This window comes from Lentibacillus kapialis (genome assembly GCF_014646635.1).
Lineage (GTDB): Bacteria > Bacillota > Bacilli > Bacillales > Amphibacillaceae > Lentibacillus > Lentibacillus kapialis.
This window is the reverse complement of the sequence record NZ_BMNQ01000006.1, coordinates 57,672-100,060: the sequence shown is the minus strand read 5'-3', so window position 1 is coordinate 100,060 and position 42,389 is coordinate 57,672. Positions and strand designations below refer to the sequence as shown.

Here is a 42,389-nt window from a genome sequence, read left to right as displayed (position 1 = left end):
TGAAATGTGTGGAGGGGAAATGTATCCAGCGTATTATAATGGCGTACATGGACAGGAATATAAATTATCGGATTTTCTCTAACGAAGATAGAAAAAAGACCGGGCCGCACTTTGCCCGGTTTTTCTTATTTGTCGTAGTCTACAGCGATTCCAGCATAATCTACAGCGATTTTAAGCTAAACTACAGCGATTATAGCGTACTCTCCAGCGATTTCAGGGTAAACTATGGCGGTCCGCTACGACTCCAACGATTATGCCAAGCAATAGCAAAAAAAGGATGTCGTGATATCCGCTGTGATGGGTGTAACGGATCGCCTTGCTCATCAGCGCTGCACCACCGAAAGACCCACGATCCCAAGCACCACCAATAAAACGGGAACCGGCAAATCACTTTGCTGTAAAAACAATAAAGCCGATTAACAGTAATAAAATAACCTGTAAGGAAAACATGACGATGCTGCTTGTCATGGTGGTCTGTTGCTTTTGTCTTCGTATATGCCTAAAATGGGTAATAAACTAATAGTTCGAAGGGAACGTCACAATGGGGATTACCACAAGAGGTCTGCGATTTGTCATCTTTCTTTATGCCCTGCTGTATTTCATTACTTATTTTCTGGAAAACAAAACTTTAATTGGATTGCATGCAATCATCGGCTTCATCATGCTGCTTTTGGCGGTTGTCCACTTAAAAATATATCATTTCAAACTACCGCTTTTCTTATTCCTGACAGGATTCTCACTTATGTTGGTGTTTGCAGATGGATCTATTCTCGAAAATCTTCAAAACGGACTGCTGCAAATGAGCAATATTATCGGCCTGTTGGCTGTGGTTCCGATGATCAGCTGGGTATTGCGGTCTGAGCCATATATTGAGGAAATTATTGGCCTGGCACATAATTTTCTCGATACGAGCCGAAAATTTTATACCGGTGTCATGGCTTTTACACATATCATTTCATATTTCTTACTGTTTGGTGCAATCCCGATGATGTATCACTTTGTGAATGACATATTGAAACATCAACGCGGGGAAGTATGGGAAAAATTTAAAGGAACAGCATTGCTGCGTGCATTCGCCTTATCAACTCTATGGGTGATCAGCATCCCCAGCTTTGCATTTGCAGTGGAGGCACTGAATGCTTCATTGTCCGTCACAATTTTACAAGGCTTTTTAGTGACAGCAGCTGCGATGATCGTGGCAATCGTTTTTTCTTATTTTGAAGAAAAGCATTACGCTATTGATTTGACAGCTGAAATTAAAACGGAAATCAATACAGTGCTTGAAAACTCTTCAAATAAGAAGCAGCAAAAGCATAAGACGCTGGAATTTGGCTCGTTGTTTATCACGCTTTTCGGTACGATTTTTCTGGCATACGACATGCTTAATGTGGAACTGATGATGCTGATTCCCATTGTCATTATCATCTGGTCCGGCATTTATTTTCTGGTCAAGAAACGCCCTAAAAGGCTGATTTCCGAAATGAAGGAGTACTATCTGAATGAATTGTCACAGCAGGCATATCAATTCAGCGTGCTAACATCGGCGGGTGTCATGATATTCAGTTTGAACCAGACGGGTATTGGTAAATTGATTGTCGAGAGTATCCATGCGATTCAGGGTATATGGCCATTCATTAACATATTATACTTTTTACCGCTGATTGTTGTCGTGCTTGGCTTTATGGGGCTTGGACCGCTCACCGTGATGGTTCTCGTAGCTGGTATCCTTGAGAGCATTTCCTTACCATATGCCCCTGAGCTGGTTGTTCTTTCGGTGACGTCCGGAAGTGCTATTTCCATCTTGCTGTCGCCGCTGATCATGCCGGTTATTGTATTGAGCCACACGAACCAAATGAGTCCATTAAAAAATGGGTTCAAATTCAATTATAAGTACGCTATTCTGTTGTATGTGATGGTGCAAGTTTATGTGCAGTGGATGGTGAGTACTTAAAACGTTCGTGCCAACACGTTTGAAAAGGAGTCCTCCCATGAAAATTGTCGTAACGGCAGACACCCATTTAAATAAAACCGGAAAGATGCCATCCAGGTTGATCTATGAACTTCAATCAGCTGATTTGATCATCCACGCAGGTGACTGGAAGACAGATTGTGTTTATAACGAGCTTGCTCAATTTGGCGAAGTGGCCGGTGTCTATGGAAATCTTGATAGTAATGACATACGGGAGCAAATGCCTGAGAAACAAATCCTGACTATACAAGGGTTTACCATTGGTGTTGTTCATGGGCATGGGGACAAAAAGACAACTGAAAAGCGGGCGATTGAAGCATTTGCGGATGAGCAGCCGGATGTCATTATTTTCGGCCATTCGCATATTCCTATAATTCGGTATTTCAAAAAACAGCTGTTGCTCAATCCGGGTTCACCGACGGATAAGCGGGCACTTCCGTATTACTCATTTGCGATACTTGAAATGACGGGGGAAATCCATGCGGAACTTATATTTTTCGGCGATAAAAGCTAACGCGTTTTAAAACACAAGGTGAAATAATTTGATAGCATGATTGAAGGCTGTTGACCAAAATCTATGGTTGACAAATTAGATGTCATTTTGACGTCAGCAGTCGCTTCGGAAAAACACTAGTGTGCTCGTCGTGTTGCAAGTTTTTCGGTGAAGCAGCACTCCTCGCAACTCGTAGCTCATTCGGTGGATGTTTCGCTCGTCGCTTTCCGTGGGCTTGTCCTCAGCCTCCTCGAAAAAGAAGGTCGCTTTTTCTGCGGGGTCTCCACACTGCGCATTCCCACAGGAGTCTCCGTGTTTTTCCTCCGCTAGCTAGTTTCACTACTATATTCACTCATTCATTTCAACCATAGATTTTGGTGTTGACCATGATTGAATTTCAAAACGTGTTAGACTTATTCGTTCGCCTATTTCTCGGTTGCTCATGTAGCTAAAAGTGTAGACCCAGAAGTTCCAATTCACATATTTAACAATTTTTTTCAACTTAAATGTGAAATATATGTGACAAAAATAAGGAAAGTTTGTTACAATAATAGTAAGAATCCGCTTACATTTAAAATGGAGATGATTGGAATGGGTATCATTTTAATGTTTATGCTGCTGTCAACGGTAACCCCATTTATTTTCCTGCAGCTGCATAAAAAGATTTTTGCAGGTGTCCAGTCGGTGCTTATTTTAGGTATGTGGCTTTACTTTATACAAGTGATGTTTGTTGCCGTTCCAACTGTTTTTTCGATCACTTGGCTTATGTTTTATGCAAGTCTGATATTAGCTGAAGTGGCATGGGTGATGTTTATAATTGATGCTGTAAAAACAGCTGATCAGTACAGAAAAGGTTACCATAAAAGGGAAATTCTAAACTAATTTGAATTTAATCAGTATATTAGAAAAACTCAGGCCTAGCCCCAGTTTATAGTGAGTACCGAAGTTTTTCTAATAAGGTTATCCATCATTTATTCATTCTGACGTTATAAAAAACCTCTTCCCTTAATTAAGAGAAGAGGTTTTTTATTACAGAATCAGTTCTGATGCTGTTCCTGTTGTTGTTCTGGCTGACTGTCTCCGCCGCCATTATCATAATGGAATCCAAATGACATCGTGAACAATGAACCCGCAACCAGAATGACTGCTATGACGGCTGCGTGGAACATCATATTCCATGGAGCATGACCAGCCCCTCGTTCAGTAATGTGCATGAACATAAACAGTTGAATGGCGGCTTGGAGCACAGCCATGGTCAGGATTGCAATGATAATCCACATCACCGGCAGGCTCGAGCGAAGGGCTGTCCACGCTGCGAGCAATGTCAGAGTAATCGACAGTGCGAATCCTACAATATGCTGAATAGGAATTTTTCTGGACTGATTTGCCATATTATATCACCATTCCAATCAGATAAACACCTGTGAAAATGAAAATCCAGACGACGTCTAAAAAGTGCCAGTACAAACCGAGGATAAAGACTTTCCTGCTAGTGATGGATGTGATCCCCCGCTGGGCGAACTGGATCAATAGCAAGATAGCCCATCCGCTTCCGAGTGTTACGTGAACACCGTGCGTTCCTGCCAAAATGAAGAAGGCGGACCAGTATGCACTTGACTGAAGTGTTGCCCCTTCATGTGCATAAAGGATAAATTCATGAATTTCCAGTCCGATAAAACTGAGCCCTAAAACCAGTGTAATGGCCAGCCAAATAACGAGACCTTTGACTGAGCCGCGGCGCATCTCATGAATGGCAATGCCACATGTAAAACTGCTGATAAGCAGTATAAAGGTCATAATGAGTACACTGCCCGGTTCAAATAGGTCGGAGGGAAGCGGCGAATCCGCTGTCCGACCGAACAGAACAGCATATGTCGCAAATAATGTGCCAAATAATGCAATCTCAGCTGCAAGAAAGATCCAGAAACCGACAATGCCCAGTTCACCTGACTCTGTACGGTATTCAAGCGGTTTGGCGTTTGACTCTTCTGTACTCATGCTATAACCCCCTTGCCGAGCGCTCAGTCTCGATAATTTCTTCTGAACTGATATGATAACCCTCATCGTAATCAAATGAGCGGATAATCATCATTATGATGCCACCAATCAGACCGGCAGCTGCTAGCCAGATCCACTCAAAGACAAGGAAGAAGCTGGCTAATGTTAATATACCCATCATGATGAACGGCTTGCCGGTATTACTCGGCATGTGAATCGGTTTGACCTTGGATTCATCATAAGGTGATTCGCCCCTTTCCTTCATTGTCCAGAAGGCATCCAGAGAATCTACATGCGGTACGACAGCAAAATTGTACTCAGGCACAGGGATTGGTGTTGCCCATTCAAGCGTTCTGCCATTCCAAGGATCACCGGTTTTTTCGCGTTCACTGTAACGGTAACTGTAATAAATATTGTAAACAAACACAGCGAAACCGATTCCCATGCCAAATGCACCAACTGTCGAGACCACGTTCAGGTTAAACCATTCCGGAACGATGTGGAATACACGGCGCGGCATACCGTCCAGTCCCAGGAAGTATTGAGGTAAGAAACAAACGTGAAAACCGATTACGAAAAACCAGAAGGCGATTTTGCCAATTCGTTCATTCAATCTGTGGCCAAACATTTTTGGATACCAGTATATCAGTCCGGCAAAACAAGCAAACACAGTTCCTGCAATCAGCACATAGTGGAAGTGTGCAATAAGGAAGTACGAGTTATGGAACTGGTAGTCAGCGGCGGCCATACCAAGCATAACACCTGTTACACCGCCCATGACAAAGCTGGGAATAAACGCCAGTGCCCACATCATGGGAACGGTGATCTGTATTTTTGATTTATACAGTGTTGCCAGCCAATTGAATATCTTCACGCCGGTCGGTACCGCTATCGCCATTGTTGATACCGAAAAGACGGAGTTAACAAACGCGCCTGCCCCCATCGTAAAGAAGTGGTGAACCCAGACGAGGAAGCTCAATCCGGCGATTAAAATGATCGACCAAACCATGACGCTATAACCGAATAATTGTTTTCGGGCGAATGTGGCAATTACTTCGGAAAAAATGCCAAATGCCGGGAGCACAACAATGTATACCTCCGGGTGCCCCCACATCCAGAATAAATTTGCCCACATCATCGGGAGTCCTTCACCAGTTAGCGTAAAGAACTGAGATCCGAAAATACGATCAATCGTTAACAGTGCCAGAGCAACTGTTAAGATGGGGAACGCAAACACGATGATAAACATCGTTATCAGTGATGACCAGCTAAAAATCGGCATTTTAAATAAGGTCATGCCTGGCGCTCGCATTTTCAAAATCGTAACCATTAAATTGACCCCTGTTGCCAGAGTGCCAATACCGGATAACTGCAGACCCAGGAGGTAAAAGTTTTGTCCCGGCCCCGGGCTCATAGCAGCTCCGGCAAGTGGGGTGTAACTTGTCCAACCTGCATCGGGGGATCCTCCGATGACAAATGATATGTTAAATAACATAGCACCAAAAAAGAACGCCCAGAAACTTAACGCGTTCACATATGGAAACGCAAAGTCACGCGCCCCGATCTGCAGCGGGACAGCAATATTCATTAAACCGATGAGAAACGGCATCGCCATGAAAATAATCATGACAGTTCCATGTGTTGTAAAAATCTCATTATAATGCTGTGCATCCAGAAAGTTCATATCCGGAAAAGCTAGCTGTGTCCGCATCATTAGGGCGTCAGCTCCGCCGCGGAACAGCATTGCCAATGCACTTAGAATATACATAATTCCTATTTTTTTATGATCAACGGTGGTCAGCCACTCACGCCACAGCCATCCCCACTTTTTAAAATAGGTCAGCAGGAAAATAACGGCACTCGTAACAAGTGCAATGGCGACCATACCTGCGTATATGAGCGGTTCTCCGGTCACAAAAAATTCATCTAGCTGCATAAATGCCCACCTTCTTTTCTCGATCACTCGTGATTATGGTTCTTGCCATTTTTGAGATGGAGTTTTTTGCCGTAAGCATCCCAGTGCCGCTTAACAGCATAGTCACTGCCTTCCATGGATCCATGATCGACCCATTGGAGATGTGTTGATGAAAACTCCTTGGTATCGTCCAGAATTCCAGGTTCCAACAAGTTGTTGTATTTACTCTGTGTCAATTTAGGTGCTGAATGTTGTGTTTGTTTAACCCATTCATTGAATTCGCTCTTTGATTCAGCATGAACTTTAAAGGTTTGTTCAGCAAAACCTTCCCCATTAAAGTTGGAGTTGCGACCTTGGTAAACACCGTTCTCATCAGCCTGGAGATAGAGGGTTGTCTGCATACCGGCCATATTATACTTTTGTCCGCCCAGCGCAGGAATCCAGAGTGCCGACATTGAATCGGCTGATGACAGACGGAATTCAACTGAGCGATCTTTTGGTATATGCAAGTAGTCGACTGTTTCTATTCCTTGTTCCGGATAACTGAAGAACCATTTCCAATCAGCAGCTGTAGCATAAATGACAAGCGGTTCTTCTTCTGCAGATGACTCTGCTGGTTTTTCCAAGTCGAACAGGGTGTTGACGGTTGGGATGGAAAGACATGTGACAATAATGACCGGAATGATCGTCCATATTGTCTCAATTGTTTTATTCCCATGCATATCCGGTTTGTAATCTTTCGGATCCCGCCCCGGTTTGTCGCGATATTTGATCACCATAAAGGTGAACAGAACAAAAACGACAACAATGATGCCCATCATAAAATAGAGCGAATAAATAATCAGATCTTTCTGTTGCTCACCAACCGGCCCTTTTGGATCCATGACGGTCAGTTCGCTACACCCGCTAAGCATCAGAATAAGCGGAATAGACAGGAGTAAAATCCATTTCTTTGAATATTTTCTGATATGTTTCATGAGGCAGCCCTCCGTAATAAACCTGGAAAATTTCCCGTTTAAGAATAAAGTGATTGATGACGTTTCTGTACAATTCTATCAAACTGAATTCCCGTTTAGGGTGACTGTCAATCAATCGTTATGAATTGTTCATGATTTTGTATTGTTTTATTCAAAAAATGTTCAAAAAGGGAGAGAGAAATACGTGTAGGGCGTGGGGAAAATCACAAATAACGACTGATATGTCTTTAGTCATATCAGTCGTTATTTAAAAGTATAATAGTCAGTCATCCGTGGTAGTACGTTTGAAACAAACATACATAAACAGTACCGCACCGATTACCCAAATGGTTATAATGCCCAGCGGAAGCCATGATGCCGAATCGTGTAATTCCATTGCTTGCATGATGGGAAATGCGCCAGCGATTTTAATGGCCATACTGTCTTCGGCAATACCGAGAAATTGAATCATTGGTGTGAAGCCGAACAAGAACATAATCGGCATCAGGTAAGCAGATGTGGCAGCCAGCGATTTTGAAAATAAACCGATACCGATTCCAAGGAATAGAAAGAACAAGAACAACAAAATTAGCCCGAGAATTGCCCTTATGCTCAAAAACGGCTCAATCCCGATGATGGCAAGCGAAACTGTAAGCGAAATGAAAGTTATGAGTCCGGTAACCAAACTTTTTCCGATAATGATATCCAGAAATGAAGCAGGTGACAGAATCAGGCCGCGCAGTGTTTTCTTTTCGTTTTCTTCGGCCATCATGGTCATCATGACACTTGATGTTACGGCTGAGAACGTAACCCCGACCACCAGATAGATGATAAGGATTGGGAGTTCCTTGTCTCCGTCGCCCATTCGGCTATAAAGAAGTGCCAGGACGATTGGAATCACTGGCATCATCAACAGCATCATATTTTTCATAAAGTCTTTCATATCTTTTTCAAATATGGCAGATATGCGTTGAACATTCATTATACGAGCTCCTTTCCGGTTACTTTTAAAAAGATTTGGCCCAGTGTCGGGTTGTCCGTGTGCAAGGCTTTCACCTGCCCGTTTGCAACCAGTTCGCTTATTTGATCAGCATTCTCGCGTTTGTTTTCAATGACTATGCGTTCACCTGCAAAAGTTTCCACATGAAAAGCGTGGGTAGAATATTTGTAGCGGAGTGCGTCCGGGCTGTCCAATTCCTGCAGTTCACCTTTGTGTAGAAATGCTACACGGTCACATAACTCAGTTGCTTCTTCCATGTTATGAGTTGTTAAGAAAATGGTTGTACCAGCTTCATTTAGCTTTTGGAGTCCACGGTGAATTTGTGCCGTATTCCCCGGATCTAATGCAGAAGACGGTTCATCCAGAAAGATGAGGTCCGGTTTATGCATGAGTGCTTTTGCCAGCAAGACCCGCTGCTTCATCCCTTTTGACAGTTTCGAAACGGTTTTGTTCCGTTCATCTTTCAAATTCACTTCGCGGAGTATTTCGCCAATATGGCTAAGCGGCGCATTGTAAAGCTTGCAGAACAGCTTTAGATTGTCATGGACAGTCAACCGTTCATATAATGAACTGTTATCAGATAATATCCCGATTCCAGATTTAAAATCGGGTGTTCCAAAAAACTTCGAGTCAATTCCGAGAACATTCACATCGCCGTCGGTTTGTACAAGTTCGCCGGTCAAAATTTTGATGGTTGTTGTTTTGCCTGATCCGCTTGGTCCAAGAAGCCCAAATATTTCGCCTTGTTCTACATTAAAACTGACATGTTTGATGGCAGCATGTGAACCAAATACTTTTTGCATTCCTTTTACTTCGATTGTGTTTTCCAACTGAAAACCTCCTCGTATGGTACTGCATTCATCGTAGCCCATATTGCAGGAGAATGCAGTCATATTTGAGCGGAATGTACCAACGGGAGGGTGAAATGTAGCGGATTAATGGTGAAAATGCAGTTGCTTTAGTCCTGTGTTGACGCCTCTTGGCGATGAACAGTATCTATTTCAGGCTGAATTTTTCCTGGATATCCTGAATTTTGGTCCGTGAGAGCGGAATGGTGGACTGTAATGTGTTATCTATTTTGAGTGAGTAGGTGTTTTTCGACCATGTAATGATTTCGCGCACCTTTTGCAAGTTCACGATATATGACCGGTGGCACCGGTAAAACCCGTATACTTCCAGTTTCTTTTCGATTTCAGCTAGTGTGGAGTCCATGGCGTATGATTCGTCATTAATGACAAGCATGGCTTTCCCATCCTGACTTTCTATGTAATCAATCTCAGGAGGGTCAAATAAAATCATTTTTTCGTCCACTTTTGCCGGGATCTTGAATAAACTGGCAATCGTTGGCGTGCGACTGCTTTTAATATCCGATACTTCTTCTTCACCGTCGTCGATTTCAATCGGTTGCAATCCTGATTTCTGCAGTTTGTACGCGGCATCACCGAGCAGCAGCGCATGTTCCATGTTGGAAACCAAAACAAGGACGGGCATGTGATGGTCCTTGAGTTTCTGCAGCATGTTGATAAATGTATTGATGGTTCTGATATCCACACCATGAATTGGCTCCCGGAACACCATCGGACTGACGCCGCTCATAAAATATTTAGCATAATGGACCCGGCGCACATCGGAAGCTGAGCACATATGAAGTGACGTTTTGGCGCAGCTTTGCAGTTCAAATAGCACAAGAATCTCAGGTATGGGCGTTTGACAGCCGAACCATTTATGGTAAAAAGCGATATTGGCTTCAACTGTCAGGCGCTGGTATAAGCCATCCTCCTGGTCAAAGATAGGAATATGACCGTTGTTTTGAAGAACCTTCACCAATTCAGCTTGTATATCCGTATCGCTGTAGATGGCTGCAACATAGGAATCATCTATGGTAAGGGAAAATGTGGGAAGCGACGTGCTGTTTATCATGTCATAATCAATTTTAAAATGTGCCATTTCCATGCTCCTGTTCAATAAGTCATTCAACTAAAATTAGTATAACATGAAGTGCTTCATCTGGATTTAATATTTAAAACTTTAAAATTGACAGCACAGACACCTGAAACGCTTTTATCTACAGCGATTATTGGTCAAACTATAGCGATTCTGGCATGATCTATAGTGATAATCGGTCAAACTACAGCGATTCTTCATCAATCTATAGCGCACACCTACATTTTTATCAAAAAGAGGTTATTCACCCAGCTTCACCCCGGGCAGCAAACCCGGGTGAAATCTCATAGCTGGTTGTCAATCATTTACTGCCATCCGGCCAAGCGGTCCATCTTCATCGATTATATCTGCAATATTATAAACGGATATCGGAAACATCGGGAATCCAAACACATACGGTGTTATGTCGTATAATTGGAAATATATGACAAGTGTTTTATCGGCGATGTAGAAATCTTGCTCAGGCTGAACCTCAACATGATCATCGAACGTCTGAATGTCGCGCCGCTTAATTTGCTCATTGACCAGCTCTGTCAGCCGCTTAACGTAATTACTGTCCGGCTTGAACAAATCACTCAAACTGCACCGCTTCCGGTTCTGCAGATCAAACGTTAATGATGTGATATAAGTCATGCCATGTGCAGACTGGTAATGGTATGCATAATTGGACAGCGACAAACTGAGAACGTTTCGCTGGTTGTTTTTAATTTCAAATGAACCATCCATTTCAATGAGCGGACTGGGCATTTCACCAGCTTGCATATTAATAAGCTGCTGCGTTTCATAGGCAATTGATTGGTTGATGAATTGTTCCATTTGCTGATCACGCATGCTGTAAACATTGGGATAGATAACGTTTATATCCTGTCCGGAGCTGATCCGTGCAGGGTCAATCCTGACAGGTAATGGTTTTGGCATATGTCTTCACCTTCTTCTGGTTTTATGCCCAGTGTATTCACCAAAGAAGGAGGATGTGTCTGCAATATTAAACGCACTCACTATCGTTCTTGCACTGTAATACTTCATTCGCGGAATGCGAACTTTTCCGTATAGGCTGAAAACAAAAAGTAGATTTGAAATTCAGAATTATTTAATGTATAATTTCTATTCAAATATAAATAATTATTTGTTATTGAATTAATTATGGTGCGTTAACCAATCTTGGCTTTATAATACGACAGGCGAAGGCGGGAATGTCATGACAAGTGGTGTGAACCGAGTCGTTGTAGTGGGTGCTGGATTTGTTGGCTCCAGTTACGCATACGCTCTAGTAAACCAAGGAATAACGGAAGAACTCGTGTTAATCGATGTGAATCAAGAAAAAGCAGAAGGCGAAGTGATGGATTTAAATCATGGGCGATATTTTTACGAATCCCCTGCCAAAGTATGGAGCGGAGACTATCATGACTGTAAAGAAGCGGATATCGTCTGTATTACTGCCGGGGTAAGCCAAAGCGATGAAGAAACACGATTATCAGCAGTCGAAAAAAATACATCGATTGTTAAATCTATCGTAGACAGTGTGATGGCAAGTGGTTTCAACGGCATTTTTCTGATTTCCACGAATCCAGTAGACATTATCACTCAGGCAACGTGGACATTTTCGGGACTTCCTAAAGAAAGGGTTATTGGATCCGGGACAATACTGGATACAGCCAGATATCTTCATATGCTGGGCGAATACTTCAGTGTGGATCCCAAAAGTATTAATGGCTATATCATTGGCGAGCATGGCGATTCACAGGTAGCTGCTTTGAGCAATGCAGCCATTGGCGGGAAAAACGTTATGGATATTCTAAATGCCAGTGATCGATACATGTTAAAAGACCTTGAGAAAATGGCTGCTAATGTACGCGATATAGCGGATGTTGTCATTGAGAAAAAAGGATCTACCTATTATGGTATCGGTGCGGGTTTAGCAAAAATCACAAAAGCAATATTAAAGAATGAAAATACTGTTCTACCAGTATCAGCACTTCTGGATGGCGAATATGGATTCCAAGATATTTTTGCCGGGGTTCCGGCCATCATTAACCGACAAGGCGTACAGGAAATTATTGAAGTGGATCTGAACAAAGAGGAAAAGGACAAGCTTGCTTCCTCGATTGAAGTGTTAAGGTCTGCTATGAAACCACTGCCTAAGAAAACGTGAGCGAGGGATGCAAAAATGGAAGAAAAAAAGAAAAACGTCAGTCGGAATCAATACAGAACCACGTCTAATTATATTAAGTTTATTTTATTTTCCCTGATTGGTGCTGGGCTCTTTTTGGTGCCTGTTCCTTATAATGGGGAGACGAATATAGGCGTTGGCATTCTCGCCGGAATGTTGGAAGGGGCATTCAAAGACTATTGGCCGGTGTTTATGACCATCATTTTTTGCCTGTCCACTGTATTAGCTATGTATACAAAGGTAGTTAAGCCGGCATTTATGAAAAAGAATACCTTTGTACAGTCATTATTTGATGTATCCCTTTTCTGGATTATTATGAGACTAATTGGTTCAATATTTGCCATTATGACGCTTAACGAAGTGGGCCCTCAATGGATATGGTCTGAGGCCACCGGGGGCACTGTTTTATTTTCCCTCGTTCCTGTTCTGGCAACCTTTTTCCTGGCTGCAGGAATATTAATGCCACTCCTACTGGAATTCGGGCTCATGGAATTTATTGGTACAGTGCTGCATAAGGTGATGCAGCCATTGTTTCGTCTACCCGGAAGGTCATCGATCGATGCAACCGCTTCCTGGATGGGGTCCGGAACAGTAGGTGTCGTCATCACCACTGAACAATATGAAAGAGGATATTATACCGACAGGGAAGCCTCGGTTGTTGCGACAAACTTTTCGATTAATTCGATTGCTTTTAGTTTTGTTGTCATCAGTGTCATCGGGTTAACGGATATGTTTGTACCATTTTACCTTACCGTTTGTATAGCAAGTGTTGTTGCAGCAATAATTTGCCCTCGTATTCCACCATTATCCAGAAAAAAGGATACGTATCATGAACCTGTAGGAAAACAGATTGATGAAACTGCGCCATCAGGTGTATCAAGTTTTAAATGGGGGATAGAGAAGGCGCTTGAAAAGGCTTCTAACATTAAAAATTTCAGAGGGGTCGCAAAAGGCGGATTCAAGGTTGTAGCTGATATATGGTTTTCCTTGATTCCTCTTGTCATGTCCCTCGGAACGATTGCACTGATTATCGCTGAATTTACACCGGTTTTTCAGATTTTATCTTATCCGTTTGTGCCCTTACTGAACCTCCTGCAGATTCCGGAAGCGGCCGCAGCAGCACCGGCGATGATCGTTGGTTTTGCAGATATGTTTTTGCCAGCGGTGATCGCAAGCGGTATCGAAAGTGAATTAACACGTTTTGTCATTGCAGCCATGTCACTCACTCAGTTGATTTACATGTCTGAAATTGGTATTTTGCTTTTGAAATCAAAAATTAAAATCAGCTTTTGGGATCTAGTGATTGTATTTCTGGAGAGAACGATCATTACACTACCGATCGTTGTGTTTATAGCGCATGTTTTCTTTTTTTAAACAAACGCGTTTAGGTTATCTGAAGAACTAAAAAACATTAGGTGAGTAAAAAACCGAAAGTGGTGCAAATGCCGAATGAAGGATATCTACTTTCTAAAAAATGCAGATGAGGAAGTCATTGACACATATGATGAAGATATCATTATCACAAATCGCCAGGGCAGAATCATTAAAGTTACGAACATTAGCGGTTCGCTTTATGATCTGGAACCACACGATTTGCTTGGTCAGTCTGTTTATGATCTGGAAGAAAGGGCGATTTTTTCGCCGGCTATTACACCCTTAGTTTTAAAGAAACGGAAAAAAGCTATAACGGTACAAACCACTCCAAATGATCGAAAGGTACTCATTACAGGAATTCCACTGTTTAATGAATATCATGATATCGAATATGTTTTGAGTTATTCTTACGAGGTTTCGGAGCTTTTTATGCTTCAGGAGTATTTGGACGAACTGTACGACGAAATGTCCAGAATAAAAACTGAGTTAGCCAATATGCGGGAAGCAAGTTTGAATGCTGATGGTTTTATTGTCAGAAGTCAAACGACGAGAGAATTGCTTCAAAAAGTTAAAAAGGTTGCGCCATATGATGCTGATGTAGTATTACAGGGGGAGCAAGGGGTCGGCAAATCCAAAATTGCTCACTATATTCATACGAATAGTAAGCGGAAAAACGGGCCTTTTATTACTATGAATTGCTCTTCCATACCAGATGCTATTTTCGAACGTGAATTGGCTGGCAAAACTTCCGGCGAACATCATCAAGACATTGGTTTGGCGGATATGGCCCAATCAGGAACTCTATATCTTGAAGGTGTTGACCATCTTTCGTTACATGCACAGCATATTCTTATAAAAGTGTTAAAGGCGTATAATGATCAATTTAGAGTCATTGCCTCGACTGAAACATCGCTCACACAACTCATGACTGAGAAAAAAATCCGTAAAGATTTATACTATGAACTTCAGATCGTGCCTGTATATATCCCGGCATTGCGTGAACGCAGCGAGGATTTAAAATACGCCATCGACCAATATAAAGAAAGGCTTTGTGATAAATATCAGCTTAATAGGAAATTCAGCAAAGAATTATACTTGGCCTTGCTTGACTTGGATTGGCCCGGCAACTTTTTTGAAGTGAAACATGTGATTGAAAGAATGATCGTTCAAAGCGAGTCTGAAACGCTGACTTTAAATGATTTGCCTTTCGAGTACAGAGGGGATGAAAATATGGAAGCATATAAACTTAATGGCGCCCCCTTGAATACGGTTTTGGAAAATGTCGAAAAACAAATCATTCAAAATGTGAAAAATCATAGTAAAACAACCACTGAAATGGCTGAAATATTGGGAATCAGCCAGCCATCTGTTGTACGCAAACTAAAAAAATATTCAATCCAGGATAAAGGGGAATGAACATGAAGGACAATAATCAAGATTGGCTGAAGTTAGCAGATTCTATAGGAAATTTCCTTGCACCAAGTATGGCGAAGGATCATCCGAATTTACCGGTCGTAAAAGCAGAAGGATGCTATTACTACGGAACAGACGGCAAGGAGTATTTGGATTTCACATCAGGGATTGCAGTTGAAAATGTCGGACACCGTCATCCTAAAGTTGTGGAAGCCATCAAGGATAGTGCTGATCATTTGGTACACGGGCCATCCGGTGTAATCATGTATGAATCGATCTTAAAGCTTGCTGAAGAGCTTCAGGAGATTCTACCGGGGAAATTGGATAATTTCTTTTTCGGAAATAGTGGTACAGAAGCAATCGAGGGCGCATTGAAACTTGCAAAGCATGTAACGAATCGTCCTTATGTTATTTCATTTACAGGCGGATTCCATGGCCGGACTATCGGGGCTCTCAGTGTGTCCACATCCAAAAGTAAATATCGAAAGCACCTTCAGCCGTCGTGGTTAAACTATCAGCTGCCATATGCAAATCCAGATGAAGCACCAGCTGGTGTTGACCCCGAGGTGTATTTTCCTTGGAAACTGGAAGATGAAGCAAAAAAACTCTTTCGTCATCAGGTTGACCCGGATGAAGTTGCCTGCATGATTGTTGAGCCGGTGCTTGGTGAAGGCGGCTATATCATTCCGCCTGCGTCCTGGCTGAAAAAAATCCGTGAAATCTGTGATCGATACGGCATTTTACTTATTTTTGATGAAGTACAGACAGGCTTTGGCCGCACAGGTAATTGGTTCGCCGCGCAAACATTTGAAGTCACACCGGATATTATGGCAGTAGCTAAGGGGATTGCGGCCGGTTTGCCGCTTGGTGTCACGATTGCCTCAAAAGAACTGATGGAACAATGGCCAATGGGGAGTCATGCCACGACTTTTGGAGGAAATCCGATTGCCTGTGCAACCGCACGGGCGTCCATTGAGGTCATAAAAGAAGAAAAACTCCTTGAAAACAGCCGTGACGTTGGAACATATGCGCTTAATCGTCTAAATAAGCTGAAAGAGAGGTTCCCGATGATCCACGATGTTCGCGGGGCAGGTTTAATGATCGGTATAGCATTCAAGGATCCGGAAACGAATGAACCTGACGGTGATGCTGTTATGAAGGTGCTGGATGGCTGTCTTGAAAAAGGGGTTCTGTTTTATCTGGGCGGTAATGCAGGTGAAGTTATCCGTATGATTCCACCGTTAATAGTGACGAAAGATCAAGTTGATCATGGTCTTAAGGTGCTGGAGGAAGTGCTGGAAACGTTATAAGCTATTCGACATAACAGTAAATATTTAAAGCCGGCAGATGATCCGCATATGCTGTTGCGCGGTCCTGCCGGCTTATTTTGTTGTTATTCTAACATTTCACCGAATCCTTTTGTGTAGTGACTATTATGACATAATATTTAACACTACGTTATCAATAAAACCTTTGTTTTATCAATGATAATTGTGTGAAATTAATGTGAATTATGTACTTAAGGATTAAAGAAAGCTGGATTAGACCTCCAACCATTGGCTTTGCACTTTTAAATTGTGATTTCTTATTCCTGGTGGAGCTTTTATTAACCCCGGCGAATGAATAAGAGAATCAAGGCTGTCAATGCAAGCAAAGCAATAACAATACTGAAAACAATGCCTGCCACTTGTATCCCTGTCCATTTTGCAAGCAGGCCTACACCAACTACGGGAATTGATAGCGCAATATAGGCTATCGTGAAAAAACTGGAAGTAACTTCACCACGCTCCCGGGAAGAAGTCTTGGCATTCACCGAGGCAAGCCCGGCGCGAAAACTGAATGCCTGACCAACCCCGGAAACAATTGCGCCAACAAGTAATATCATTAACGAACGTGATTGTAATGCAATACCTACAAACATAGCTCCGATAATTAATACAGCACTACCTGCTTTTAGCACGATATGATCAGAAGTGTTTATTAATAACAACTGCCCAACCGCAGAAGCACAAAAAGCCAAAAACACAATAACACCTAAAATGGCCTTATTGTCAAAATGCAATACTTTTTGCAGAAATGTAGGTGATACCGCTGTAAACAAACCAAGCATCGAAAATCCTGCAAATACCGGAATCACAGCACGAATAAAAGTAACACGGACCTCTGAGGGAACACTTAATTTTTGTATTTTCAATTGAACCTTTTGCTTCACTTTGACCGGTTCCGGCATGAACCAGATAGCGATGAATGCTGGCACAAGTATCGCAAAATCGACCACAAACACCAGACGCATCGGATAGGTAAAGAATTGGGCTAGAACTCCGGCAAGAAGAGGTCCCAACCCTAAGCCCAGCATATTGACGCCACTTGCAATCATAGACGCCTTAGCTTGTTTATGGCGTGGAGCCAAGTTGACCAAAGTTGCTGTTGCGGTGCTGGTGAACAACCCGGCAGATAAACCGGATAATATACGTCCAATAAATAAAAGCGTTATGCCACCTGCGAACAAAAACACAAGCGAACTGGCTGCAGATAAAATGACGCCAGGGATCAATATATACCGGCGACCAATATGATCGGAAAGGTGGCCAAATACAAGCAAAGCCCCAATAACACCGATTGCGTAAAAAGCATAAATAATGGTTATCATTAAAGGAGATAGCCCGAATGTATCCCCGTATATTGGATATAATGGTGTCGGGAGCGTCGTACCTAACATAACCACTAAAAATGCATATGCAACACCTATAAAACTGATTCGGTTACCACTAGCTTCTTTTTCCTGCATCATTGACATACTTATCATCTCCAAAACATTATTATACCATAGCGTTGTCCATGCTAAAGAAGTACGGCGTCCACCGATTTTGCTATACATACGAATAAACATCAGCTTGCAAGGTGTTAAGCTGCATTTTTAAATTCTAAGCATTCTTTTAAATTGAACCAACATCCCTGAATAAATAATATTCAAAATCTGTCATAGGATTTCATATACCATAAAAATAGTCAAGAACTGACCCTTTTGAGTGGGTGCTTCCAACTATTACATTTTAATCAAAGCACTTATAATGGATATTGGTAAAATTTGATAGGTGTGTTGAATATAGCTTCTTCCTGAGGCTCTAAAAGTTGAATAGATATAAGGAGGTGTCATTTATTATGCAGCCAATCAAGTTACAAATGTTGCCTTATAACGCGAGCGGCAGTACACAAGATATGGAGTACATTACGAACATTATTAATCGCTCGTTTGCGTCATCAGAGGAAGGTATTAGCACGAGGCGGAATCATTTCTGTAGGTAAAACCTCAAATCAAAGGAGTTTATGTTTAATGTCTGGAACCAGAAGAGAAAATATTAAAGTTGGACAAACGGTACGCGTCGTACAAAAGCAGGATCAGCGTTCCGGAAAATTGACAGATGGCATCGTGTCAAGAATACTGACAAATTCCGCTACACATCCACATGGGATCAAGGTTATGCTGGAAAATGGCAATGTAGGAAGAGTCAAAGAAATTGTGAAATGAGTGAAAAGTGTAGTCCGCACTTATTTTTCCACATTTATTACATATTTTTTCCGAATTCTTTTTTTACCATGATAATGAAAGGTATTAAATGGTAAAGGGAGTCGATGAAACATTGGAATTTTTAAGCAAAGAGAGTTTGAGCCACATTATGGGGGTTCAGAAAAATACGCTGGAAAAATGGATTGAAGATTTTAATGTTTATATCCCGAAAACAAAACTGAATAATGTCACTTACTACCGACCGGATGGAATCGAAGTTTTGAAGTTTATCAAGAAATGCAACGATCAAGATTATGACAGGAAGCAAATCAGGGAAATGTTAGCAACGAGTACCTTTCCTATAAGACTGGAGAATATGCACAGTGTGTCTCAGCAGTCACACGATGAAAGTTATAAAGAAAATGTGGTAACGATGATGCAGACGATTGGAAAAGTCGTCAGTAATGTTGAGAATCAGCAGCAACTTGTTGAAATCATTAAAGAAAAACAAAAAAATCAAAACAAACTAATCAAGGATATAAAGAAACAGACAGATGAAATCGACCACTTGAAACAGGAAATGGAAACATTGAAGCAACAACTTGCCTCTGTATCGAAACAAAGCTTTAAACGAAAAGTAAATCTGTGACGTTCACTAATATGGCGCATTACATCTAAATGGATGTTATGCGCCAGTTTTTATATAGCAAAAATCTCAGAGGTATTTTTAGTCTTGATAACGAATATGTCTTTAAGGAAGGTTGTATATCCACAACATTTGTTATTGAATCAGCCATTTCTGCCTTTATCAAATGTCTCGTGCAGTGTTTCAATGATATCTTCTTCTTTATCGTTATGGCTTATGATGTTAACGTTTGTCATTTTTATCATCCTTTCGCTAATACCTTGTCCAATCCTGAGGTGATCTATACATGAAGGAAATAACGATTCGGCTCAAAGACCACACGTATCATCAACTGAAAGAACTCACTGAGCTTGAAAATTTAATTAACCGACATCGTGATAAAAATCGAGATGATAATTATCAGATTGAGGATTTTGTGGTTGGCTGTATAATCGATAAAATGGAGCAAATGAATCATTTCAAGCCGATCAACCCCATGATTGATCATAGCCGCCAGCTTGTCATTAAAAATCGGTTTAAAGAAATAGCGAAACAAAAACATATTTATATTAAGGATATTGCCGATCAGTTAGACATGAAACCGCCCAATATCAGTAAAATAGTCAACAACGTTTCCCAGCCCAGACTGGAATTGTTCATCAAAATTTGGCTTGTGCTTGGCTGCCCGCCATTGCATCAGTGCCTGTATCTGGAAGAAGATTAAGCTTTTGCTTAGTCTTTTTTTATTCATGCCATTTTATCCGAAAAGGCGGGGATGGGTTTATTAAAAGGGGCTGTTGAAAGGCAATTTTTAAATTCCTGTATAATTTCGGTCATAGGACAAGCTTTGTATCACATATGCTAAAACATAATAAAATTGAAGACAACATATTTAAAACATTATGCCATATTGTCCAGACGTCTAAATCCGATATTTTTTGAAATAACAGCAATCAACAGTGTGTTGAGATGTATGGTAACCTGATTCAAAAAGGAAGGATGACGTGATATGACAGTATTTGAATCGTTGGTTCTCATGATTACGTTTGGATCATTGGTGGCTGCAGTTGTATCCAATCAAAAAAAATAAGCAGCTTTTACTTTGGATGGAGGGCGAGTTAAAAGGCGCTTTGATGAAATCATAGAAGCGTCGCATAATAAGATTAGGTTGCTAATAGAAGTTAGATCCAAAAACATCAGTACTAACGTGAGATCGACCCGAGAGCGAGGAAATCACCCCGAAAGCGGGGATATCGCCCCGAGAATCCAGAAACATCAGCCCAACAGCACCGCTAAATGCTCATTTACGTGGGCTGGTTTTTTTCAAAATCACACGTTCCAGCCAGCGCCATGGCAGCAGATTTTTTAGTCGTGTCATATTTTTGACATTTTTGCCGACCGGATAACGAAGGTCAGGATGGTTTGCTTGAGCCGTTTTAAGGATTAAATGTGCTACTTCTTCTGGGTTGTCAGCTGTTTCAGCGATATGATTGACGATTTTCTTTAATGCGTTGGTTCTTTCTTGATATGGCGATTCAAGATCGGTATTAAAATCGGTCATACCTTTTGACCAGATATCGGTTTGGTAGGAACCAGGCTCAATCAATACGACATGAACATTATATGGCAGCATCTCAAGCCTCAGGGACTCACTAAACCCTTCAATAGCATATTTGGATGCTGAGTACGGTCCGAGACCGGGAAGTGCCATTCTACCACTGATACTTGAAAGATTAATGATGGTGCCGCGCTTCCGTCTCCTCATATGGGAAAGTACAGCTTTGGTGACAGCAATCAATCCGAAGACATTCGTTTCAAATTGCCGCCGCCAATCTTCTGAGGACAGCTCTTCGGTGAACCCGCCAGCCGCATAGCCAGCATTATTCACCAGTACATCAATGCTGCCGAAACGTTCGATGACTTCCGGAATGACATAATCAATATCATCCTGCTTGGTGACATCCATCGTGATGCATTCGATGTTGATAGCAACATTCCTTTCCCGTGCTTGTTCCAGCAGACTTTCCTGTTTCGATAAGTCCCGCATGGAAGCGAGTACAAAATACCCGGCTTCAGCGAAAACCAGGCTTGTTACCAACCCGAAACCGCTTGATGCGCCGGTTATGAAAACTACAGACCGACTTTGACTGCAAGGGTTCATCTTCTGTCACCTCACTGTTGTTTATTTTAGCAATATACGTTCATTTAAACAATACAATGTGAAAGTGTGTATCACTTTTATAATGCCAGTTTCTGCCGGAGTAGAAGTGTCAACAATCAGTTTAAGTCGGAAATGACACACACATCAATCTCTTTCGTCCCAATAGTTAGTCCGAGTTTATAATTTGAAGTATGTGGTAATAGGTACAATATATATTGCTGTATTTGAACGGGAGGATTTGAAGCTGATTGTCCCGAATTTTTCAAGAAGGGGGTTCTGTTGAAAGGAAGTTCAAATAAGAGTTTGAGCGGTAGGCTTATTGATCATAGGATTTATGCGCCGTCATTAGTTATTATGATTCTCATTTGTATTCCTTTTGCGATGTATGAGAGAGAATCGTTGGAACTCTTGAACAGTAGTCATGGGTTATAATGTCAAGCAAAAGCATAAGCCTCAAAAAAGTAAATCCTGAATGGTAACACAACACAAGTGGAGTTCGAGATAGAAAAGCAGAGGAATTTACTTATCAATTCCCCTGCTGCTATGACTCATTCGATTAGCGGGCAGGAAAAGAGTTGGTCATAAGATAATAACCAAACTTCATTCTTTCATTCTGCCGAAATAAAATAATCCGCCCACCAGACCGATTACCAGCATGACTGCTGCAAAAATGAGGAAGGGTACCGGGCCGAACTGAAAGACGAGCGGTGCAGACAATGCTGTGACAAGACCGCCGCCGAGGAATGGTTCAAATACAAGCTGTTTATATCCAAAAGCTTCATATGCCGGCGATTTCATTTCGGGATCGGCCACACGCATCAATAATAGTCCTGTGGCGGTGATCCCCATGGATTGGCCAAAATCACCAATGCTTCGCTCAAACCAATATGATGGGATCATCCGAGGTCCGAGGAAAAACAGACCGAACACGTTCCATGCCATACCAACAAGTGACAACAATAGGAAAGGGACAAAATATTGTCCGATGACATCAAGTGAAACCGTCGCGATTGCTGCAAGAATCAGGACATCGAGAGCAAAACCCTGTATTCGCATGACCATTTGCCGATCTAAAATTTCAGTTTTATCGAACTTGGTGGCGATCATCTGAACAAGAATTCCACCAATCATCGCCAGCGGGAAAAGTGGTACATAGGTCATGAATTCGGAGCCGATGATTGTTTTTTCAAGCCAGGTGATGCCTTGCAGGATGCCATACCCGACTAATATAGCAATGCCAATCATCGCAAAATGCAGGGAGAGCGGCTCAATTGATTCCGGCCGGACAGTCATTCTTGCTGCTGCTTCCCGGTTTTCAAATTCCATGATACCTGCTTTTTTTAAGGGGGATGATTCCTTTATATCACTGATCACTTTTGTTTTATTTTTTCGTACTGCCCAATTGATCGCTATAATCCCGATAATCACACCTGATAAGATACCAACCGTGGCAAGTCCGATAGCCAAATCATATGCTTCGGCAAATCCCAGTTCTTTGAATGTTCCCTGCAGTCCGGCTGCTGTCCCGTGTCCACCTTCAAAGCCCATTTCAATCAAGGCACCGATAAACGGCGGCATGTCATAAAACGGTACAAGGACGAATATAGCCAGCAACAACCCGACAACATACTGACCCCAGCCCAGCGACCAGCCAAATGCAAGCTGCGGCCCACCAACATTCCATACCTTTTTCAAGTTTGGAAGCACGGTCCCTAAAAATAGTGTGGCAAAGACAACATTGATCATTAACCCAGCCAATGGGCTCCATACATCCATCACTTCAGGTGTCAGAACCCCGGTTGCCCAGAATGATCCTTCTCCTGTAATAGGTTTCAACAGTTTTCCAAGTACTTGCGGGCCCAAAATGAGAGCAAGAAAACCACCAATAACGGATGATGGGAGAAATAAGTTCTGCATCCACTTCACGCGTACTCTGATCCACTTTCCAATAATCAGAAATAATCCCAAATATAGTAATGCGAATCCTATTTGATTGGGTGACATCAACAATCTCCTTTCATGATAAAAGTTAAAAATAAAGTCTAAATCTGTTCCCTGCGGTAAACAGGTATAAACAATGTCCAAATAAGGAAAAATATATTATAGCATGAAAATTGCTCAACGTCTCAGCACTCTTTTTACTAACGTTAGAAAGTATAAAATATAGATGATCTTATAAGAAACGAACATGGCTACGCCTTCTCGTAGCCACCATCTACCATGAAAATGAATGTCTGCACCAACTATAGTATAACCCGTTCAAAAAGCTTCGGCATTCGCTATAAGACAAGGCGAATGCTGAGTTTTTCTAACAGTTTGAAATCTTTGTTAAACAGTTACCAATATGACCGAAATAGTGTTATACTAGAATCAGGAAAAGAAACGTGTTTCCTAATCCTTTTAAGGAGTGCTTGCGATGAAACGAAAAATTTTAGTAGCATACGATGGCTCAGAACTGAGTGAAGAAGCGCTTCAGGAAGCTAAACTTCAGGCTGCCGGGATTCCGGAAACAGAGGTGCATGTAGTGGTAGTTGTGACGCAGACAGGTCCAAGCACAAACGTAACCGTAGCAAAAAATATTCAATATGAAGTGGCGGACAGTCTACGTCCGGATATGGAACGGATTTATCGGGAGTTTGAAACCGAATCGATTCCGATTTATACAGAAATTATCATAGCAGATACCAACCGCAATGCCGGGGTGAAAGTCTGTGAATATGCTGATGAACGTGATATAGATTTGATTATTGCCGGTAGCCGAGGACTTGGTACCGTAAAAAAAATGTTGCTGGGGAGTGTCAGTAATCAAATCGTGCAGGAAGCCAATTGCCCGGTACTGATTATCAAATAAACACATTAACTGTATAAGCTTCGGTCCTTCAGGGGATCGACTTTTTTTAGCAGTTAAGAAAGTATAAATTATTTCTGGCTGTTCACCAAAATCTATGGTTGACAAATTAGATATCATTTTGACGTAAGCAGTCGCTTCGGAAAAACACGACGCTTTCCGTGGGCTTGTCCTCAGCCTCCTCGAAAAAGAAGGTCGCTTTTTCTGCGGGGTCTTCACACTGCGCATTCCCACAGAAGTCTCCGTGTTTTTCCTCTGCTAGCTAGTTTTAATACCATATTCACTCATTCATTTCAACCATAGATTTTGGTGTTGACCCTTATTTCTTACTGCATAAGTGCAACTAAGGCTTTCGCCATTAAAGCTTGGCGATAAGCCAAGTTTTCTAATAACGTCAGAAAGTATAAATTGTGGATACCCCGGTATCTGTTATAAGGCGAGGCGAATCTCTCTTTTTTAATGTGAACCTTTAACATGGGCGCGAAAATCAAAATATGTTCCCGAGCGCCGAAATCGTTTCTGTATACAGGTTCAAGTATAATTTTTATCACGCATATCACATAATAGGGGCCCGAATTGCAAAACTATAAGAGAATATTGATATAAGAGGTTGTTCAAAAAGTCCGGTAAAAATGACACTTCGAATTTCTTCGTTGGCTTGTTTCTCCGCTCCTTGGAAAAGAACACCACTTTTCCTGCGTGCGATGCAGATTCATGGAAGCATTACTTATGCTCATGTATTTAAAAGCATACATTCCGCTGCTCGAAACTGCGCCGCCTCGAACTTCTTGGTCCTTTTTATCCTCCTTTTTGAACACGCACTATAAGGAACATAACACAATGATGACAAGGTTGCCACAATTTTTCCAAGGATTTCTTAGTGATTTCTAATGATTCTCCAATCCTTTTATCAAAAAGGTTCACTATGATGGTGATAACCCGAAAAGGAAAGGGGACTGAAATGAGAACATTATTTTTGAGTACAGCGGCCGGAGCGATGTTATTTGCTTCCGCAGCTTCTACAGATGCTACACAAGTTGCCGGAAAAGCAGAAAACATTCATTCAGCAACGAAAGCGGCTGAGAAACAAAGTGTAAACGATGAAGAATCCAAAAACGTTGCATATGGTATGTACCCCGAAAGCGATATATTGGATGAACAGGTTGACGAAGACGATTACCAGATGCAAGTTGTGGAAAACAATCAAAACATACGGGTGATCATTTTAAAAGATGCAGAAGGCAATCCCCAATATAAAAGTGTTTTCGTAAAGGACAAAAATATCGTGAAAGTGATCAGTTTTGACCAGGGCCTTGTTTTCCAAGGAGTCATAGGATTTTAGAAGCTTGAGAGGCAAGCACAGTTGATAAAGCTGTGCTTGTTTCAATTAGAAGGAAAATTGAAAAAATATTAAGCGACTAAGCATAATGACTGGGATGGTTGCTCATTTTATAAGCAATTTGTAATTGGTATCATGTCATTTTTTAGGAATAAGGACGTCTAAATTAAATTTAAACGTTTCACTATATTAACGTCAGAAACTATAAAGTGATGGATGACATTATTAGAACAACTCCGTCACACGCTGTGCGACGAGGCAAATCCCGCGTTTTTCTAAAATGGTAAGAACTATACCATTTTAGATGGGTTCCTCTAATTGAAAACGTCTGTAATTGACACAGAACATAAGGTATACTATATTTAGTTTTAGTTAAAGATAAATTAATTCAAACTAATAAGGGTTAAATATGGAGGAGTTCTATGAAAGGGATAAAAGGAATGCACCATGTGACTGCTATTACGAGCAGTGCCGAAAGAAATTATGAATTTTTTACGTATGTTCTGGGCATGCGTTTGGTTAAAAAGACGGTAAACCAGGATGATATCCGGACGTATCATTTGTTTTTTGCCGATGATAAAGGCAATCCGGGTACAGACATCACCTTTTTTGATTTTCCGGGAATCCCCCAGGGAAAGCATGGAACAAATGAGATTTCCAAAACGGCTTTCCGTGTGCCAAGTGATGAAGCATTGGAATATTGGGTTAAACGGTTTGACCGGCTGAAGGTGGAGCATGGCGGCATCAAGGAAGAGTTTGGTGTCAAAACATTGTCATTTACCGATTTCGACAATCAACAATATCAGTTGGTATCGGATGAAAAAAACGAAGGCGTAGCACCGGGCACTCCATGGCAGGACGGTCCGATTCCACCAGAGTATGCGATTGTGGGGCTCGGTCCGATCCATGTAACGATTGCTAACTTCGACTATTTTAAAGAAGTGATGGAAAAAATTTTACAGTTTAAAGAGATAGATCAGGAAGGCGACAGTCATCTGTTTGAAGTTGGTGAAGGCGGAAATGGCGCACGGGTTGTTGTTGAATTTAACACCATCATGCCTAACGCACAGCAGGGCTATGGGACAGTACATCATTCAGCTTTCCGCGTTGAAGACCGATCCGTGCTGGAAGAATGGATTAAGCGAATGGACGACTTCGGGTTCCGTACATCCGGCTATGTCAACCGCTTCTATTTTGAGTCGTTATATGTACCGATTGCACCGCAAATTTTATTTGAATTTGCAACAGATGGTCCAGGGTTTATGGGTGACGAACCGTACGAGACATTAGGTGAAAACCTGGCACTTCCCCCAATGCTGGAACCTCAGCGCAAGGAAATTGAGCAATTTGTCCGCCCGATTGATACAGTGAGAAGCACGAAGGTGTTTGAGAAAGAGTATGAGTAGTTAAAACATCCCTTGCGGAAGGCTGACCATGAGGCGGTCAGTCTCTTTATTTGTAACGTCCGAAAGTATTATGTTTGGAAGATCTTATAGAAAAAGCTCCAGCACTTGCTAAAAGATAAGACGATTGCCAAACCTTTCCAGCAAGGGGTGAATATTCAGGCTGGTAACAATGAAGGCAGACGATGATAGTGTATAATAGAAATTAGATATTACAGTTGCTTAAGGAGTATATTGATGAAAGAATACTTTTATGACAAGCTGCTGAACATTAAAACCCGGGGGCAGCAGAAGGGTTCCCTTGATTCCCGCGATCATCATCCATATCAGCCGACTTCCTACAATGCTTTGGAAGTATTATTTCAACACTACCAATTGAATAGCAGTGATCATGTAGTTGATTTTGGTTGCGGAAAAGGGAGATTGAACTTTTTTATCTATTATTTTTATCATGCAGCTGTTAAAGGGGTTGAAATGAATTCAATTTTGTATGATGAGGCGATCCGCAATCGAGAACGTTATTTGAACCAGACAAATGAAAAGACAGACAAGATTCATTTTCAATGCTGTTTAGCACAAAATTATCAGATCAGCCCGTTGGATAACCGGTTTTATTTTTTTAACCCATTTTCAATTGGGATATTTATTGAGGTTATACAAAATATTCTGTGTTCTCATGAGCAGTACACGCGAGAAATTGAACTGATTATTTATTACGGATCGGATGACTATATTGACTATTTAGAAAACAAAACTGATTTTGAATTGAGAGAAAAAATTGACCTGTCTGCTATTTTTCAAGACGATCCATATGATCGGTTTTTGATTTATCGTTTGGAGGGTTGAAGATGATATTCATAATTATTTGAATAATGCTTGGATAAATTCGAACGGTTATGGATTCAATTAGGTGACGCGCCAGGGAATACCATAAACTCGTACAGAACCGCCGCTAACTTGCGCGGGAGCATTCCAAACTTGTGCAATAGCAGTCCCAACTCGTGCGGCAGTAGACCAAACTCGTGCAAACATTGCCTGCATTCGTGCGACATCAATGTAAACTTGAGCAGCACCGTGAGCAAGTTGTGCACCAACAACCATTAGAAAACCTCGGCATACACCGCGTCTTATAGCGAATGCGGAAGCTTTTATTATAAGGTCATCCATAATTTATATTTTCTGACGTTACAAAAAAAGCGGGACCCCGCCTTCTTAAGAGTAGAGTCCCGTTTTCAATCCATCCCTTATTATTTAAAAAACGTATTAAATGACTGAAACAATTTTTCAAATCGATTCAGTATATCGAGTGCGATCAGTCCATTTCCTTCAGCTGATTTGGGATAACCCAATGGAACTGTACGCTTGACAAGCTGCGCGTATAGTTCTCCTTCTGTCAGTTTCCGGTCGAATTGTGTTTCGGCGATGCTTGTGACCAGGGCAAGTGCACCAGATACATGCGGTGCTGACATTGATGTTCCGGAAAGCCGCGCGTATTTTTGCTCTGTGTAAGTCGACAGGATATCTACGCCGGGAGCGACGATATCAATTTCGTTATTCGTATTGCTGAATGGGGCGATTTCGCGATTATAATTGATAGCGCCGACCTGAATGACTTCATTATAAGCTCCCGGAAAGGCATACTCATCCGTTTCCGGCCGATCGTCTCCTTCATTTCCGGCAGCGCAAACAACCGGGATGCCGGAATCAATTGCTCGTTTGACGGCTTCGTATAATTCCGGAACATCTTTCGGACCACCGAGAGACATAGAAATTGCACGCACTTTTTCACCATTTGGGCCTTCCCAGTCAGTTGCATATTTGATGCCGTCAATAATCCATTGATAGTCACCGCTTCCGTTACTGTCAAGCACTTTAACAATCAACAATTTGACATTTGGTGCAACTCCTGTTATTCCGTCCTCACTTGCTGTGGCCGCAGCTGTCCCCGCAACATGAGTGCCATGACCATTTTCGTCGTCATAATCTGTATCATCACCATCACCCGTGAAATTTTTGCCATCAATTACTTGCCCGGCTAAATCGGGGTGATCCGTGTCACAGCCCGTGTCAATGATAGCAATAACGTTGCCGCTTCCTTTATCGGCTTGCTTCCATACGTCCGGAGCCTGAATCATCTGAACGCCTTGAGGGATTTCTTTAGCAGTATCTTCAATTGCTTCCACCTTATAAGGGATCAGATTCATTTTTGCCATTATAATTCCCCTCCTAAACTATCAGTTGCTTTCATTATAATCTAAAAATTCCATTTTCGAAGGGATTTTATTGAAAACAGGATAAATTACCTGAAAAAACAGGCATAAAGATTCATAATCTGGGTGAAAGTTTCTGGTTCACTGGCCGCATATCTATATGTTGTTTTTCGTACTTTAAGATGATAAGATGAAGATAGTTTTAAATGAATAGGCATCACATGTTACTGACTTGATCAGGCATGGTGGTATTTAAAAAGGTGGCACCGATCCCTTTATACCGCCATGCCTTTTTATTTGGCAACGTTTGGTGCATAATACACATGCAGAAAGTCATTCATCGGAAGGGAGTGCAACATTCATGTTTAAAAACTTATTCAAAAAAGGTGATTCGAAAACGGAAATATATACACCGGTTAATGGAAAAATCGTTCAGCTTGAGGAGGTGCCTGATCCGGTCTTCAGTCAAAAAATGATGGGAGATGGTATTGCTGTCAAACCATCAGAGGGTAAAGTTTATGCACCGGTTGAAGGGGAAGTCATCCAAATCCCGGAAACGAAGCATGCGATTGGATTGCGCGCAAATGATGGCACTGAGGTGTTGGTGCATATCGGACTTGAAACAGTGTCGCTGGAAGGCAAAGGTTTCACCATATCGGTGAGTACAGGTGACAACGTGTCTGTCGGTCAACCGCTTATGGAATTTGACCTGGAATATGTGCGGGAGAACGCTTCAAGTGATGTAACACCAATTGTCATCACAAATGCTCAGGAAACCGGGAAACAATACGCGACAACGGATGCACAAGAAGGCAAGGCAGGTGAAACCGTGATTATTACCGGGTCGGATAAATGATCGCTATGTGAAAGGGGTGCTTTCTGATGAAGATCAGGAAGATATTGAATAATAATGCTGTCATTGTGACGGATAATAATGAAGAAAAGATAGCGATCGGGTCGGGCCTCGGTTTTAATAAGCAAAAAAACGACGTTATAAATGCGCAGAAGATCGAGAAATTGTTCGTCTTACGAGAAAACGAAAAACTACAGCAGTTACTGCTCCGGATCCCGGAAGAACATTTTATCCTGTCTGAGGATATTATTATGCATGCCGAGGAACAACTCGGGACTGAACTGAGTGAACATATTCGGGTACAGCTGGCTGATCATATTTCGTTTGCTATTGAACGTGAACAAAATGGCATTCAGCTGAAAAACGCATTGCTACGGGAAATTAAAGTGTTATACCGGCAAGAGTTTGATATCGGATTGTGGGCGATCGAACGCATCAAGAATGTAATCGGTGTTGAAATGCCTGTGGATGAAGCGGCGTTCATTGCCCTGTACGTTCATACAATGAAAGTTCAAGGGGGTGATATTCACGAAACGGTTCGGCAGACGACTATCGTGCAGACAATGGTGAAGCGGATTAAGGAGTATCTGAACATTAGAATGGATGAGGCTGATATTTCCTATGAACGGCTGGTCACACATTTGCAGTTTGCCTTAACACGGGCCAAGCATCAAAACAGTCATGTCATGGATAGAGATATGTTTGAAATGATCAAGCATAAATACGGCGTTTCTTACCAATGTGCCAGACAGTTGGCAGAAGAAGCATCAAGATCTTATAACATTCATTTACCAGAAGAAGAGTTAGGTTACATTACACTTCATATCGAACGATTAAGAACACACTAAAGAGAAGTTATGGTTTGTGATTTATTTTGTAATCGAATTCACTGGCATTATATAGCTGGAGCGAAAAATAAAGGGGGAAAAACAATGATGAAATATTTGCAGAATCTTGGCCGCTCTTTGATGTTGCCGGTTGCGGTACTGCCGGCTGCGGCGATTCTGATGGGTATCGGGAACTGGATACTTAATGCTGATGAAAACAACGTCATCGCAAATTATCTTACAAGCGGTGGTGACGCTATTTTAAGTCATCTTGGCGTTCTGTTTGCAGTTGGTGTTGCAATCGGGATGTCTAAGGAACAGGACGGTGCTGCCGCTTTAAGTGGTCTTGTAGCCTGGCTGGTTGCAACAACTGTGCTAAGTGTAAGCGGGGTTGCCGCTCTTCAGGGTGTTGAGGAAAGTGCGGTAAATAGTGCTTTTGAAAATATCGAAAACGTATTTATCGGTATTCTTTCCGGTATTGTTGCATCGATTATGTACAATAGGTTCAGTCATGTGAAATTACCGGATGCATTTGCTTTTTTCAGCGGAAAACGATTAGTGCCAATTATGAGTGCAGCGTCCATGATGGTTGTTTCGATTGCTCTGTTCTTTGTATGGCCAATTGTATATGACGCGCTGGTTTCATTTGGTGAAGCAATTGTTAGTCTGGATGCCATTGGTGCCGGCTTATATGGCTTCTTTAACCGTTTGCTAATCCCAACTGGTCTCCACCATGCATTGAATAATGTTTTCTGGTTTGATGTTGCGGGTATCAATGACATCGCCAGCTTCTGGGCAAGTGAAGGTGAAAAAGGTGTTACCGGACGTTATTTAGCAGGTTTCTTCCCTATTATGATGTTCGGTTTGCCTGCAGCGGCATTGGCAATGTATCATACAGCCAAAACAAAACGTAAAAAACATGCTGCATCCCTGTTAATGGCTGCTGGTTTTGCATCCTTCTTTACCGGCGTAACAGAGCCGCTTGAATTCTCATTCATGTTCCTGGCTCCCGCACTTTATGTGGTACACGCAGCATTGACAGGACTTTCACTCGCGATTGCTGCGATGTTCCAATGGACAGCAGGATTTAGCTTCAGTGCTGGTTTGGTGGACTATACGCTTAGTTTGGGTGTTCCTATAGCCAATCAGCCACTCATGCTGATAGTACAAGGATTAATATTTGCTGTTATTTACTATTTCGTATTCCGATTTTTGATTGTGAAATTCGACATGAAAACACCAGGTCGCGAGAGTGATGAAGACATACGGGAAGGTGAGGCGACAGTGACAGCAGATGACGAGGGCACAGCCGGAGATGCTCCAACAGCCGAAAAAGACGAAACAGCTGTGATGGCTGAGAAAATTTATGAAGGTCTTGGTGGTGATGAAAACGTCAAGACAGTTGATAATTGTGTATCCCGTCTGAGACTTGAAGTGGACGATATGGATAAAGTCGATCAGGCTAAAATTAAAGCAACCGGTGTACCGGGGGTCAATGTTGTCGGCAAGCACAATATTCAGGTTGTCGTCGGTACGCAGGTGCAGTTTGTTGCTGATGAAATCCGAAAAATTCGGAAAAGAGAAGAATAAGGAAGTAAACGAGCGAACAGCACTGTGATGCCGTTCGCTCGTTTATGTTTGCCGCGGATTAGTGCCCATTGACCCATTTCCTTAGAGTCAGCACTAAATTGTCGCCCCATTTAACTGGATAATAAACCGGCTCTCGTTATCAAATAAACCTTTATTGAATCGCCGTTCCACGAATGTCACCTTATTATGCCGATCAACCAGAAGAACCGTTGAGCAGCGGGTTCCATATTCCGGTGTTTTGATAAACAGGGGTGACAGTTTCCGTTCAAGGTTCAGACCGATTCCCGTGTCCGGCAGATGTTCATCCGGGGCTTGTTCGACGTCGGATATAATGTCAAAGAGCGGATCAATCTCAATGGTTGCATGTTGTCTTACATAAGCTGCAAGCCGCTCTTTTCCTTTTACGACTTTTGGCCATGGGGTGTCAAGAAATTCATTGCTTAATCCATGAGTGCCTTTTGGAATCAACGCTATGTCATTTTGAACATTGCTGTAATAGTATAATCGTTCCGGCCTTCCTGCAATGAAATTAAACCCGGCATATGTATTTTTTTCTTTCTGCAGTCCGGTTAAAAAGTCAGCTGCCGGCAAACTGCTTTCTAAATAGTCTTTCACAATGTTTCCGCGTGATTTCTTGTGCTGCCGGAATTCACTCGGATCCCGATAGTTGGTCAATGCTGCAATCCGGCCATCCTTCGTAACTCCCAGCCAGGTGCCCATTCCAACCAGATCTCTTCCCGCGAGGATATCAGGATTGTCCTCCCAAAACTGAGCGGGAGCAGTTGGACGTTTATAAAATTCATCCCGGTTAGCAGCGATGATTAATTTGTAATCCGGATGATTTTGAAAGTGAAAATTGATCAGACACATATGTAACAGTCCTTTTTCTTTTATTATATCCTGCAGACAAACTGGTTCCAAATAAATGACTGTGCACTTTGCTCCATGAAATAGGTGGACAAGAGCCACGTTCGGATGCGTTTGACATTAGAAAAAATCGGCATTCGCTTCATCTTATAGCGCGTGCCGAAATTTTTCTTATAATTTATACTTTATGACGTTAGAATAAAGGTAATCGGTAATACCGATTACCACAAATTCCTGTATAAGTTTAAAAATTGAACTACTACTCTACATGGTTGATGCTTTCCTTCATTTTCTGTTCATCCGTTTCTTGTGTGGGGTCATTGCCCATTTTTAGAGCTCTGTTTGACGTTATTAAGATTTTTCCGGACTTAATCTGTTCGGCGTGCTGTGCAGCTTGTTTTTCGGATAGACCTTTGTTTATCAATTCTTCGTAAATGTCCGATGTTTCCTTAACACCATTGAAAATAACCTTGGAGACTTTGTCCAGGAACGACTGTTCACGATTCTTGGCAGTTTCTGTGCTTGTAATAGCGACATCAGCATTCTCATTCAGTTTATCGGCATATTTTCCGTGGGAAAAAATGGTGATATTTTCTTTGAAGTAGCCTTCCAATTCCAGAATGTTGACCGTTTTTACTGCTTCTTCGATTGACGAAAATGGTCCATAAACTTCCTCTGCCAATTGGAACACCTCCATTTTGAAAAAGTATATAATATATATTCCCTGATACTTTCGGATATGAAACATAAAATTCATCAGGTTTACTCGGTAATAGTGATAAGTCGTTTAACAGAGCAATGAATGTGTCAAAATAAAATAGTTTCATGTTCAAAAAAATTATGGTAAACTGTGTAAATATGCATTAGGAAAAATTGGCCCTCTTCATTGCGGGGCTATTTTTTATCAAACAGAAAGAAGGATCATTGATGGCGGAGAATCAGGAACATCAACAACCACTAACTAAAGCTAAACGGACAACGCTCATGCTTGTGCTGATATCAGGGGCGTTTGTTGCTATATTGAATCAAACGTTATTGGCAACAGCATTGCCAAAAATTATGGCGGATATGAATCTGGGAGAAAGTACAGCACAATGGCTCACGTCCATTTTCATGCTCGTTAATGGGATCATGATACCAATAACAGCCTTGTTGATTAACCGTTTTACAACGAGAGGATTGTTTCTTTCAGCGATGGGGCTATTTGGGGCTGGAACTATCATAGCAGCACTCGCACCAAATTTTCCGATTCTTATGGTGGGCAGGGTTGTCCAGGCTTCCGGAGCAGGGATTATCATGCCGCTAATGCAGACAATTTTGATGCTTGTTTACCCTGTTGAAAAACGGGGGTCTGCGATGGGGATGTTTGGTCTGGTCATAGCCTTTGCACCGGCAATTGGACCCACATTATCCGGTTATCTGGTTGAAAACTTTCCATGGAGAAGCCTGTTTTATGTTGTTTTCCCCATTATCGTCATCGATATCGCCGTTGCATACTTTTTGCTGCGCAACGTCACCGAGCGAACGTTCCCGAAAGTGGATGTCTTGTCAATTATTTTGTCGACATTCGGTTTTGGCGGTCTCCTGTATGGATTCAGTGTCGCCGGTTCGGCTGCGAACGGCTGGGGCAGTTCGCAAGTGATGATATCCATGGTGGTAGGTACTGTGTCGCTGATATTCTTTATTCTCAGACAACTGAAGCTCCCACAGCCGATTTTGGAATTTCGGATTTTTAAGTATAAGATGTTCACGTTGGCAACAGGGCTGGGTATGATTGTCTTTATGGCCATGATCGGCGCAGCGACTGTTTTACCTATTCTGATGCAGGATTATCTTGGCTTCAGTGCGCTTGAATCGGGTCTGGCACTGATGCCTGGTGCAGCTATTATGGGGGTTATGAGTCCGATAACAGGAAGGTTATTTGATAAGTTCGGTGCCAAATACCTGGCGATTATCGGTCTGACAATTGTTTCTGTGACAACCTTTATGCTGGCTGTATTGACGACCGAAACAACATTTACCTACATTGCTACGGTGAATGCTGTCCGGATGTTCGGAGTGGCTATGGTCATGATGCCGATTACAACAGCTGGTCTGAATGAATTACCGAACAAAATGATGCCGCATGGCACGGCGATGAACAACACCATGCGTCAGGTGGCTGGTGCAGTCGGTACAGCAATGCTTGTTACGGTTATGTCCAATGCTGCGGTTCCGGAAGAAGGGAAACAAGGTTTGGTCCATGGCTCAAACATATCATTTGTAGTTGCGGGCATTATTGCAGTTGTTGGGATTTTCATGGCCTTTTTTGTAAAAAACCCAAGACATAGCAGAAACACCGTTTAACTTGTAACAGGGAAGGCTCTCGTCAGCTCGGCTGGCGGCGGCCTTTTTTGTAACGTCAGAAAGTATAAAATATGGATGACCTTATAAGAAAAGCTTCGGCATTCGCTATAAGGCGAGGCGAATGCCGAGTTTTTCTAATAACGTCAGAAAGTGTGCATCTAAAAAATTTATAAGTGACGGGAACATGTCTGTGGCTATAAAAAACTTGAAACGTTTTGCTTTGGTTTTTCGTATTATCACTTGGAATGGGGGAATGAGCATGCAGTTTGTATCGATTGACTTTGAAACAGCAAATGAAAAACGCAGCAGTCCGTGTGCGGTTGGTCTTGCTGTTGTGGATGGAAGTGAGATTGTTGATGAATATTACAGTTTGATAAATCCGTTCACCCATTTCAGCTCGTTTAACACAAGTATCCACGGTATTACAGCAGATGATGTGACAGATGCTCCGACGTTTGCAGAATTATGGCCGACGCTAAACAATTATTTATCAAATCGTGTGGCTGTCGCCCACAATGCCAGCTTCGATATGAGCGTTATCCGCCAGACACTTAATCAATTTAATCTGATATACCCTGAAATGGATTATCTGTGTACAGCGAACATTTCACGAATCGTTTGGCCAAAGCTTAAAAATCATAAGTTAAACACAGTAGCATCTTATCACGGCATTCAGTTTGAGCATCACCATGCATTGGCGGATGCCAAAGTTGCTGCTGAAATATTAATCAAGGCTTTTAAGACATATGAAACCGATAAGATGGATATATTTCTAAGGAAGTGCCATATGTCAAAAGGCAGGATCTATGAACGGGGCTACTGGCCGCCAAAGGGAAAAAAGCGTGGGAGAAGAAGTATGAAACTTTATTTCTGATAACAGGGAAGGAGATGCTTTTCGAATGCGAATACTGGTAGTAGGGGCAAGTGGCACCATCGGACAAAAAGTAGTGGAGACTTTGAAGCCGAGTCACGAAGTTCTCCGTGCAGGGAGAAATGGAGCGGATGTTAAGGTTGATATTATGTCACCGGATAGCATTACTGCCATGTACAAATCGATTGGTCACATTGATGCTGTTATTAATGCGTCTGGAGGGGCAAATTTCAAGACTGTTTCCGATTTGACACCCGAACTGAATGAAAAAGGGGTGGAAAGCAAACTGAAAGGCCAAATAAATCTGGTGCTGCTTGGTCGAGAATATCTGAACAACGGTGGCAGTTTCACGCTGACAACCGGTGTCATGATGGATGATCCGATTCCCATGGGTTCCTCAGCCGCCATGGCAAATGGCGGAGTCAAAGCATTTGTGAAAGCAGCAGCGATAGAAATGCCGCGCGGAATCCGAATAAACTGTGTCAGTCCCAATATTGTTCAGGAATCATGGGAAAAACTGGGACACCTTTTTGCCGGATTTACGCCGGTATCTGCAGAACGTGTTGCGAGAGCTTATGTTAAAAGTGTGGAAGGTTCTCAGAACGGCCAGAATTATGAAGTGTATTAGAAATGATGGTTACGAGAAGTTTATAATTTACTGGAGGAGTCAATATGGCTGATATCAAATATGAAATCATCGAACACGTGGCTAAGCTATCTGAATCGCCTAAAGGCTGGACAAAGGAATTGAATTTGGTCAGCTGGAATGGACGTGATCCAAAATATGATTTGCGGGATTGGGCACCTGACAAATCAAAAATGGGAAAAGGGGTCACTTTGACAGAAGAGGACATGGCCAATTTGAAAGATGTGCTGAGCAATCTCGATCTTTAGCAAAATACCATTTTCACATCTTTCCATGACGATTTGGCAAAAAATGTAGTATCATGGTTGTATACATATTTACAAGCGAAATGGAGGACATCGAGTTGAATAAGACACGTTGGTTTGCACTAGGAATTGCAGTTATTTTACTTGCGGTTTCGATTGGTTTTAGATTTATGAGCAGTTTATTCTCAACAGATTTGGAAGCTCTGTTCGACATGCCCGATCAGCCATTCCAGGAAAAGGTCGTGGAAGAAGGTACCGGAAAGAAAATTGCGATTATAGAACTTGACGGGGTAATCCAGGACACATCTACGTCTTCTGTACTGAATTCAGGCGGCTATAACCATGACAGGTTTCTGAAGAAATTAGAAAATGCCGGTGAAGACCAGTCTGTTTCAGGTGTTGTTTTACGCGTCAATTCCCCGGGTGGGGGTGTCGTTGAAAGTGATGAAATTCATGATGAAGTCGTTGAGATAAGAGAGGAACATAACAAACCTGTTTATGTTTCAATGGGGAACACAGCGGCTTCAGGTGGCTACTATGTTTCCACCCCGGCAGATAAAATTTTCGCCCATCCGGCTACTTTGACTGGATCGATTGGGGTTATTATGCAAAGCTATAACTTTACGGAGCTGGCCGATCAGCTTGGGATTGATATGAATACAATCAAGAGCGGCAAGTTTAAAGATATCATGTCCTCAACAAGGAAAATGACAGATAAAGAACATGAGATTCTGCAGACAATGGTTGATGACATGTATGCTGATTTTGTTCAGGTTATTGTTGATGGTCGTGAAATGACAGAGTCTAAAGTACGCGAACTCGGAGACGGTCGTGTGTATACAGGGGAACAGGCAGCTGATAATGGTCTTGTTGATGGACTTGGTACACTTGAGGATACCACAGCCATGATGAAGAAAGATTTTGAATGGCCAAATGCGCAAGTCGTTAAATACCAAAGCGGCAAGGCCTGGGAGTCATTTCTTGGCGGTCAGGTAAAAAGCATGTTTAATAGTAAGGATCAAAATCTGATGGCTATTCAAGAGCTCCTGCAACAGTCGGATGGCCCGCGCGCCATGTATTTGTATTCAAAATAAGGAGGTGTCGTTATGAGTGAAAATCAGGAATCGTATGCAGTAGAAACAGCCGAAGTTGAACACCATCGTTATGCCGGGTTTTGGATGCGCTTCTGGGCGTATCTGACTGACCTGATTATTGTATTCAGCATTAACGGCATCCTGCTTAGTCCGTTTAAGTTTATGAACGATGGCGGCGGAATAAATATTGGGCTTTGGACCGCAGCCGGTATCATCGGAGCTATTGTCCTGTATCTGTACTTTCTCCTGATGACGAAATTTTTTGGGAAGACACTCGGCAAAATGATTTTTGGCCTGCGGGTTGTTCGTGAAGACAGAGCACCGCTGGGATGGAGTGATCTAATTTTCCGGGAAGTGGTTGGACGCTTTATCCACCGCGTGTTCTGGTTTACAAATTTGCTATATTTGTTTGTTGCCTTTGGTGCGCAAAAACAGGGAATACATGATATGTTCGGCAATACACGCGTTGTGTTTGATCGTTAAAGTGGAATGATAGGAGATGGTACTTTTCCAGTGCCATCTTTTATTATAACGTCAGAAAGTATAAATTATGGATGACCTTATAAAAAAAGCTTCGGCTGGTTCTACGTCAATAATTCGGACAAGTTAAATATAGAAATTTCTCAGCTTAGCGATTTTAATGAAGACCACCACCCTTGACCTTGTTTGTGTCCATGGTAGTGTTCTTACAGCGGATGGGAAAAATTCAGCCTTAAGGGCTCCATCCGCACAGCCAGCGTACCATGGACAATCACTTCTAAGTTCCGCTGTTGGGGCCCCGACCCCTAACAGCGATTACTAAGAAGTGGCACGGCGGTCAAGGGCAAGCAGCTCCGCTGTGGTTATGCCGCTAGATCCAAGCATGGCTCATTTTCCTGACAATGGTGGCTCAAAAAATGGCTGTATTTATTTAACTCGCGAAATTAGCCTCGAATTCGAATGGTGATGTCATGCCACAATAGCCATGAATCCGAACGGTGTTATAAAATGCTTCTATATACTCAAACATGAGTGCATGACCGTGTTTCAAGTTTTTAATTACAAAACGATTAAGCCACTCACGTTTTATTAATGCATGGAAGGATTCAATACATGCATTATCCCAGGGATTTCCTTTATTTGAATAGCTGCGTATATACTGACCCGCTGGTGTTGCTTCAATATAGCTTTTAGATACATACTGACAGCCACGATCACTGTGGATTATAATGGGTTGACTTAGATCACGGCTTCTCTTTGCTTTCTCAACGGCCTCAATGACGTGTTCTGTGGTTAAACTATCAGATACCTGCCAGCCAATGATTTTCCTTGAAAAAAGATCCATAACACTGGTGAGGTAAATAAAGCCTTCCAACGTGTGCACATACGTTATATCCGTAACCCAGACGGTATTGGGAGCTGTTGGTTTGAAGTCTCTATCCAGAATATTTTTGAGCTTAATATCAAAATCAGGATCAATGGTTGTTCTCACATATGGACGTACCCAAATAGCTTTAATACCTTCCTCACGCATGTAGTTACCAACAGTCTTTTCAGTTATGACATGACCTCTGGATTGCAAGATGGACGCTATTTTAGGCGCACCGTAAATCTGAAGGGATTCATTATATATTTGAGCGATTTCCTCTTTCATTGCTTGCTTTCTTTTTTCTTGTTCAGAAGCTACGCGTTTTTTCCAACTGTAATACCCTGATGTAGAAACGCCTAATATTTTAAGCACACTGTTAACAGAAACCTTGCGTTTCTCGGCTTCTTGATGGGTTGCTGTATAAATAGATTCTGTTAATTACTCAGTATGCCCATAGCCTTTTTTAATATTTCTAACGCATCCTGTGAGTCTCGTAATTCTTTCTTTAAACGTGCAATTTCTTTTTCGGCATCGGAATTGTAATTACCAGATCCTCTGTGATGAACGACGCCATTGTTGTTCTTAGCTGCCGACACCCACTTCCCCAATGTTGATTCACCAATCTTCAGATCAGCCGCCGCTTTCCCCAGGCTTTTGCCTGATGTATAATAATAATTGACAGCGTCTTGCTTGAACTCCGCATCGAATTGCTTCTTATTTTTTGTCATACGATGATTCCTCCCAGTTTAATTATATTATACTAAACTAGGAAATCTCTCTATTTGGGTTGTCCGATTTTTATTCTAGCACTAGGCATTCGCTATAAGACGAGGCGAATGCCGAGTTTTTCTAATAAGGAGATAAGAAACTTTCAAATTTGAGTTTATCACAATACCCAATACTGTGGTATTTTAACGTACCTCCACTGTTGGGCAGTATAGTGGTTCGAATCCGCCCTTCCGTTATTCGCTTATAAGGAAGCAAACATAAGCGAGTACGGCAGTAGAGCATAGATATCAGCAAAGTGAATTATTTCAGTTATTTCGACACAATAAGCTATATTTCATACTTGCTATCTAATATTATCTGAATTAAACTAATAGAAAGAATATTAAACGTGCAAATCATCTAACATTCATTTGAGGAGTGGCGTTATGAGCATGGAAAGCAATGTCTCTGAAAACTTTGATGCAGTTCTGGACAGGGCTAGGCGGAACACACTTGGGGATTTACTGGCACGGACGCGTGATCGGATGCCGGAAAAATTTGCACTTGTCTATAAAGGTCAGCGGTTAAATTACGCAGAATTGGATGATCTAGTTAACCAAACTGCACGAGCTTTTATGAGTGATGGCATGAAAAAAGGCGACATGGTAACGGTTATGTCCCGGAATAGTCTGGATTTTATTGTCGTTAATTTTGCTTTGGCACGCATGGGTGCGGTCATGATTCCAATCAATTACATGCTATCCGGCGAAGATATCCAGTATATCCTGGAACATGCTGACGTCAGTGCGTTTGTTGCGTCTGAAGAATATGCGTCGGTGTTAGATAAATCAGCCGGAATGATGGATATTAGGCAGCGTTACTTAATGGATACACTCGGCAGGTATGATGGCGATCTTGCGGAATGGGAGTCATTGGCTGAAGCTCGTGAAGGACAAGCAACAGATCTGGTCGATGTGACAATTGACGACGATGATCTTGCTCATGTGCTTTATACGAGCGGGACTGAATCACGGCCGAAAGGGGTGATGCTAACCCATAAAAGCTTGGTCAGTGAGTATGTCAGCTGTATGGTTGACGGCAAAATGGATTCAGGCGATGTGCTTGTTCATGCACTGCCGCTTTATCATAGTGCACAGCTCCATGTGTTTCTCGGGCCGAGTATTTACCTTGGAGCAAGCGGTATTATATTGGGTGAAGCAAACCCGGAAGTTATTTTAAGGACAATTGAAGATGAAGGCGCAACCCAATTGTTTGCACCACCAACAGTCTGGATTGCCCTTTTACGAAACCCGGATTTTGATAAATGTGATTTGTCCACTTTAAAAAAATGCTATTATGGTGCAGCCATCATGCCTCGTGAAATTTTAAAGGAGCTTGCCGAGCGGTTGCCGAATGCACAATTCTGGAACTTTTATGGTCAGACGGAAGTTGCGCCTTTGGCCACAGCGCTGCAGCCGGAAGACCAGCTGCGCAAACTTGGATCTGCCGGTGTGCCATCTCTTAATGTACAGACAAAAATCATGGATGATGCCGGTAATGAAGTACAGCGCGGTGAGATTGGCGAAATTGTTCACCGGACGCCACATACAATGAAAGGTTATTTGCATGATCCGGATAAAACAGCTGAGGTGTTTAAAAACGGTTGGT

The 42,389-nt window shown here is 42.1% G+C and carries 43 protein-coding genes (1 of these 43 only partly in view); 26 read left to right on the top strand and 17 right to left on the bottom strand.

The genetic code is table 11. The features are described 5' to 3' along the window. Positions 1-541 precede the first annotated feature (541 nt). The 3 genes from IEW67_RS04490 to IEW67_RS04480 all read left to right on the top strand — a co-directional run bounded on the left by IEW67_RS04490 (position 542) and on the right by IEW67_RS04480 (position 3,344). Positions 542-1,951, top strand: coding sequence for a hypothetical protein (locus IEW67_RS04490; RefSeq protein ID WP_188631862.1), 1,410 nt, complete (start codon positions 542-544; stop codon positions 1,949-1,951). Between the two features lie 37 nt (positions 1,952-1,988). After that, positions 1,989-2,483, top strand: a complete 495-nt coding sequence (locus IEW67_RS04485) for a metallophosphoesterase family protein (protein ID WP_188631861.1) — start codon at positions 1,989-1,991, stop codon at positions 2,481-2,483. 570 nt (positions 2,484-3,053) lie between these two features. Next, positions 3,054-3,344: a spore morphogenesis/germination protein YwcE gene (locus IEW67_RS04480; RefSeq protein ID WP_188631860.1), complete on the top strand. Its 291-nt coding sequence runs from the start codon at positions 3,054-3,056 to the stop codon at positions 3,342-3,344. A gap of 155 nt (positions 3,345-3,499) precedes the next feature. Here IEW67_RS04480 and qoxD read toward each other — a convergent pair whose 3' ends face one another. The 8 genes from qoxD to IEW67_RS04440 form a co-directional block, all read right to left on the bottom strand. Further along, positions 3,500-3,853, bottom strand: coding sequence for a cytochrome aa3 quinol oxidase subunit IV (gene qoxD, locus IEW67_RS04475; RefSeq protein ID WP_188631859.1), 354 nt, complete (start codon positions 3,851-3,853; stop codon positions 3,500-3,502). 1 nt (position 3,854) lies between these two features. Further along, complete coding sequence (gene qoxC, locus IEW67_RS04470; protein ID WP_188631858.1) at positions 3,855-4,460, bottom strand: cytochrome aa3 quinol oxidase subunit III; 606 nt, start codon at positions 4,458-4,460, stop codon at positions 3,855-3,857. A gap of 1 nt (position 4,461) precedes the next feature. Beyond that, on the bottom strand, positions 4,462-6,396 hold the full coding sequence (gene qoxB, locus IEW67_RS04465) for a cytochrome aa3 quinol oxidase subunit I (RefSeq protein ID WP_188631857.1): 1,935 nt from the start codon (positions 6,394-6,396) through the stop codon (positions 4,462-4,464). Positions 6,397-6,419: 23 nt separating this feature from the next. Then, on the bottom strand, positions 6,420-7,352 hold the full coding sequence (gene qoxA / locus IEW67_RS04460) for a cytochrome aa3 quinol oxidase subunit II (RefSeq protein WP_188631856.1): 933 nt from the start codon (positions 7,350-7,352) through the stop codon (positions 6,420-6,422). Between the two features lie 262 nt (positions 7,353-7,614). Next, positions 7,615-8,313, bottom strand: a complete 699-nt coding sequence (locus IEW67_RS04455; RefSeq protein WP_188631855.1) for an ABC transporter permease — start codon at positions 8,311-8,313, stop codon at positions 7,615-7,617. Then, positions 8,313-9,161 carry an ABC transporter ATP-binding protein gene (locus IEW67_RS04450; protein WP_188631854.1) on the bottom strand — a complete coding sequence of 283 codons (849 nt, stop codon included), beginning with the start codon at positions 9,159-9,161 and terminating at the stop codon, positions 8,313-8,315. Before IEW67_RS04450 ends, IEW67_RS04455 begins: the two co-directional genes overlap by 1 nt. Positions 9,162-9,327: 166 nt before the next feature. Beyond that, a complete protein-coding gene (locus tag IEW67_RS04445; protein WP_188631853.1) occupies positions 9,328-10,278 on the bottom strand; it encodes a response regulator transcription factor in 951 nt (316 codons plus the stop codon). A gap of 294 nt (positions 10,279-10,572) precedes the next feature. Continuing rightward, a complete protein-coding gene (locus tag IEW67_RS04440) occupies positions 10,573-11,193 on the bottom strand; it encodes a DUF3298 and DUF4163 domain-containing protein (protein ID WP_188631852.1) in 621 nt (206 codons plus the stop codon). Positions 11,194-11,473: 280 nt separating this feature from the next. Between IEW67_RS04440 and IEW67_RS04435 the strand changes: the two genes are divergently transcribed. From IEW67_RS04435 to IEW67_RS04420, 4 genes are all read left to right on the top strand, one after another. Further along, positions 11,474-12,427 (top strand): L-lactate dehydrogenase, encoded by a 954-nt coding sequence (locus IEW67_RS04435; protein WP_188631851.1) that lies wholly within the window; start codon positions 11,474-11,476, stop codon positions 12,425-12,427. 15 nt (positions 12,428-12,442) lie between these two features. Further along, complete coding sequence (locus IEW67_RS04430) at positions 12,443-13,819, top strand: YjiH family protein (RefSeq protein WP_188631850.1); 1,377 nt, start codon at positions 12,443-12,445, stop codon at positions 13,817-13,819. 75 nt (positions 13,820-13,894) lie between these two features. After that, positions 13,895-15,235, top strand: a complete 1,341-nt coding sequence (locus tag IEW67_RS04425) for a sigma 54-interacting transcriptional regulator (protein WP_188631849.1) — start codon at positions 13,895-13,897, stop codon at positions 15,233-15,235. A 2-nt stretch (positions 15,236-15,237) separates the two neighbouring features. Then, positions 15,238-16,542: an aspartate aminotransferase family protein gene (locus IEW67_RS04420; protein WP_188631848.1), complete on the top strand. Its 1,305-nt coding sequence runs from the start codon at positions 15,238-15,240 to the stop codon at positions 16,540-16,542. A gap of 296 nt (positions 16,543-16,838) precedes the next feature. Here the strand turns inward: IEW67_RS04420 and IEW67_RS04415 are convergent, their stop codons facing one another. Then, on the bottom strand, positions 16,839-18,029 hold the full coding sequence (locus IEW67_RS04415) for an MFS transporter (protein ID WP_229671676.1): 1,191 nt from the start codon (positions 18,027-18,029) through the stop codon (positions 16,839-16,841). Between the two features lie 365 nt (positions 18,030-18,394). Here IEW67_RS04415 and IEW67_RS18100 point away from each other — a divergent pair, with 365 nt between their 5' ends. The 5 genes from IEW67_RS18100 (at position 18,395) to IEW67_RS18450 (ending at position 20,455) form a co-directional block, all read left to right on the top strand. Continuing rightward, complete coding sequence (locus IEW67_RS18100; protein WP_229671675.1) at positions 18,395-18,538, top strand: hypothetical protein; 144 nt, start codon at positions 18,395-18,397, stop codon at positions 18,536-18,538. Between the two features lie 28 nt (positions 18,539-18,566). Beyond that, on the top strand, positions 18,567-18,761 hold the full coding sequence (locus IEW67_RS04410; protein ID WP_188631847.1) for a YwbE family protein: 195 nt from the start codon (positions 18,567-18,569) through the stop codon (positions 18,759-18,761). Positions 18,762-18,849: 88 nt separating this feature from the next. Further along, the gene (locus IEW67_RS04405; protein WP_188631846.1) at positions 18,850-19,389 is read left to right on the top strand and encodes a MerR family transcriptional regulator; all 540 of its coding nucleotides are present in this window, start codon (positions 18,850-18,852) and stop codon (positions 19,387-19,389) included. Positions 19,390-19,672: 283 nt separating this feature from the next. Then, entirely contained in the window at positions 19,673-20,089 is a 417-nt protein-coding gene (locus tag IEW67_RS04400) for a helix-turn-helix domain-containing protein (protein WP_188631845.1), read from the top strand. Between the two features lie 285 nt (positions 20,090-20,374). Then, a complete protein-coding gene (locus IEW67_RS18450) occupies positions 20,375-20,455 on the top strand; it encodes a putative holin-like toxin (protein ID WP_373288485.1) in 81 nt (26 codons plus the stop codon). A 210-nt stretch (positions 20,456-20,665) separates the two neighbouring features. Here the strand turns inward: IEW67_RS18450 and IEW67_RS04395 are convergent, their stop codons facing one another. Both IEW67_RS04395 and IEW67_RS04390 read right to left on the bottom strand, forming a co-directional pair. After that, positions 20,666-21,526 carry an SDR family oxidoreductase gene (locus IEW67_RS04395; RefSeq protein ID WP_188631844.1) on the bottom strand — a complete coding sequence of 287 codons (861 nt, stop codon included), beginning with the start codon at positions 21,524-21,526 and terminating at the stop codon, positions 20,666-20,668. Positions 21,527-22,126: 600 nt separating this feature from the next. Next, positions 22,127-23,530, bottom strand: a complete 1,404-nt coding sequence (locus IEW67_RS04390) for a sodium/glutamate symporter (RefSeq protein ID WP_188631843.1) — start codon at positions 23,528-23,530, stop codon at positions 22,127-22,129. 412 nt (positions 23,531-23,942) lie between these two features. On the opposite strand from IEW67_RS04390, the gene IEW67_RS04385 reads away from it, so the two are divergent. The 4 genes from IEW67_RS04385 (at position 23,943) to IEW67_RS04370 (ending at position 27,962) form a co-directional block, all read left to right on the top strand. After that, positions 23,943-24,377: a universal stress protein gene (locus IEW67_RS04385; RefSeq protein WP_188631842.1), complete on the top strand. Its 435-nt coding sequence runs from the start codon at positions 23,943-23,945 to the stop codon at positions 24,375-24,377. Between the two features lie 958 nt (positions 24,378-25,335). Beyond that, positions 25,336-25,716 (top strand): hypothetical protein, encoded by a 381-nt coding sequence (locus IEW67_RS04380; protein ID WP_188631841.1) that lies wholly within the window; start codon positions 25,336-25,338, stop codon positions 25,714-25,716. A 419-nt stretch (positions 25,717-26,135) separates the two neighbouring features. After that, positions 26,136-27,119: a ring-cleaving dioxygenase gene (locus IEW67_RS04375; protein WP_188631840.1), complete on the top strand. Its 984-nt coding sequence runs from the start codon at positions 26,136-26,138 to the stop codon at positions 27,117-27,119. Positions 27,120-27,353: 234 nt separating this feature from the next. Continuing rightward, positions 27,354-27,962 carry a methyltransferase gene (locus IEW67_RS04370; RefSeq protein ID WP_188631839.1) on the top strand — a complete coding sequence of 203 codons (609 nt, stop codon included), beginning with the start codon at positions 27,354-27,356 and terminating at the stop codon, positions 27,960-27,962. 56 nt (positions 27,963-28,018) lie between these two features. Here the strand turns inward: IEW67_RS04370 and IEW67_RS04365 are convergent, their stop codons facing one another. Next, entirely contained in the window at positions 28,019-28,213 is a 195-nt protein-coding gene (locus IEW67_RS04365; protein WP_188631838.1) for a hypothetical protein, read from the bottom strand. A 150-nt stretch (positions 28,214-28,363) separates the two neighbouring features. After that, the gene (locus IEW67_RS04360) at positions 28,364-29,329 is read right to left on the bottom strand and encodes a S8 family peptidase (RefSeq protein WP_188631837.1); all 966 of its coding nucleotides are present in this window, start codon (positions 29,327-29,329) and stop codon (positions 28,364-28,366) included. Between the two features lie 358 nt (positions 29,330-29,687). Between IEW67_RS04360 and IEW67_RS04355 the strand changes: the two genes are divergently transcribed. The 3 genes from IEW67_RS04355 (at position 29,688) to nagE (ending at position 32,596) form a co-directional block, all read left to right on the top strand. After that, a complete protein-coding gene (locus IEW67_RS04355; RefSeq protein ID WP_188631836.1) occupies positions 29,688-30,182 on the top strand; it encodes a PTS sugar transporter subunit IIA in 495 nt (164 codons plus the stop codon). 26 nt (positions 30,183-30,208) lie between these two features. Then, positions 30,209-31,027, top strand: a complete 819-nt coding sequence (locus IEW67_RS04350) for a PRD domain-containing protein (protein WP_188631835.1) — start codon at positions 30,209-30,211, stop codon at positions 31,025-31,027. 84 nt (positions 31,028-31,111) lie between these two features. Beyond that, positions 31,112-32,596: an N-acetylglucosamine-specific PTS transporter subunit IIBC gene (gene nagE, locus IEW67_RS04345; RefSeq protein WP_188631834.1), complete on the top strand. Its 1,485-nt coding sequence runs from the start codon at positions 31,112-31,114 to the stop codon at positions 32,594-32,596. Positions 32,597-32,689: 93 nt separating this feature from the next. On the opposite strand, the gene IEW67_RS04340 is transcribed toward nagE, so the two are convergent. Then, positions 32,690-33,466, bottom strand: coding sequence for an NRDE family protein (locus IEW67_RS04340; RefSeq protein WP_188631833.1), 777 nt, complete (start codon positions 33,464-33,466; stop codon positions 32,690-32,692). A 256-nt stretch (positions 33,467-33,722) separates the two neighbouring features. Further along, positions 33,723-34,145: a general stress protein gene (locus IEW67_RS04335; RefSeq protein WP_188631832.1), complete on the bottom strand. Its 423-nt coding sequence runs from the start codon at positions 34,143-34,145 to the stop codon at positions 33,723-33,725. A 245-nt stretch (positions 34,146-34,390) separates the two neighbouring features. Here IEW67_RS04335 and IEW67_RS04330 point away from each other — a divergent pair, with 245 nt between their 5' ends. From IEW67_RS04330 to IEW67_RS04305, 6 genes are all read left to right on the top strand, one after another. Continuing rightward, entirely contained in the window at positions 34,391-35,809 is a 1,419-nt protein-coding gene (locus IEW67_RS04330) for an MDR family MFS transporter (RefSeq protein WP_188631831.1), read from the top strand. 259 nt (positions 35,810-36,068) lie between these two features. Then, on the top strand, positions 36,069-36,683 hold the full coding sequence (locus tag IEW67_RS04325) for a 3'-5' exonuclease (protein WP_188631830.1): 615 nt from the start codon (positions 36,069-36,071) through the stop codon (positions 36,681-36,683). Between the two features lie 25 nt (positions 36,684-36,708). Then, on the top strand, positions 36,709-37,308 hold the full coding sequence (locus tag IEW67_RS04320) for a short chain dehydrogenase (RefSeq protein ID WP_188631829.1): 600 nt from the start codon (positions 36,709-36,711) through the stop codon (positions 37,306-37,308). A 44-nt stretch (positions 37,309-37,352) separates the two neighbouring features. Beyond that, a complete protein-coding gene (locus IEW67_RS04315; RefSeq protein WP_188631828.1) occupies positions 37,353-37,574 on the top strand; it encodes a YdbC family protein in 222 nt (73 codons plus the stop codon). 95 nt (positions 37,575-37,669) lie between these two features. Further along, the gene (gene sppA, locus IEW67_RS04310) at positions 37,670-38,665 is read left to right on the top strand and encodes a signal peptide peptidase SppA (RefSeq protein WP_188631827.1); all 996 of its coding nucleotides are present in this window, start codon (positions 37,670-37,672) and stop codon (positions 38,663-38,665) included. A gap of 12 nt (positions 38,666-38,677) precedes the next feature. After that, entirely contained in the window at positions 38,678-39,148 is a 471-nt protein-coding gene (locus IEW67_RS04305) for an RDD family protein (RefSeq protein WP_188631826.1), read from the top strand. 427 nt (positions 39,149-39,575) lie between these two features. Here IEW67_RS04305 and IEW67_RS04300 read toward each other — a convergent pair whose 3' ends face one another. Both IEW67_RS04300 and IEW67_RS04295 read right to left on the bottom strand, forming a co-directional pair. Further along, on the bottom strand, positions 39,576-40,439 hold the full coding sequence (locus tag IEW67_RS04300) for an IS3 family transposase (RefSeq protein WP_188631869.1): 864 nt from the start codon (positions 40,437-40,439) through the stop codon (positions 39,576-39,578). An 8-nt stretch (positions 40,440-40,447) separates the two neighbouring features. Then, positions 40,448-40,741 (bottom strand): transposase, encoded by a 294-nt coding sequence (locus tag IEW67_RS04295; protein WP_188631825.1) that lies wholly within the window; start codon positions 40,739-40,741, stop codon positions 40,448-40,450. 426 nt (positions 40,742-41,167) lie between these two features. Between IEW67_RS04295 and IEW67_RS04290 the strand changes: the two genes are divergently transcribed. Further along, a protein-coding gene (locus tag IEW67_RS04290; RefSeq protein WP_373288483.1) for a fatty acyl-CoA synthetase crosses the window boundary here: on the top strand, positions 41,168-42,389 show its 5' portion. It continues 383 nt past the right edge of the window; the window shows 1,222 of its 1,605 coding nt (coding positions 1-1,222); the start codon lies at positions 41,168-41,170; its stop codon lies off the right edge, out of view.

Bases quoted from the DNA above. Each gene is read 5' to 3' on its own strand.
- qoxB (WP_188631857.1), bottom strand. From the start codon at position 6,396: ATGCAGCTAGATGAATTTTTTGTGACCGGAGAACCGCTCATATACGCA.
- IEW67_RS04315 (WP_188631828.1), top strand. From the start codon at position 37,353: ATGGCTGATATCAAATATGAAATCATCGAACACGTGGCTAAGCTATCT.
- IEW67_RS04480 (WP_188631860.1), top strand. From the start codon at position 3,054: ATGGGTATCATTTTAATGTTTATGCTGCTGTCAACGGTAACCCCATTT.
- IEW67_RS04325 (WP_188631830.1), top strand. From the start codon at position 36,069: ATGCAGTTTGTATCGATTGACTTTGAAACAGCAAATGAAAAACGCAGC.
- IEW67_RS04430 (WP_188631850.1), top strand. From the start codon at position 12,443: ATGGAAGAAAAAAAGAAAAACGTCAGTCGGAATCAATACAGAACCACG.
- IEW67_RS04305 (WP_188631826.1), top strand. From the start codon at position 38,678: ATGAGTGAAAATCAGGAATCGTATGCAGTAGAAACAGCCGAAGTTGAA.
- IEW67_RS04405 (WP_188631846.1), top strand. From the start codon at position 18,850: ATGGTAAAGGGAGTCGATGAAACATTGGAATTTTTAAGCAAAGAGAGT.
- qoxC (WP_188631858.1), bottom strand. From the start codon at position 4,460: ATGAGTACAGAAGAGTCAAACGCCAAACCGCTTGAATACCGTACAGAG.
- IEW67_RS04485 (WP_188631861.1), top strand. From the start codon at position 1,989: ATGAAAATTGTCGTAACGGCAGACACCCATTTAAATAAAACCGGAAAG.
- IEW67_RS04380 (WP_188631841.1), top strand. From the start codon at position 25,336: ATGAGAACATTATTTTTGAGTACAGCGGCCGGAGCGATGTTATTTGCT.
- nagE (WP_188631834.1), top strand. From the start codon at position 31,112: ATGATGAAATATTTGCAGAATCTTGGCCGCTCTTTGATGTTGCCGGTT.
- IEW67_RS04400 (WP_188631845.1), top strand. From the start codon at position 19,673: ATGAAGGAAATAACGATTCGGCTCAAAGACCACACGTATCATCAACTG.
- IEW67_RS04360 (WP_188631837.1), bottom strand. From the start codon at position 29,329: ATGGCAAAAATGAATCTGATCCCTTATAAGGTGGAAGCAATTGAAGAT.
- IEW67_RS04420 (WP_188631848.1), top strand. From the start codon at position 15,238: ATGAAGGACAATAATCAAGATTGGCTGAAGTTAGCAGATTCTATAGGA.
- IEW67_RS04375 (WP_188631840.1), top strand. From the start codon at position 26,136: ATGAAAGGGATAAAAGGAATGCACCATGTGACTGCTATTACGAGCAGT.
- IEW67_RS04295 (WP_188631825.1), bottom strand. From the start codon at position 40,741: ATGACAAAAAATAAGAAGCAATTCGATGCGGAGTTCAAGCAAGACGCT.
- IEW67_RS04425 (WP_188631849.1), top strand. From the start codon at position 13,895: ATGAAGGATATCTACTTTCTAAAAAATGCAGATGAGGAAGTCATTGAC.
- IEW67_RS18450 (WP_373288485.1), top strand. From the start codon at position 20,375: ATGACAGTATTTGAATCGTTGGTTCTCATGATTACGTTTGGATCATTG.
- IEW67_RS04440 (WP_188631852.1), bottom strand. From the start codon at position 11,193: ATGCCAAAACCATTACCTGTCAGGATTGACCCTGCACGGATCAGCTCC.
- IEW67_RS04385 (WP_188631842.1), top strand. From the start codon at position 23,943: ATGAAACGAAAAATTTTAGTAGCATACGATGGCTCAGAACTGAGTGAA.
- IEW67_RS04340 (WP_188631833.1), bottom strand. From the start codon at position 33,466: ATGTGTCTGATCAATTTTCACTTTCAAAATCATCCGGATTACAAATTA.
- IEW67_RS04435 (WP_188631851.1), top strand. From the start codon at position 11,474: ATGACAAGTGGTGTGAACCGAGTCGTTGTAGTGGGTGCTGGATTTGTT.
- IEW67_RS04445 (WP_188631853.1), bottom strand. From the start codon at position 10,278: ATGGCACATTTTAAAATTGATTATGACATGATAAACAGCACGTCGCTT.
- IEW67_RS04330 (WP_188631831.1), top strand. From the start codon at position 34,391: ATGGCGGAGAATCAGGAACATCAACAACCACTAACTAAAGCTAAACGG.
- IEW67_RS04320 (WP_188631829.1), top strand. From the start codon at position 36,709: ATGCGAATACTGGTAGTAGGGGCAAGTGGCACCATCGGACAAAAAGTA.
- IEW67_RS18100 (WP_229671675.1), top strand. From the start codon at position 18,395: ATGCAGCCAATCAAGTTACAAATGTTGCCTTATAACGCGAGCGGCAGT.
- IEW67_RS04415 (WP_229671676.1), bottom strand. From the start codon at position 18,029: ATGTCAATGATGCAGGAAAAAGAAGCTAGTGGTAACCGAATCAGTTTT.
- IEW67_RS04395 (WP_188631844.1), bottom strand. From the start codon at position 21,526: ATGAACCCTTGCAGTCAAAGTCGGTCTGTAGTTTTCATAACCGGCGCA.
- IEW67_RS04355 (WP_188631836.1), top strand. From the start codon at position 29,688: ATGTTTAAAAACTTATTCAAAAAAGGTGATTCGAAAACGGAAATATAT.
- IEW67_RS04350 (WP_188631835.1), top strand. From the start codon at position 30,209: ATGAAGATCAGGAAGATATTGAATAATAATGCTGTCATTGTGACGGAT.
- qoxD (WP_188631859.1), bottom strand. From the start codon at position 3,853: ATGGCAAATCAGTCCAGAAAAATTCCTATTCAGCATATTGTAGGATTC.
- IEW67_RS04370 (WP_188631839.1), top strand. From the start codon at position 27,354: ATGAAAGAATACTTTTATGACAAGCTGCTGAACATTAAAACCCGGGGG.
- qoxA (WP_188631856.1), bottom strand. From the start codon at position 7,352: ATGAAACATATCAGAAAATATTCAAAGAAATGGATTTTACTCCTGTCT.
- IEW67_RS04390 (WP_188631843.1), bottom strand. From the start codon at position 23,530: ATGTCACCCAATCAAATAGGATTCGCATTACTATATTTGGGATTATTT.
- IEW67_RS04490 (WP_188631862.1), top strand. From the start codon at position 542: ATGGGGATTACCACAAGAGGTCTGCGATTTGTCATCTTTCTTTATGCC.
- IEW67_RS04455 (WP_188631855.1), bottom strand. From the start codon at position 8,313: ATGAATGTTCAACGCATATCTGCCATATTTGAAAAAGATATGAAAGAC.
- IEW67_RS04410 (WP_188631847.1), top strand. From the start codon at position 18,567: ATGTCTGGAACCAGAAGAGAAAATATTAAAGTTGGACAAACGGTACGC.